51 protein-coding genes and 2 rRNA genes (1 of these 53 only partly in view) are annotated in these 57,671 nt (G+C 40.5%); 39 read left to right on the plus strand and 14 right to left on the minus strand.

The window, feature by feature from the left end; translation table 11 throughout:
* Positions 1-16: 16 nt before the first annotated feature.
* The 5 genes from ACXAC4_RS05025 to ACXAC4_RS05045 all read left to right on the plus strand — a co-directional run bounded on the left by ACXAC4_RS05025 (position 17) and on the right by ACXAC4_RS05045 (position 5,945).
* A 23S ribosomal RNA gene (locus tag ACXAC4_RS05025) occupies positions 17-2,897 on the plus strand.
* Positions 2,898-2,990: 93 nt separating this feature from the next.
* Positions 2,991-3,104, plus strand: a 5S ribosomal RNA gene (gene rrf / locus ACXAC4_RS05030).
* A gap of 249 nt (positions 3,105-3,353) precedes the next feature.
* Positions 3,354-3,992: a glycoside hydrolase family 19 protein gene (locus tag ACXAC4_RS05035; RefSeq protein ID WP_475159493.1), complete on the plus strand. Its 639-nt coding sequence runs from the start codon at positions 3,354-3,356 to the stop codon at positions 3,990-3,992.
* Entirely contained in the window at positions 3,989-4,810 is an 822-nt protein-coding gene (locus ACXAC4_RS05040) for a lamin tail domain-containing protein (protein WP_475159495.1), read from the plus strand. Before ACXAC4_RS05035 ends, ACXAC4_RS05040 begins: the two co-directional genes overlap by 4 nt.
* Positions 4,811-4,841: 31 nt before the next feature.
* On the plus strand, positions 4,842-5,945 hold the full coding sequence (locus ACXAC4_RS05045) for a hypothetical protein (RefSeq protein ID WP_475159496.1): 1,104 nt from the start codon (positions 4,842-4,844) through the stop codon (positions 5,943-5,945).
* 49 nt (positions 5,946-5,994) lie between these two features.
* Here the strand turns inward: ACXAC4_RS05045 and ACXAC4_RS05050 are convergent, their stop codons facing one another.
* A complete protein-coding gene (locus tag ACXAC4_RS05050) occupies positions 5,995-6,252 on the minus strand; it encodes a hypothetical protein (protein WP_475159498.1) in 258 nt (85 codons plus the stop codon).
* Between the two features lie 116 nt (positions 6,253-6,368).
* Here ACXAC4_RS05050 and ACXAC4_RS05055 point away from each other — a divergent pair, with 116 nt between their 5' ends.
* From ACXAC4_RS05055 to ACXAC4_RS05080, 6 genes are all read left to right on the plus strand, one after another.
* Positions 6,369-7,364: a hypothetical protein gene (locus ACXAC4_RS05055; RefSeq protein WP_475159499.1), complete on the plus strand. Its 996-nt coding sequence runs from the start codon at positions 6,369-6,371 to the stop codon at positions 7,362-7,364.
* Position 7,365: 1 nt separating this feature from the next.
* A complete protein-coding gene (locus ACXAC4_RS05060; RefSeq protein WP_475159500.1) occupies positions 7,366-7,806 on the plus strand; it encodes a hypothetical protein in 441 nt (146 codons plus the stop codon).
* A 12-nt stretch (positions 7,807-7,818) separates the two neighbouring features.
* A complete protein-coding gene (locus ACXAC4_RS05065) occupies positions 7,819-8,121 on the plus strand; it encodes a hypothetical protein (protein WP_058029318.1) in 303 nt (100 codons plus the stop codon).
* Positions 8,122-8,176: 55 nt separating this feature from the next.
* The gene (locus tag ACXAC4_RS05070) at positions 8,177-9,355 is read left to right on the plus strand and encodes a hypothetical protein (RefSeq protein ID WP_475159502.1); all 1,179 of its coding nucleotides are present in this window, start codon (positions 8,177-8,179) and stop codon (positions 9,353-9,355) included.
* 94 nt (positions 9,356-9,449) lie between these two features.
* Positions 9,450-10,154: a PIN domain-containing protein gene (locus ACXAC4_RS05075; protein ID WP_475159503.1), complete on the plus strand. Its 705-nt coding sequence runs from the start codon at positions 9,450-9,452 to the stop codon at positions 10,152-10,154.
* Positions 10,155-10,219: 65 nt separating this feature from the next.
* Positions 10,220-11,437, plus strand: a complete 1,218-nt coding sequence (locus tag ACXAC4_RS05080; RefSeq protein WP_475159504.1) for a hypothetical protein — start codon at positions 10,220-10,222, stop codon at positions 11,435-11,437.
* A gap of 137 nt (positions 11,438-11,574) precedes the next feature.
* On the opposite strand, the gene ACXAC4_RS05085 is transcribed toward ACXAC4_RS05080, so the two are convergent.
* A complete protein-coding gene (locus tag ACXAC4_RS05085; RefSeq protein WP_475159506.1) occupies positions 11,575-11,790 on the minus strand; it encodes a hypothetical protein in 216 nt (71 codons plus the stop codon).
* Between the two features lie 555 nt (positions 11,791-12,345).
* Between ACXAC4_RS05085 and ACXAC4_RS05090 the strand changes: the two genes are divergently transcribed.
* Positions 12,346-13,494, plus strand: coding sequence for a hypothetical protein (locus ACXAC4_RS05090; RefSeq protein WP_475159507.1), 1,149 nt, complete (start codon positions 12,346-12,348; stop codon positions 13,492-13,494).
* A gap of 22 nt (positions 13,495-13,516) precedes the next feature.
* Here ACXAC4_RS05090 and ACXAC4_RS05095 read toward each other — a convergent pair whose 3' ends face one another.
* Positions 13,517-13,984: an Lrp/AsnC family transcriptional regulator gene (locus tag ACXAC4_RS05095; RefSeq protein ID WP_475159508.1), complete on the minus strand. Its 468-nt coding sequence runs from the start codon at positions 13,982-13,984 to the stop codon at positions 13,517-13,519.
* 139 nt (positions 13,985-14,123) lie between these two features.
* Here ACXAC4_RS05095 and ACXAC4_RS05100 point away from each other — a divergent pair, with 139 nt between their 5' ends.
* Both ACXAC4_RS05100 and ACXAC4_RS05105 read left to right on the plus strand, forming a co-directional pair.
* Positions 14,124-15,296, plus strand: coding sequence for a PrnB family protein (locus tag ACXAC4_RS05100; protein ID WP_475159510.1), 1,173 nt, complete (start codon positions 14,124-14,126; stop codon positions 15,294-15,296).
* Between the two features lie 4 nt (positions 15,297-15,300).
* Positions 15,301-16,392, plus strand: a complete 1,092-nt coding sequence (locus ACXAC4_RS05105) for an aminotransferase class V-fold PLP-dependent enzyme (RefSeq protein ID WP_475159511.1) — start codon at positions 15,301-15,303, stop codon at positions 16,390-16,392.
* A gap of 76 nt (positions 16,393-16,468) precedes the next feature.
* Here the strand turns inward: ACXAC4_RS05105 and ACXAC4_RS05110 are convergent, their stop codons facing one another.
* Positions 16,469-16,948: a hypothetical protein gene (locus tag ACXAC4_RS05110; protein WP_475159513.1), complete on the minus strand. Its 480-nt coding sequence runs from the start codon at positions 16,946-16,948 to the stop codon at positions 16,469-16,471.
* Between the two features lie 489 nt (positions 16,949-17,437).
* Between ACXAC4_RS05110 and ACXAC4_RS05115 the strand changes: the two genes are divergently transcribed.
* The 3 genes from ACXAC4_RS05115 to ACXAC4_RS05125 are packed head-to-tail and all read left to right on the plus strand — an operon-like array spanning position 17,438 to position 19,361.
* On the plus strand, positions 17,438-17,902 hold the full coding sequence (locus ACXAC4_RS05115) for a hypothetical protein (protein WP_475159515.1): 465 nt from the start codon (positions 17,438-17,440) through the stop codon (positions 17,900-17,902).
* Between the two features lie 44 nt (positions 17,903-17,946).
* Positions 17,947-18,690: a hypothetical protein gene (locus ACXAC4_RS05120; RefSeq protein WP_475159517.1), complete on the plus strand. Its 744-nt coding sequence runs from the start codon at positions 17,947-17,949 to the stop codon at positions 18,688-18,690.
* Positions 18,690-19,361, plus strand: a complete 672-nt coding sequence (locus tag ACXAC4_RS05125) for a hypothetical protein (RefSeq protein ID WP_475159520.1) — start codon at positions 18,690-18,692, stop codon at positions 19,359-19,361. The genes ACXAC4_RS05120 and ACXAC4_RS05125 overlap by 1 nt, the downstream gene beginning before the upstream one ends.
* 87 nt (positions 19,362-19,448) lie before the next feature.
* Here the strand turns inward: ACXAC4_RS05125 and ACXAC4_RS05130 are convergent, their stop codons facing one another.
* A complete protein-coding gene (locus tag ACXAC4_RS05130; protein WP_475159523.1) occupies positions 19,449-19,793 on the minus strand; it encodes a hypothetical protein in 345 nt (114 codons plus the stop codon).
* 223 nt (positions 19,794-20,016) lie between these two features.
* On the opposite strand from ACXAC4_RS05130, the gene ACXAC4_RS05135 reads away from it, so the two are divergent.
* Positions 20,017-21,132 carry a serine hydrolase domain-containing protein gene (locus tag ACXAC4_RS05135; protein WP_475159526.1) on the plus strand — a complete coding sequence of 372 codons (1,116 nt, stop codon included), beginning with the start codon at positions 20,017-20,019 and terminating at the stop codon, positions 21,130-21,132.
* Between the two features lie 41 nt (positions 21,133-21,173).
* On the opposite strand, the gene ACXAC4_RS05140 is transcribed toward ACXAC4_RS05135, so the two are convergent.
* Together ACXAC4_RS05140 and ACXAC4_RS05145 are read right to left on the minus strand one after the other, a co-directional pair.
* Entirely contained in the window at positions 21,174-22,160 is a 987-nt protein-coding gene (locus ACXAC4_RS05140) for a hypothetical protein (RefSeq protein WP_475159527.1), read from the minus strand.
* A gap of 104 nt (positions 22,161-22,264) precedes the next feature.
* Positions 22,265-24,295, minus strand: coding sequence for a winged helix-turn-helix domain-containing protein (locus ACXAC4_RS05145; protein ID WP_475159529.1), 2,031 nt, complete (start codon positions 24,293-24,295; stop codon positions 22,265-22,267).
* A 114-nt stretch (positions 24,296-24,409) separates the two neighbouring features.
* Between ACXAC4_RS05145 and ACXAC4_RS05150 the strand changes: the two genes are divergently transcribed.
* Complete coding sequence (locus ACXAC4_RS05150; RefSeq protein ID WP_475159530.1) at positions 24,410-25,591, plus strand: alpha/beta hydrolase; 1,182 nt, start codon at positions 24,410-24,412, stop codon at positions 25,589-25,591.
* Positions 25,592-25,660: 69 nt separating this feature from the next.
* Here ACXAC4_RS05150 and ACXAC4_RS05155 read toward each other — a convergent pair whose 3' ends face one another.
* Positions 25,661-26,131: a hypothetical protein gene (locus ACXAC4_RS05155; RefSeq protein WP_475159532.1), complete on the minus strand. Its 471-nt coding sequence runs from the start codon at positions 26,129-26,131 to the stop codon at positions 25,661-25,663.
* Between the two features lie 240 nt (positions 26,132-26,371).
* Between ACXAC4_RS05155 and ACXAC4_RS05160 the strand changes: the two genes are divergently transcribed.
* Complete coding sequence (locus ACXAC4_RS05160) at positions 26,372-28,540, plus strand: M3 family metallopeptidase (RefSeq protein WP_475159533.1); 2,169 nt, start codon at positions 26,372-26,374, stop codon at positions 28,538-28,540.
* 68 nt (positions 28,541-28,608) lie between these two features.
* Here the strand turns inward: ACXAC4_RS05160 and gdhA are convergent, their stop codons facing one another.
* Positions 28,609-29,952, minus strand: a complete 1,344-nt coding sequence (gene gdhA, locus ACXAC4_RS05165; RefSeq protein WP_475159535.1) for an NADP-specific glutamate dehydrogenase — start codon at positions 29,950-29,952, stop codon at positions 28,609-28,611.
* 267 nt (positions 29,953-30,219) lie between these two features.
* On the opposite strand from gdhA, the gene ACXAC4_RS05170 reads away from it, so the two are divergent.
* The 4 genes from ACXAC4_RS05170 to ACXAC4_RS05185 all read left to right on the plus strand — a co-directional run bounded on the left by ACXAC4_RS05170 (position 30,220) and on the right by ACXAC4_RS05185 (position 38,909).
* Positions 30,220-31,350 carry an efflux RND transporter periplasmic adaptor subunit gene (locus ACXAC4_RS05170; RefSeq protein WP_475159538.1) on the plus strand — a complete coding sequence of 377 codons (1,131 nt, stop codon included), beginning with the start codon at positions 30,220-30,222 and terminating at the stop codon, positions 31,348-31,350.
* A gap of 24 nt (positions 31,351-31,374) precedes the next feature.
* A complete protein-coding gene (locus ACXAC4_RS05175; protein ID WP_475159540.1) occupies positions 31,375-34,635 on the plus strand; it encodes an efflux RND transporter permease subunit in 3,261 nt (1,086 codons plus the stop codon).
* Positions 34,622-37,690, plus strand: a complete 3,069-nt coding sequence (locus tag ACXAC4_RS05180) for an efflux RND transporter permease subunit (RefSeq protein WP_475159541.1) — start codon at positions 34,622-34,624, stop codon at positions 37,688-37,690. The genes ACXAC4_RS05175 and ACXAC4_RS05180 overlap by 14 nt, the downstream gene beginning before the upstream one ends.
* A 328-nt stretch (positions 37,691-38,018) precedes the next feature.
* Complete coding sequence (locus ACXAC4_RS05185; RefSeq protein ID WP_475159542.1) at positions 38,019-38,909, plus strand: putative periplasmic lipoprotein; 891 nt, start codon at positions 38,019-38,021, stop codon at positions 38,907-38,909.
* A gap of 54 nt (positions 38,910-38,963) precedes the next feature.
* On the opposite strand, the gene ACXAC4_RS05190 is transcribed toward ACXAC4_RS05185, so the two are convergent.
* Positions 38,964-39,770 carry an AraC family transcriptional regulator gene (locus tag ACXAC4_RS05190; protein ID WP_475159543.1) on the minus strand — a complete coding sequence of 269 codons (807 nt, stop codon included), beginning with the start codon at positions 39,768-39,770 and terminating at the stop codon, positions 38,964-38,966.
* Positions 39,771-39,847: 77 nt separating this feature from the next.
* Here ACXAC4_RS05190 and ACXAC4_RS05195 point away from each other — a divergent pair, with 77 nt between their 5' ends.
* The 11 genes from ACXAC4_RS05195 (at position 39,848) to ACXAC4_RS05245 (ending at position 52,829) form a co-directional block, all read left to right on the plus strand.
* Positions 39,848-41,023, plus strand: a complete 1,176-nt coding sequence (locus ACXAC4_RS05195; RefSeq protein ID WP_475159545.1) for an MFS transporter — start codon at positions 39,848-39,850, stop codon at positions 41,021-41,023.
* A 155-nt stretch (positions 41,024-41,178) separates the two neighbouring features.
* Positions 41,179-42,117 (plus strand): ABC transporter ATP-binding protein, encoded by a 939-nt coding sequence (locus ACXAC4_RS05200; protein ID WP_349285785.1) that lies wholly within the window; start codon positions 41,179-41,181, stop codon positions 42,115-42,117.
* Positions 42,114-43,307, plus strand: a complete 1,194-nt coding sequence (locus tag ACXAC4_RS05205) for an ABC transporter permease (RefSeq protein ID WP_475159548.1) — start codon at positions 42,114-42,116, stop codon at positions 43,305-43,307. The genes ACXAC4_RS05200 and ACXAC4_RS05205 overlap by 4 nt, the downstream gene beginning before the upstream one ends.
* Before the next feature lie 236 nt (positions 43,308-43,543).
* Positions 43,544-46,321 carry a methyl-accepting chemotaxis protein gene (locus tag ACXAC4_RS05210; protein WP_475159550.1) on the plus strand — a complete coding sequence of 926 codons (2,778 nt, stop codon included), beginning with the start codon at positions 43,544-43,546 and terminating at the stop codon, positions 46,319-46,321.
* Between the two features lie 142 nt (positions 46,322-46,463).
* Positions 46,464-47,300 carry a DUF350 domain-containing protein gene (locus ACXAC4_RS05215; protein WP_475159552.1) on the plus strand — a complete coding sequence of 279 codons (837 nt, stop codon included), beginning with the start codon at positions 46,464-46,466 and terminating at the stop codon, positions 47,298-47,300.
* Positions 47,301-47,308: 8 nt separating this feature from the next.
* Complete coding sequence (locus tag ACXAC4_RS05220; RefSeq protein WP_475159554.1) at positions 47,309-48,124, plus strand: hypothetical protein; 816 nt, start codon at positions 47,309-47,311, stop codon at positions 48,122-48,124.
* The gene (locus ACXAC4_RS05225; protein WP_475159556.1) at positions 48,124-49,638 is read left to right on the plus strand and encodes a polyamine aminopropyltransferase; all 1,515 of its coding nucleotides are present in this window, start codon (positions 48,124-48,126) and stop codon (positions 49,636-49,638) included. The genes ACXAC4_RS05220 and ACXAC4_RS05225 overlap by 1 nt, the downstream gene beginning before the upstream one ends.
* A 205-nt stretch (positions 49,639-49,843) precedes the next feature.
* Entirely contained in the window at positions 49,844-50,884 is a 1,041-nt protein-coding gene (locus ACXAC4_RS05230) for a sensor histidine kinase (RefSeq protein WP_475159557.1), read from the plus strand.
* Complete coding sequence (locus ACXAC4_RS05235) at positions 50,878-51,597, plus strand: LytR/AlgR family response regulator transcription factor (RefSeq protein WP_475159559.1); 720 nt, start codon at positions 50,878-50,880, stop codon at positions 51,595-51,597. The genes ACXAC4_RS05230 and ACXAC4_RS05235 overlap by 7 nt, the downstream gene beginning before the upstream one ends.
* Positions 51,598-51,631: 34 nt before the next feature.
* On the plus strand, positions 51,632-52,480 hold the full coding sequence (locus ACXAC4_RS05240) for an acyl-CoA thioester hydrolase/BAAT C-terminal domain-containing protein (RefSeq protein ID WP_475159562.1): 849 nt from the start codon (positions 51,632-51,634) through the stop codon (positions 52,478-52,480).
* 118 nt (positions 52,481-52,598) lie between these two features.
* The gene (locus ACXAC4_RS05245; RefSeq protein ID WP_475159564.1) at positions 52,599-52,829 is read left to right on the plus strand and encodes a hypothetical protein; all 231 of its coding nucleotides are present in this window, start codon (positions 52,599-52,601) and stop codon (positions 52,827-52,829) included.
* A 263-nt stretch (positions 52,830-53,092) separates the two neighbouring features.
* Here the strand turns inward: ACXAC4_RS05245 and ACXAC4_RS05250 are convergent, their stop codons facing one another.
* A complete protein-coding gene (locus tag ACXAC4_RS05250; protein WP_475159565.1) occupies positions 53,093-53,563 on the minus strand; it encodes a DUF4410 domain-containing protein in 471 nt (156 codons plus the stop codon).
* A 310-nt stretch (positions 53,564-53,873) separates the two neighbouring features.
* Between ACXAC4_RS05250 and ACXAC4_RS05255 the strand changes: the two genes are divergently transcribed.
* From ACXAC4_RS05255 to ACXAC4_RS05265, 3 genes are read left to right on the plus strand one after another with little or no spacing between them, the layout of a single operon-like run.
* Positions 53,874-54,524 (plus strand): NAD(P)H-binding protein, encoded by a 651-nt coding sequence (locus ACXAC4_RS05255; RefSeq protein WP_475159567.1) that lies wholly within the window; start codon positions 53,874-53,876, stop codon positions 54,522-54,524.
* Positions 54,525-54,547: 23 nt separating this feature from the next.
* Positions 54,548-55,066 carry a GNAT family N-acetyltransferase gene (locus ACXAC4_RS05260; protein ID WP_475159570.1) on the plus strand — a complete coding sequence of 173 codons (519 nt, stop codon included), beginning with the start codon at positions 54,548-54,550 and terminating at the stop codon, positions 55,064-55,066.
* A 49-nt stretch (positions 55,067-55,115) separates the two neighbouring features.
* Entirely contained in the window at positions 55,116-55,388 is a 273-nt protein-coding gene (locus ACXAC4_RS05265) for a hypothetical protein (protein ID WP_475159571.1), read from the plus strand.
* A 28-nt stretch (positions 55,389-55,416) separates the two neighbouring features.
* Here the strand turns inward: ACXAC4_RS05265 and ACXAC4_RS05270 are convergent, their stop codons facing one another.
* From ACXAC4_RS05270 to ACXAC4_RS05280, 3 genes are all read right to left on the minus strand, one after another.
* Complete coding sequence (locus ACXAC4_RS05270) at positions 55,417-56,151, minus strand: hypothetical protein (protein ID WP_475159573.1); 735 nt, start codon at positions 56,149-56,151, stop codon at positions 55,417-55,419.
* 115 nt (positions 56,152-56,266) lie between these two features.
* The gene (locus ACXAC4_RS05275; RefSeq protein ID WP_475159574.1) at positions 56,267-56,713 is read right to left on the minus strand and encodes a DUF2589 domain-containing protein; all 447 of its coding nucleotides are present in this window, start codon (positions 56,711-56,713) and stop codon (positions 56,267-56,269) included.
* 5 nt (positions 56,714-56,718) lie between these two features.
* Positions 56,719-57,279 (minus strand): DUF2589 domain-containing protein, encoded by a 561-nt coding sequence (locus ACXAC4_RS05280; RefSeq protein ID WP_349285800.1) that lies wholly within the window; start codon positions 57,277-57,279, stop codon positions 56,719-56,721.
* A gap of 172 nt (positions 57,280-57,451) precedes the next feature.
* Between ACXAC4_RS05280 and ACXAC4_RS05285 the strand changes: the two genes are divergently transcribed.
* Positions 57,452-57,671, plus strand: the 5' portion of a protein-coding gene (locus tag ACXAC4_RS05285) for a DUF2589 domain-containing protein (protein WP_349285801.1). Its footprint extends 491 nt past the window's final position; 220 of the gene's 711 nt are visible here — the first part of the coding sequence; the start codon lies at positions 57,452-57,454; its stop codon lies off the right edge, out of view.

Raw genomic sequence — 57,671 nt, forward strand, 5'->3', positions numbered from 1 at the left:
CCATTTTGGGTTGTATGGTTAAGTGACTAAGCGTACACGGTGGATGCCTTGGCAGTTGGAGGCGATGAAGGACGTACTAACTTGCGATAAGCCTAGTCAAGCCAGTAAGAGGCGCTTGAGACTAGGATTTCCGAATGGGGAAACCCACCTGCTTGCAGGTATCGTTAACTGAATACATAGGTTAACGAGGCGAACGCGGAGAACTGAAACATCTAAGTACCCGTAGGAAAAGAAATCAACCGAGATTCCGAAAGTAGCGGCGAGCGAAATCGGACTAGCCCTTAAGCTTTAGTGTAGTTAGTGGAACATTCTGGAAAGTTTGACGATACAGGGTGACAGTCCCGTACACAAAAACTTATCTAAAGTGAAATCGAGTAGGTCGGAGCACGTGAAACTTTGACTGAATATAGGTGGACCATCATCTAAGGCTAAATACTCCCAACTGACCGATAGTGAACCAGTACCGTGAGGGAAAGGCGAAAAGAACCCCTGTGAGGGGAGTGAAATAGAACCTGAAACCGTGTACGTACAAGCAGTAGGAGCCCTTCGAGGGTGACTGCGTACCTTTTGTATAATGGGTCAGCGACTTATATTTTGTAGCGAGGTTAACCGTTTAGGGTAGCCGTAGCGAAAGCGAGTCTTAACTGGGCGTTGAGTTGCAAGGTATAGACCCGAAACCCGGTGATCTAGCCATGGGCAGGTTGAAGGTTGAGTAACATCAACTGGAGGACCGAACCCACTAACGTTGAAAAGTTAGGGGATGACCTGTGGCTTGGAGTGAAAGGCTAATCAAACCGGGAGATAGCTGGTTCTCCCCGAAATCTATTTAGGTAGAGCCTCGGACGAATACTTACGGGGGTAGAGCACTGTTAAGGCTAGGGGGTCATCCCGACTTACCAACCCTTTGCAAACTCCGAATACCGTAAAGTAATATCCGGGAGACACACGGTGGGTGCTAACGTCCATCGTGGAGAGGGAAACAACCCAGACCGTCAGCTAAGGTCCCAAAGTGTATGTTAAGTGGGAAACGATGTGGGAAGGCTAAAACAGCTAGGAGGTTGGCTTAGAAGCAGCCATCCTTTAAAGAAAGCGTAATAGCTCACTAGTCGAGTCGGCCTGCGCGGAAGATGTAACGGGGCTAAACATACCACCGAAGCTACGGCTGCATACTTTGTATGCGGGGTAGGGGAGCGTTCTGTAAGCGGCTGAAGGTGTGCCGGGAGGCATGCTGGACGTATCAGAAGTGCGAATGCTGACATGAGTAACGATAATGCGGGTGAAAAACCCGCACGCCGGAAGACCAAGGGTTCCTATCCCATGTTAATCAGGGTAGGGTAAGTCGACCCCTAAGGCGAGGCTGAAGAGCGTAGTCGATGGGAAACGGGTTAATATTCCCGTACTTGGAATAATTGCGATGGGGGGACGGAGCAGGCTAATCAAGCATGGCGTTGGTTGTCCATGTGAAAGGCTGTAGGCTGGTGACTTAGGAAAATCCGGGTCGCTAAGGCTGAGAGTCGAGACGAGCTACTACGGTAGTGAAGTTGATGATGCCCTACTTCCAGGAAAAGCCTCTAAGCTTCAGATTATTTCGAATCGTACCCCAAACCGACACAGGTGGTCAGGTAGAGAATACTAAGGCGCTTGAGAGAACTCGGGTGAAGGAACTAGGCAAAATTGTACCGTAACTTCGGGAGAAGGTACGCTCCTATCTGTGATGAGATTTACTCTCTAAGCGGACGGGAGCCGCAGTGACCAGGTGGCTGGGACTGTTTATTAAAAACACAGCACTGTGCAAAATCGTAAGATGACGTATACGGTGTGACACCTGCCCGGTGCCGGAAGGTTAATTGATGGGGTTAGCTTAGGCGAAGCTCTTGATCGAAGCCCCGGTAAACGGCGGCCGTAACTATAACGGTCCTAAGGTAGCGAAATTCCTTGTCGGGTAAGTTCCGACCTGCACGAATGGTGTAACCATGGCCACGCTGTCTCCACCCGAGACTCAGTGAAATTGAAATCGCAGTGAAGATGCTGTGTACCCGCGGCTAGACGGAAAGACCCCGTGAACCTTTACTACAGCTTGGCACTGAACATTGAGCCTACATGTGTAGGATAGGTGGGAGGCTTTGAAGTGGCGTCGCCAGATGTCATGGAGCCATCCTTGAAATACCACCCTTGTATGTTTGATGTTCTAACATAGGTCCCTTATCGGGATTGTGGACAGTGCCTGGTGGGTAGTTTGACTGGGGCGGTCTCCTCCCAAAGAGTAACGGAGGAGCACGAAGGTTGGCTAAGTACGGTCGGACATCGTACGGTTAGTGTAATGGTAGAAGCCAGCTTAACTGCGAGACAGACACGTCGAGCAGGTACGAAAGTAGGTCATAGTGATCCGGTGGTTCTGAATGGAAGGGCCATCGCTCAACGGATAAAAGGTACTCCGGGGATAACAGGCTGATACCGCCCAAGAGTTCATATCGACGGCGGTGTTTGGCACCTCGATGTCGGCTCATCACATCCTGGGGCTGAAGTCGGTCCCAAGGGTATGGCTGTTCGCCATTTAAAGTGGTACGCGAGCTGGGTTTAGAACGTCGTGAGACAGTTCGGTCCCTATCTGCCGTGGGCGTTTGAGAATTGAGAGGGGCTGCTCCTAGTACGAGAGGACCGGAGTGGACGAACCGCTGGTGTTCGGGTTGTGATGCCAATTGCATTGCCCGGTAGCTACGTTCGGAATCGATAACCGCTGAAAGCATCTAAGCGGGAAGCGAGCCTCGAGATGAGTTCTCACTTTAACTTTAAGTTAACTGAAGGGCCGTTGGAGACTACAACGTTGATAGGCTGGGTGTGGAAGTGTAGTGATACATTAAGCTAACCAGTACTAATTACCCGTGAGGCTTAACCATACAACGCCAAAGTGGTTTTAGCTCAGAAGCTAATATGAACTAGAGTAGAAGTTTTAGAAATTATCAGATTTTTCCAGATTTTAACCAAATTTGCTTGGTGACCATAGCGTTTTGGAACCACCTGATTCCATGCCGAACTCAGAAGTGAAACGAAACAGCGTCGATGATAGTGTGGGTTTCCCATGTGAAAGTAGAACATTGCCAAGCACCTATTTAGAGAAAGCCCGATTCGAAAGAGTCGGGCTTTTTTGCTTTAAGTCCCTCTGCAATATATAAAATGGTTCACTTCACCTTGCGCAAAGCAAATGTATTCGCCTTGCTCGCTGTCATTAACTTTGCACTGCTTCACTGTCGGTAACCTTTTGCACTATTAACCCGATTCTATCCTTGTTTTCACTGAGTCCAAATATTTAGCTCAGGCATAGTAATAACATCCATTAAAACAAGGAAACTGTGATGAATATAGACTTCGACATGCTGCGTCATATTATGCCTCAGGCTAAAGACAGCGACATTCAACACTACTTATCAGCTATCCAAAACAGATTAGCTACTTTTGATATTAATACCCCGTTACGTGTTGCACATTTCATTGCGCAAATTGCTCATGAAAGTGGTCAGTTCAAATATAAGGTTGAAAACCTAAACTATAGTGCCAGAGCATTGCGATTAGTGTTCGGTAAATACTTTCAAACCGATGATATTGCAGAACAATATGCACGTAACCCAGAGAAAATTGCCAATGTTGTGTATGCAAATCGCATGGGTAACGGTGATATAGGCTCTGGTGATGGCTGGAAATATCGGGGGCGAGGCTTAATACAGTTAACAGGCAAAGAAAACTATCGGACTTGTGGGAATGCCATAGGCTTACCGCTTGTTGAGCAACCAGATGGTCTGGCAAACGATCCAAATGCGGCGGTGATGACTGCATGTTATTTTTGGCATAGTCGTCACCTAAATCAGTATGCAGATCAGGATGACCTAAAGTCGATTACGAAGCGCATAAATGGTGGTTACCATGGTCTTGAAGAGCGGGCCAAGTTTCTTAATAGAGCAAAGCAGTATCTTGAAATTCAAGGAGCGGATGTATGAGTAACTTCACTTTAGATGACTTGGAAAAAGCACAATCTCTTGTATTCAGTAAAGACAAACTTCGTACTTGGCAGCAGTTAAGTGAGTTGCTGACTGCACAATTAGATACTGTAAAAAAAGAGCCTGATCCATTTTCTACTTGGTGGAATACTAACTTTGCGCTCTTTAGTTCAGTCCAAGTACAGATTAGTGCAGTAAATGCTGGCTTTGCGTCTTTCGAAGATGAGTATATTGAAATAAGTAACTTAGGACCTTCTATTATTGATTTATCAGGCTGGCGATTGAATGCGGGCTCTGAAGGGCAAGATTATGATTTCAACAAACACACTTTGCTATTTCCACAAGATGTTATCCGTGTTTATACCAATCGTGAAAATGCCTATAGCTTTGATAGTCGCCGACCCATTCTAAATAATAAAGGGGATACGGTTTCTCTTTATGACAATCAAAGTAATCTGGTGAGTTGTTATGCTTATGGCCGAGATGCACATCAGAATGTTGGGATCACACATATCTTTTTTGACGGTAATGACCCGAAGAAAGAATCCGATGAATATATAGAGATCGGCAATTTAGGCAATCATATTATTGATCTGAGCCTTTGGGAAATTACTTCTAATGGGGGACAGAGGTTTCAATTCCCAGTATGTAGCAAGCTTATGCCTCATTCAGAGCTTAGGGTCTATACCAATCAGATTAATGAGTCGACAGGTGGGTTCTCATTTAATAGCAACAGAGCAATTTGGAATAATAACGGTGATGTTGGCAGGCTATTCGATTATCAAAAAGTATTGGTTTCAGAATATGCGTATGCATAGAGGGAGGGGCTAAGTGCCCCTTAGTTTATTAATGCGAAAGAAAAAACCAGAGCAAATAGTGAATAAACCCAGCCAAGATATTGTCACCCTAGTCGACGATGCTTTGCAGTTACTCAATTATATGTCTCGAGAGGGCGCCATTGAGCTAGATGAGCGTATTGCCAAAAATGTTGTTGAAGCTAAGTTTAAGGTCCAGAGCGGTACTTGGCAGGTTGAAGACGAAACCTTATTCCTTTTGAACTATGATGCATTATCAAAAGCTGTTCACCCAGTCACAGTTGAAAGTATTCAATCAGTTATACCAAATGAGAGAGCTGAAAAAAGAGCACCTACAAAAGCAGAAAGTGCAGTTGCTTGGTATCGTCGTCATGCCTTATTGGCGCTTGTTTCTTTGTTAATTATTCAGGTGTACTACTTATTCGGAGCTAACCTAAATAGCAATTTAAAGCATGCCTTTACTGAAAAAGCGCGGCTTACACTCAAGTTGGAAACACTGCCTGCAAACAGCCTTGCGAATGAGTACACACAACTTAATCAGGCGCTAGAGACCCTTGAGCAGCAGTTTGATGCGAACTATAGCCTGTTAAAGTCTTGGAACAGCATTTGGATGTTGGGGTTTAGTTTTAACCCAAATTTACCTGATTACAATCAGTTATCTTTTCAGCTTAGGGCAGAGCAATTGAGCTTGAACGACCCTGAACTGAAGTTAAAACAACAGCAGCTTCAGCTAGAGCAAGCCCATTACTTGTCTCAGCTAACCTTCTTCGAACACGACTTATTTTCAGACTCTATTTTAAATGTGTTGCAAAGTTATATTCTGCCTTTGCTCTATGGCTTACTCGGTGCATTTATCTTTGTGCTTAGAGATCTTCTTCGAGAGATAAAATCTCTTACATTTACTTATGATGATGAAATACGTTATCGCTTAAGGTTACCCCTTGGCTCATTGGCTGGCATGATTGTTGGTTGGTTCTTTAAACCTGAAGAGGCAGGTTTAGGTGCGTCATTATCACCTATGGCTTTAGCCTTTCTGATGGGCTATCACGTGGAGATATTGTTTGCGATGATGGACAAAGCGATTGCTAATATTCGTAAACAACTCGAGCCAAATCAAACGACCCCTCAACCTAAGTAAGACAGGGTTGGATAAATTGAAACTATCTAACCCTTGTCATTTAAACTGGCTACTTGTCAAAGAAAGCGGCAAGTTGCTGGTTTAATTTATCTTGCTCTTGTTTAAGTTTTCCTAGCGTAACAAGTCCAACTAATGACCCTTTTAAGCAAGCTTGCACTTTTTGTTTTTGGCTAAAGTGTTTGGCTTTGAACTTGGGTTTAATCTTTTTGGGTTTATAGACTTTTAGTGTGCAAACAATTGCACTTATTAATGCTTTTTGGCTCATTATTATCTCCTTACTTTCTCCTCCAGCATGTCTGAAATACATATTCAAAACCCAGTTAATAACACGATTCTAATTGCGTTAATGTCACCGAGTTTTCTTATTTAAGTTGCTTTACATTTAAACTTTCAATTTACGTTCTAAAACAAGTAAGGAACATCATGGAACATGCAAAGAGCTTTGAGGCTGAGGGCTTTGAACGGCCAAATGTCTTTGAAAACAATAGTACAGATCTTCATGAGAAGCTGCTCAAACAAGGTCAAGCTATGGCACATTTTGCTTTGCAAAAGGGGTTAGCTGTGCCAAGTAAGCTGGTAGAGCAACTCCAACAGGAGCAAACTCCCATAGATATTGCCAGTTTAACAAAAGCACATAATCAGTTAGCTGAACTCGTTGCGCCAGCAATGCCTGAGACAATTTTAATGATGGCCCAAGAGCAAGAAAAACAGACATGGTTCTTGTTTTTAGGCAGAGTGCCGCTTATACGCAAGATGATGTTGGTGGCAATCATCTCTTTGGTTACGTTAATCAGCTTGAGCCTGTCATCATATATTAACAACGATAATATGGTGGCCAGCATGTTTGATATGGAAGGTGCTCGCCTTTTGTATGTGCAAGCGATATTACTTGCCTCTGCGGCCATTGGCGCTTCGTTCTCAGCCTTATTTAAGGCAAACAGCTATGTTACAGCAGGATGTTTTGATGCCAAATACGAGAGCTCTTATTGGGTTCGATTTGTGGTTGGCTTAATCTCGGGCATTATTTTGACTCAGCTTATTCCTATTAATTTAGATGCTGTAGCCAAAACCGCAGAGCAGAGCACGGGTATGGGCGGTGGAATGAGTCATGCTGCTTTGAAAATTACCATGGCTTTGGTGGGGGGCTTTTCGGCTAACTTGGTTTATACCATTTTAGATAGAATTGTTGATACCGCACAGTCGTTTATTTCACCGCAACAGCCAGAAGATCTAGAGACCGTCAAACAGGGTTTAATAAATCAATTTAAGTCTGAGCAGCTTGAGTATGAAGCGCATCTTTCACAGGAGCTTATGGCAATTCAGCAACAAGTCGCGAGCTCACCCTCTATGTCGAGTACTGATTTTCAGCAGTTACTCAGTCAGTACCTAGCAAAGATAATCCGCAATGAGGAGAAGTAATATGGTTAAGTCTTGGTTAAAAGTATTGGTAGTTATCGGAAGCTTGTTGATTCTCAGCATGGCCTCAGGCTGTGCACTGCAAATGGTATCAAATTTTGATAGGCAAACTGAGCAGCAGATCATGGATGTCGCTAAAAAAGTCGATAGGTTTTACGTACAGCTGAGTGAGCTGCCAAAAGAGAAGCGCACCTTTCACTTTAGTCAGAGTACATATCTCAATATTGAAGTTGAGTTATCAGCCCTGCTTATGCGTCAAAAAGTCAGAGAATTAAATGAGTTAACAACCAAGCAGGTGGAGATAACCCAAAATCTTTGGCTGCAAGATAAACAGCAGCATCAGCAAGTAAACAGTATTTCAGATTTTTTGATCAAAACGCGCAAGCAGCAGTATCAGCGACTTTTTCTTGCCATGATCCGTGGCGAACAAGCAAAACAGCAATAAAAGGACAACCTTATGAACATAAATGATTTATACAAACAGATGTTAGACACCGCCTTGAATGTCGTCGGTGACGAAGCACAACAAATGTCAGGGCCTTTACAAAAAGCGTTGAATGCGCAGAAAGCATCGATTGAAGCTTTAGCGCAGGCTAAATTAAATGGCGAGATAAATGAAGATGAGTTCACAGCTGAGCTAGAACGAGAAAAAGCGATTTTGGAAGTTGAACTTATCACTTTAGAAATTATAGCAAAAGCGACGGTCCAAAAAGCTATTAACGCCGCCATGTCATGTTTAACCTCTGCACTAGCTCGTTAAGTTATGATGTTGTATCCGTCGAAGTGTTATGCACTTCGATGGTGAGGAGTTCACAATGACAGATAAAAAAAAGCGCCAGCAAGCGACTAGAGTCAGGATCATTCGACCATTTAAGTTTGCGCCTATCAGAGTAGTAAGAATAACCCAGCGTTCAGCAATTGATGACTGCCAATCTTCTAGCCTCAAAAAAGACGATGCATTAGAAGCTGAGAAAACGCATGTTGAAGGAGATTTAACACAAGAGCCACAAGATGGTTTGGTGCTAGAAAAGCAAAATGATATTAGTGATGCAGAGCAACCAGTTGAAACAGACGCACCACTGGCATATTTTGACAGCGCTGCAAACCCCTATGCATTCTATGTCGCACAAATACCCACTATGTTGTGCAGTTTACCCTCGGAGGCCATGAGTTCTGTTTGTAATAGTGATAACGACGGAACACGTTCACTAACCGATGAAGTTCAAAATGCTCAGTATGACAAACAACTAGAAAGGCCAGAACCAGAGAAGGTAGAGTTAAACGAGCAAAGTCAGCTGGAAAAACAAACTTATAAATCTGAATTTGGAATGCCACATAAAGATATTCAACAAGCTCGCTTTGGTGGGCAACCAGATGAGAAACTGAGTAAAGAGTTAAAACACAAACTTAATACCACGCCTAGTGAAGATTCAACAGAGCAAGTAAATATCACAGCTCAGCTTATTGCAGAAAAGTTGAAGATAAGCCTGGGAGAACTCACCTTTTGGTTAAGTAGTCCGAGGGAGGTACTTAACACTGTCATTAAAGCAGATCGAGATAAGGTTCTGCCTCTTTTAAAACAAACCAGTAATATTCAATCACTGACTTTTGCTCATTTGCTACATGCTTATCAACAAAATGTATTCACTGAGGCGCAAGCATGGTCTATTGAACAGATGATAGCGCGATTGATATCCAAGTCAGCAAAAGAGCAAATTAGCTTAAATACTTTGCTGGCATTAGCCGCACAAGCTAAAGATGAAGATTATGCCTTTGTACAATTCATGCGTAAGGGAAAAAGCAAATCGCTATTTAAGCCGTTGAGCACTTTCACACAAGCAGGTTATCTTGATGAATTGAAAGGCTCGGCTCCTAACCACTTTTTCTACGCTCCTTGCACCCTGTCTCTTGAATTCTTAAATGAATGCTTAGTTGCGCATCAACAGCACTGGCAAACATGGCTCCGTCAACCTCTAGTTAAAAGTGTAATTTAGCCTGACTAATTAGGCTTTTAACCCAAGTGACTTAATTGGAATATTTTTAAACTCATTCAGACACAAATGACATATAAATCATGGAGTTTTCTGAATGACTAAACTAGTTTTTTGCTCTTGCGTTGCAGCAGATGGCCGCAAGTTCGCATTTTTAACCGACCAACCTGAAGTCGAAGAGCTGTTTGATAACGGCTATAAGGTCGCCTACAAAGATAGAGATGGACGTGATACCCCTGAGTTATTGGCACATTGGCGCAGTGCCATAACCGTAGAATCAAAAGAGTTCAGTTTGCTACCTGAAGACGATCAAATCCCAGACAATGTGCAGAGTGCGTTCAACACCATGCTGTCTCACCTAGTGAAGGGGATTGATGTCTTCTTCTGTGATTACAACTTAGGCGTCGAAGGCGACTTACCTATGTGTAATCAAGTGATGGACGAGTTTAAGTCGACAGACTTTGTGTTGTTTTCATGTGCAGATATTGTTGGTACTGACCCCACAGTGCAGCCTTATATGGTGTCGTATTGCGCACCTCGTTATCAGCAAGGTAGCAAGGTGGCACAGCAGCATCGTATTTATTGTAAAACCGATCCATTTGCGTTTTGCCAAGCCATAAACGCCATCGTGGTACAACGTCAAAAAGATGATTTAACTGGTGGTCATATTCGTAGCGATCTAGACCCTTATATCAATGAACCTCCAATAGACAAAGATACGGCAGATCAAGTGCTTAATAGATTTGTAGAATCGCTGCGTAGTAGCAACCCAGATACCGTTGCGATTGGATATAACGGTTAATAACGGCTAGCGCCGCCAGCACTTAGAAGTAACTTTTGAGTCAGAGGCGGCCTAAAAGGATTTCTATGGATCAGCAATTTCATTATTACGCAACGCTTGTAGCCGGGATCATGGCGGGTATGCCTTTAAATGATGCCAGAGAGTTAGCCTATTATTGTTACGGGACGAGCCAGCAGTTCGCTAACTCTGAGCAGACTGAATCTTGGCAGTTCAACGACTACAATTTTAAGCCAATTGTGACCCGTAAAGGTCAGTCAGAACTGCGTTATGGACCGAATAACTGTGCTTTAGCATTTGAGGCATTTCCTGCGATGGAAACTTCGTCAAAAAGCGAGTGCTCAGCATCGAGTAAAGTCACCTTGTGTAAAGTGGGCTCTAGTACTTCTGTGAGTAATTTAGCACTACAAAATACGCAATTTGCACAAACACAGTGTTTTTATAACCCATTGACCGACGTAGATTGGCAAGGGGGAGGGGATTTAAAGCATCACTTTAAGCAGCGTTTGGCCCATAGAGCCTTGCAGCAAACTCAAAGCTTAAAAACGCAATATGAGCTTCAAGCGCAGAAAGTTCAGAGCAAGATATTTGACTCAGAAGCGATTTCGGAACCTGACGATGTACCGTCGTTATTGAAGCCACTTGAGAACAGTAAATTCATTCACAAAGCCATCAATGATGTGATTTACAAACAGCGTTATCACGACTTGGTGCGCTCTGCGCCTTTGGCATTGCTTGGCTGTCGTTTGTTTGTATTGCAACAAAGTTGGTCTGCTCCTCATTCAACCCAGTCACTCTTGCATGCGTGGTTGAATGCCTGGTTGGCCATTTATAGCTTCAAGCAAAACAGGCCCATGCCGCAAACAGCGCCTTGGGAATTATTTAGCTTACAGACAGGGAACTGTCAGTTTTTTAAGAAGTTGGAGCAAAGGTTAGAGGAGTTAAATCGAAAACAGAGTGGCGAACCTGTTTGGTTAACGCTTATCACTGAAGCCATTTCATATAAGCAGCAAAGCACAAGTTTAGATAAGTCGCCTTGGTTGTTGCATTATGGTTTAGCTTTAAGGCCCTCGTATTTATTAGACCAAGCACAGAATTTAGCGGGCGGTGACAAAGAGTTTGTTATTCACAATCTTAATGGCTTTAAGCAAAGCCAGTTTTACCAATTAAATTTGGCAGCGAACTATCATTGTGATTGGTTAGCCAGACAACTCGCCAGTAAAGGCTTAAGTGCTTTTAACACCCAGCAGTCCTTAGGCAACTTAGCGCTTTGGAGAGCAGTATGAGATTATTTGAATTATTGATTGTGCTCTGGTTATTGTTTTTAACCCTTTATATGTTTGTACCGAGTTTTAAAGTGATGATTGATATGTTCTTAATTTAATAGGTAGTGTCATTTCGACACTACCTATTAAATTAAGAATTAAAGGCATGTGCCCGCTTCTACTAGCACCTTGTTTTTTGTGGTTTCACCAGTAATGACTGCTTGTCGATTAAAACAAGGAAAGTGTAACGTGCCAACTACTTTACCGTTTTCATCAACATAGTTATAGATGCGAAAATCCCAGTAGCCCGCTACGGCAGAAAATGAGAGTGCAATTGTTGCGGTTGCAATAGAGGCTAAAACTAACTTCTTCATAAAATGTCCTTTTATATATTAGATTAATAACAAGCTTGAATATGATCGGTAAAGCAAGGCTTGGCACTTAAGCAATCACGAAAAGTTTCTTGACCATGGCAGTTGTATTCAAAGGTATTACAAAAAGTATAGAAGCTCGGTCTTACACCCCCACCTTGCACTTGAGGCGTTTGCTGTATGTTTAGAGTGTTTGTTGTCGAGAGGCTTTTGAGGCTGGACTTTTTTAAACGTATTTTCATAACTTTCCTTATTTGTGTTAATTAAAAGTTAAAATTAACATTAGGCTTCAACAAGGTCAATTTTTGTTCTGTAAAAATTGTAGCTAACGGCTAAGAAGTTAGTCTGTAAATTCAATCAGTTTCCCCGATTCATCTTGATGGCTTAAGCACACAATAGCATTCCAACCAGTTAAAGGAGTAGCGACATTCAGCATGAGCAGAATTCGTTCCACGCAAGGATGCGGCCTTTGTTGGCACTTCCCAAAACGCAGGTTTGGCCGCTCTTTTGAGCGGTCTTTTTTCAACCTGCTTCGTGTATTTAAAAGGTACTTAAATCATGATCGATAAAGGAAATAATGAGACTAAGCAAACCCAAAAAACAGGGTTATTAGACAAAATTAAAAGCCATTTAAAGGGGCTTGTGCTAGGAGGGCTTGGGGTTGTGTCTGCGGCTGCAGTACCCGTGTGGCAAATTTACTTTGTAGAAACGTCCGAGGTGGCTATTGAGGTTACTTCAATCAGTCGAATTGAATCGGATCATTTTAAGGTCGCTCTTGATACCGATGAACTACAAATGCTAGAGCCATACATTCCTGAAAACTTGTTGTATGAATTTAATCACTTGGGACAAAGGGGCGATAAAATTGACTTTCCTGAGTTCTCTCTTGCCACTCTATTTACTGCCTATGATAAAGCAAAACAAGACCTTAAAAATATCTCAATCACAAAAACGAAATTACAACAAAGCATAGAGCGAATAGACGCTTATTTAGACCCCGCCAATCAACAGTACCCGTTGGATGAGTTTCGTGTCAGCGAGTTAAAAAGCTGGGATTTGAGTAATCACATTGATGACGCCGAAGCGCAGTATTTTGAGAACCAAGTGTTAGCCATTACACGAGATTATTCGCAGATGGAATTTAATGCCCAAGCAGAGCCTGCACTCAATCTGTCGGCATTGGCATTTCTGCTTAATGATGTAAAAGAAGATATAACCGATGTGATCCGCGAATCGAATAATCGCCATGAGCGTTTAAGAGATGATATTCGTAATATCGAAACACAATTACAAAAACTAAAAGGTCAGCAGTTTGAGCAAAATACGTTTTTTACTGTGGACGCCGTTGTGTCAAACTCAGGTAGAGCGAGCACATCGCTACGGCCTTTAGCACTGATGCGAGTGCAAATTAGTGATAACAACTATGTTGATATTCGCCTAGAGCAGCAACGTTACTCAGAGCAATCTGAGTTACTACCATCTTCTACCAATATGTTGAGCTATCGCTCATTAGAGCTATATTCTTTTCCGAGTGAAGATCAGGCATTGATCAACACCTTTTGGGGCAGCACAGGGCGCGTGCAAATGTATGCGATGGACACTCAGCAAAATGTATTCAGTTCAAACCAAATTGCCTTTGTCGATAATCGAAACCAAAAAGTCATTTTAGATAAACTAAAAGAAGTGGCCTCAAAGCAAATGCAGTAACTTATTAATTAGTCGAAAATTTTTACGGCGTTTTCAAAGGCAACTGATTGCGCGAGAAAGTCTGTTTTAACACTACGGTGGATTCAATCGCTGCGATACTGCTGATCTGTCCCAACGATTTTTTTACGAAGCTTTCGTAGTGGCTTAAATCTTTGGCGACTATTTTCAACAAATAATCATAACTGCCTGTGATCACCGAGCATTCCATTACTTGCTCAAGGGCTTCTACTTCGTTTTCAAACTCATCGGCGAGCTTATCAGTATTGGCGTTTAGCCTGACTAGGGCATACACCAAAATCGATAGGTTAAGCTTTTCTCGGTCTAGAATGGCCTGATAGCCCTTAATAATACCTTCTTGCTCAAGTTTTTTTATTCTTCTAAGGCAAGGGGTGTCAGATAAATTAACCTGTTGTGCCACTTCAGTGGTTGTCATTCGGCCACGATACTGTAACAGGTCTAAAATGGCTAAATCTTTACTATCAACACGCATGTTGGTTAATTCCGCTAAATTTAATTATTATTTTATTAAATATCACTCATTGAGGGCGGAATAATCAAGTTTATTGGTGAATTTTTATCACAGCCTACTGCTACTATTAATTTATCAATACCAATAAGAATAAAAAATTATGACAGTGTGTACACGAGAGTTTGATGTTTGGATCCGCAGTTCATTCTGCGAGATAAACTCACAACTCGAAACCTTGTATTGGCAGCAAGAAGACAAAGCGAATGTCGAACATGTCGGTGAAGCATTAAAGCAACAATTGCAGAGTGAAGGCACAGAGTTGATCAAAGCTTTAGTCGCTGAAGGTAATACCGATGAAGGGTTCGATAATGCCTTTGATTTACTCGGCAATGTTGGTCTATATATGGCGGCTTGCAGACGCCATGAAATAACAGAGCCAAGCCGAGAGCGAACTTCTCCTTTAGTTGAAGCATCTACATTAGCCATGCACATTGGCGCGTCGATAGGGGTCACGCCGCGCTTTGCCACCGCACATTTAACGACACATAACACAGCGGTAAATGGCGTTTATAAACGCTTTACCGATCTCGCAGACGAAAAAACCTTCGTCGATTACAACACTAAAGGCATTCTGGCCTATAAACGCGCTGCTGACGCTTTGTTAAAAATCTTACCGCTGGGCGTATCGCACCCAATCACGGGCGATTTATTAAAAGTTGCTAAATATGCGCTACAAGATGTGATTGACTCTAACCAAGAGTTGTTTTATAAGCTCGACACCGACCGATTTTTTTACTGTGTAAGACCTTATTACAAACCACATAGAGTGGGTTCTCAGGTTTATCGTGGTGCCAATGCTGGAGACTTTGCAGGTATTAATGTGATTGATATGCTGCTCGGATTATGTGTGGCCAACGAGCCCAGTTATTCGCAAATGCTGGTGGATAAATTCTTATATATGATGCCAGAAGATCAGCAAATTTTGCGTGATTGTATGCGACGCACAAGTTTGATGGATTCATTTTTAAACCTTGAAAGTCAGCACAGCGCTTCTTGGTATCAAGAGAATGTGACGTTATTTTTAGAAGTGTGCGAGTTACATGGAAAAGGCGCTATCCAGCATCATAATCAATTGGTTGAAAAGTATATTGCGCAGCCTTCAGACTCAATGGCAGAGCAACACCTAGATAAAGTAACAGCCAGCGGCCCGCCACTGTCAGTCTTACTTGGCTCACTTGAAAAGCTTCGAGACCGTCGCGCTGCCAATCAGCGAGAGGACATTTTTACTCGTTATCACGATATTCAAAAACTCAAAGCCACGTTAAGCAGATAACCAGATGAAACAAGATTTTGTATTACCGAGTGAAGCGTACTTATTGAATCACTCGGTTGGAAGACCACTAAAAAGTGCCGAAACCCACTTTAAACAAAGCTATTTATCACCATGGCAAGATTCGGGCAGGGAGCCTTGGCAAGCTTGGCTGGCTATTATTACTGAGTTTCAACAAGCGTTGGGCCGACTTTTTAACTCATCATCTATGCAGTTTTGCCCACAAGTTAATTTATCGAGTGGACTTACAAAACTCATTATGGCTTTACCTGAGCTAAACGAAAACAGTGTTGTTTTAATGAGTGCGCAAGACTTCCCAAGTATGGGATTTGCGATGCAAAAGGCACTCCCTGACGGGGCGATAATTCGTTATATTCCCGAACATGAAGACATCACGAAAATTAACGTTTGGCAGCAACATTTAACTGCCGATGTCGATTTAGTTTTTGTTAGTCAAGCCTACTCAAATACCGGGCAGCTCGCGCCAGTCAATGACATTGTAAAGCTTGCTAAAGCCAATCATACCTTAAGCATTATTGATGTTGCGCAATCAGCAGGAGTTATAGCTTTAGATTTAAATAAGCTTGATGCTGATTTTATGATTGGTTCAAGCGTTAAGTGGCTATGTGGTGGCCCAGGAGCGGCCTATTTATGGCTTAATCAGAAGCATATTGAGCGATTAGCGCCAAAAGATGTAGGCTGGTTTTCACATGAAAACCCGTTTGAGTTCGATATTCACCACTTTGCTTATCACGATAGCGCTTTAAAGTTCTGGGGCGGTACACCCAGTGTTGCCCCTTTTGCTTTTGCCTCGCACAGCATTGACTATTTTTCTAAGCTTGGTGATAAGCTCAGGAAGCATAATCAATACTTAATAGACTTACTGATCCAACATTTGGGCGAACAAGTGGTTTCACCCCACGATAGAAATCACCGCAGCGGGACTGTGATTATAAATCCGACAATGGGTATAGAAGCAGTTTTAACTGAATGTGATAAAGATGGAATAAGCATAGATGCCAGATCGCATGGACTGCGTGTTTCACCACATATTTACAATGACGAAAAGGATATTATGAGACTTGTGAATATACTCTAGATAAATTTTCAGTATTGCACCGAGAAATTTACTATAAAGCCATTAGTACTCGCTAATGGCTTAGATGCTAAACGTATTAAGCCTTAAAAAAATCAGCCTGAACTTTACACTCTGTATCAGCGATAAGCTGAGTTGCGTTTCCAGAAAAATCGATATTACATTGACCCGGAAAATTATTATCTAGAAAGGCTTTATAAATATGTGCTTCTCGAAGTAATAGCTTAACGCTGAATTTTACTGTTTCATCGTTGATTAAATGTTCTGGTCTAATTGTGGTTAGTCCAGTAAAAGTATCTGTAAAATCCTCTTCTGGGAGTTTTCCAACCGTGATTTCTTTTGTACGTGAAACGATAATAGTATAAAGTTTTGGGCCTTCGACCAAGTTAAATCCCGAACATACTCCACTTGGAGTCTCTTTTACCTTAAAGACACATGAGGCACCATAATCGTACCATTCATTAAACGAGTTAGTCGCATTTACATTCAATGTGAAAAAACATGTAATACAGTAAATGGCAGTAGATATGGCATGTTTCATTTTATTTTTATACTGCATAATTTAAATTTCCTTATTAAGTTTTCAATTCTTTTGAAAAAGTAAAAACGCTAAATGTGGCAAAAATAAAAAACTATTTTGCAACGTTTTTATAGCATCTTATTTTCAAGTTGCTCTTTTGTAAAGCTTATAGGAACTAACCTGTTTAGATAATCTATTTATAATTTTTCAAATAGCTAAAAGCTTAATTTGAATGAATACAAATTGCTTTATATTCATTGAGCGTATTTGAAGTGTGTCGTTCGCCTTTAATATCGGGCTTATAAAGCAAAATGATTTGCAATCAATGGTAAACTTCTTTCAAAGTCACACTTGCATCTATATAGAGCAAGACTTAATATCCTTCGAAAATAATAATAATTCCTAATCATGTACCGTATTTCCCTCATTTTAATTTTTGTTTTGCTTTTAAGCGGTTGTGCTAATGCACCTAAAACCGATTCTAATCACTTAGCAATACGGCCTGTGTGTTGTGAAAACGTCACAGAAATGAACTTTGAAAAACAACCCAGAAAGCAGCAAATAATATACGATTTGAAAAAGCAAAGCGTTCGATCATTTGGGTCATTTAATAGCCCATTTTTAGCAATCGAAAAACCTGAAAACAGTCGTTTTGTGCAGGTATTTAGCTATGCCAATGGGTTGTTTGTAAATAACGCAACCTTTGTTTATCCGTTGCTACAAGTTTATGATAGTGATAAGAAATTAATTTCCTCACTTAAACCTTACGAAGCTTGGAAGAGTGGCTTGCCAACGACGCTCGATATGCAAGGAAACTTGTTTTACAAAACTCAGTTTACGCTACCGAAAAATGCTACTTACTTAGTGTTTTATGTCGATAGCAGCCTAGTTGGGGAGCAGGTGAGAATAAATTGGCGTTCAAACGTTGGCGGTAGTGAATACAAAACACTTCGATTTACTAATTACTCTGAGCTAGGGATCACGTTTCTTTAGTTTAAAAGTATTAACCTATAACTAAAATAATGAGTCAGGAAACCATGAGACTATTACTATCTTTTATATTGGTGTTGTTTTTAGCAGGCTGTAAATCAAGCCCAACTTACTTAAATACAGCTCAACTAAAACAACAATATCAGACTATCGGCTATGCAGGTTTTTATGTTGAGGAAGGGCTTGAAGCACATAAAGCACATTTAAAGTCACATTTACAAGCCCCAATCAAAGCTGCGCTTGTTAAGAAAGGCTTCACAGTGATAGATGCGAGTCAAGTCTATAAAACATATCACCAACTGCTAGATAGCGCAGACAATCTCTATGATCCATTAACCGGTCAAGAAAATGAAAACCTTAGAAATGACATCTGGAAACAAGCATTAACTCAAACTAAGGCTGAATTGGGCATAGATGCATTTATGTTTATGGGTGTGGACGTTGTGAGAGCGCATTTCACTCATAATATTTTTCTAGGTAAAGTTGCGAGATGGCATGGTCAAGAAGAGTCTTATTTGTCCGATTCTGCTAGCACGGGTGATGCCATTTTATCTTTTATGCAAGGTAAACAAGGTTATGTACCTGGTAGCCGAGTTTACATTCGCTTTCGTGACGAGCAAGACAACTTGTTGAGCATTGGTGCTGGTGGTATTGAACTTGTTGCTCAATTTAATGGGGATGGCGAGATAGAAGTGAAAGCTGAAGATAAAATCTTTAAAGATACTGCTAAGTTTGATTCGGCAATTCAATTTGCTTTGCTTGAACTTGAAAAGCATAAAGGTAAAAAGTAATGCGTGTTTTATTGATGATGCTTGTATTTGCTCTGACTGGTTGTAAGTCAATGTATAACAGTGACCCAGCTGTTGTTACAGAGCCAATTTTGGTTGGGCAAACTTCTAAAAGTAATGATATTGCTTATGTGTGGTTACCAACGGCCAATACCGGTATTAAAGCGCTTTATAAAGAAGCCTTTAATAACAATATGGCTGAGTTTTCAAATCATTATAGCCTTAGCAATCACTATAATGAGCTGCAGAATCACTTTGATGACTTCATCATAGAGCAGGGGGGAGCATTTAATCACAAAACGGGTGAGTTGAAGGTAGAGGTTTTATTAGCTGGTTTAACAAGCACGCATAAAAAAATGCAAAAAAAGCAGCCTACTTTTAAACAGTTAGTAGTACTTCACCCTATTGACTTTAATACGCGTGTAGAAAATGGATATGCACATTGGCATGGTGTTAAGCAGCAAATGGTGATTGTTGCGAGTAGTGCTGTTGAATATCGGGATGTGATGAGTTTAAAAGTACAATATTTCGATCCAATTGATGAGGCTTTTGAATATCACTTAATCGGTCTTGATATGCATGCGCCGAATTTAGAAGACAAGACAAAGTACTTTGATGTGATTAAGCATATTTTTAGACCAGTAGTCACTTGGAAAGAAAAAAACAACTCGTGAACTAAAAACTAACTTTCTAGCAAGTACATTGAATTTTTCATGTAAATAATTCAATGTACTTCGCTTCAAATCTAGGGTTGAATGTTTTTACTCACCATGGGTTTCATGAAAGTGATTGCCATGTTGGTGATGCCAGTGACCATCATGCTTATATTCCACCCGCCCATTTTCGATACGCTGTTTATGACCACATTCTAAACTGTGTGCATGTTTGTGTTTTTTATGCGTTTCAGTCAACGCTTCATGAGTATGTCCTGCGTGTGTGTGGTGATCATGACCATCATGATTATAATCAAAATGGTCAATATGCCACTCAGAGGCATGCCCGCATTTGGCATTATGCATATGTTTATGGCCATCATGTTCTTTGTGCTCACCAGCTATCACTGAACCTGCCAAAAGTAATGTTGAAAACAAAACAGTATTTCTCATGCTAATTTCCTTAAGTGGTTTTAAAATACCATTTTATATTTGTTCATATAATAAAAATGTCAAATTAAACAGTATGTTATAAGGTATCAGGTTCAGCTTTGATTGGTTGAGCAAATAATGTTCTTTTGCTCGAATTTTCAACACTTTGTTACAAACAATCAGTTGCTAACTACAAAAAAAAATATGTAATTTTATTTAATTTTTTAATGACTCAAGGATAGTTATGAAAAGTAAACTTATCGCATTGGCTGTATCAGGTTTAATAGCAAGCACATCCTCACAAGCGAACACGCTTAACAAAATTGAAATCGATAATGTGTTTTCAGAGATCAAATCAACCAGCCCTGGTTGTAGTGTGGGTGTGATCAAAGATGGAAAACTCATTCACAAAGCAGGCTATGGTTTAGCAAATATGGAGCTAAACGTGCCCCTTGATGGCTCACATGTTCACCGTATTGCGTCTGTTTCCAAGCAGTTTACAGGGATGGCAGTCTTATTACTTGCCGATGAAGGTAAAATTAATTTAAACGCTGATATTCGTAAATATCTACCTGAGCTTAGAGATTACAAAGAATCAGTAACGATTAATGCGATGTTAGGTCATTTTTCAGGCATGGGAGATTATGATTTTGTCGATGCAGAGCTAGATAAAGACGCCTTCAAACTTAAATCGACCATGGGTGGAGAGTTCCGCTTAGGTAAAGAAGATTATCTCACCATTCAAGAGTTTTACGATTACGTTAAAACGGTACCCTTAAGAAATAAACCGAATGAAGACTTCCGGTACAGCAACTACGCATATTTTCTTCTGTCTATGCTGGTTGAACGCGTATCAGGTGAGAGTTTAAGAGATTACAGTGAAGCGCGCATTTTCAAGCCTCTGGGCATGAGCAATACCTTCTTCAGTGATGAACCAACTGAAATTGTTAGAAATCGCGCTGATGGTTACAGTAAAAACAAAGAGGGTGAATACTTTACCAATATGACCAATCTATTCTGGGTTGGAGATGGTGGGTTACACACAACAGTTGAAGATATGGCTAAGTGGGACGCTTATTTTTATAACCCGACATTAGGTAAGCAACCTGAAAAGCTCCTTGCGAAGTTTATGCAGCCAAATAATGCTGAGATCACCATTGAAGGTCGAAAATATGCAAACGGGCAATTCATAGGTGAGAAAAACGATATTGAAATTGTTTATCACAGCGGTGGCTGGCTTGGCACAGTGACAAACTACGAGCGCATACCAGAGAAAAAATATGCTTCGATTGTGTTTTGTAATGATACGTCTGTTGATATTGCAAAAGTGGTCAAGGAGTTACGAATGTTGGTTCTGTAGTTTATTTTCAAAAGGCAAGTACTGTTGCCTCTTCTTGCCTTTTATTTCATTTCTTCACACCATGGTGATGCTAAATTAGGCTCAAGTAAAGGCTCTTTAGGCTGTCTGTTCTGACCTGGTGGAACAAGCACCTTTAGGTTTAGAGATTTAAGTAATAGCCTGACATTTTCATTGGCGTCATCATGATCCATTAAAAGTTTAACCAGCTCAGAAATATGTTGAGTTCGTAAGCTCGATACATTTTCAATGGCTATTGCATGTTTAACTTCATCTAAGAAAAGCAGATAGTCATGATTTTCGATTGCATACTCACGAATCTTGTTTTCTATATTAGCCCGATATTCTTTGTATAACGCAAGGTCTTGTTTTATGAGTGCAGTGGTTAAAATAGAGAACGTGAGTCGAACCGAGTCTCTATGTTTATTTTGTAATTGAAATAACTTGTTGGCTTCTAAAAAGTGGTTAAGCGCCTTATCTGCCTGGTCAATATGCAGAGCAATGTTACCTCGGACAATATGAATACCTGCGCTGATATTGGCATCTAAGACATCAAACTCAATTGAATCGAGTAACTGAAATCCGACGGAAGGTTGTCCTTGAACGCGGTAGGCTGTTGCTATGTTTGATTTCAGGGCCGCTGTGTAGTTAATACTTGTAGTTTTTGTTAAGGCGCAAGTAAAGTGCTGTATCGCATCTTGGTGTTGATTATTTTGCCTGTATGCCACACCAATATCATTAATAATATGCAAAGCTTTTTTTTCTGTTACGGCTGCAAACTGCTTTTTTTTCAAGGTTGTTAAGATATTCGTAAAGCTTTGCCAATCATATACATTGATTGCAGCCTTGATAGCGATACGATGAAATTGGAGTGCGTCTTCGTTAAAGGTATTTTGGTACTGGTGTTTTTGTCTTTTGTACTCAGCTAGCGCTTGCTTCGGATTGTTTTTTTCTAGCTGAGATAGATTCTCTATTAATTCAGAACTGACAGTTGCAGAGGCTGACAATAACAAAGACAACAATAGACTCATAAAAATGACCAAGCAAAACCGAACAATATAGTTATTGTAAACGTGTTGTGATTTTTTTAATAATACTAATTTGCTACTTAACTACGTGCTTCCTTGAAAACCGCTTAGTTAAAAGATATCTGGCTTGAAACAATATCAGCGTCATTGTCCAGCCAATGCGAGTAAAAATAGATAAACTGCGCGGTTTTCTCATCATAGTAGGCGCTCGAAACAAAGTCAGCTTCTGGTGGTAAGGCTAATTTATCTCGCTCTTCTAAGTTTGTTGATAACGTTACTAAGTAATTTTTACCAGTGTCTGTTCTGACATGAACCAGAATGTGTTGTTCTAAACTGAATGCGTGCACAATTTCTCCGTCATTAAATGACCACGCTTGTTCACCTTGTAAGTTAAAAACTTTATTGCGCTCCCAAACAGTTTGTTGATTTTCATTACTAAAAATAACTGTACCGCGTTGATTAAATACTTTGGTTGAGCCGGTGCTTAAATCAAAGTGTAAGGACGAGTTTGCTTGGTGAGTTGTTGTGATCAAGGTGTTTTTATCTTCTGACCAATGGTCAACTCGTACAATATAGACATCTGACTCTAAGGTTGTAATTTGATTGGTGGCAAGATGATACACAAATGCCTTGCCCGAGGCGGCAAAAGCAAGTTCAGTGTTATCAGGAGACCATATGGCTTTCGATATAAAATCACTTCGTAGACTATTGTTAAAGATCACCTCATCTTGTTCATTTTGTCTCAGAAATAACATTGGTGGCCCATGTTTTTGAGAAACAAAGACAATTTTCTCTCCATCTGAAGAAACACTTGCAAGGTAGTCTTCATATTTACTGTTAGATTTAAATATCCCTTCTAAATTAGAAAGAATGTCTATATTTTCGCTAAAAATCGTTGCGATTAATTTGCTATTTTGCAGCGAGACTTGAGTAAGTGGTGAGGTATCGAAAAACTGAACTGGAACAAGCTTTACATTGTTTATTTTCTCGTTATTTAGAGATTTACCATCGATCATTCTTACTTCAGGCTTAAGCGTATCAAAAAGTAAAAGTTGTGCTTTAGGTGCATACCAAACGAGGTGGTAAATAGATGATAGGCCCTCTTTTATCGAGGTAAAATCATAAGTATGTTTGCTAAAGCGCATTATTTTTTGGGCAGTTTGGTTTTGAGTAAGTGATATAAATACTGAATCAGGCGCCACTGCCAGTGAGTGTACTCGTGTACTTAATGGCAATGGGGCTAAAAAGGTAATCTGCTGTTTCTCAAAAGTGATCTCTGAGAGAAAAGGTATTGTTCTATCAGCTATTTGTTGAGTCGCCACAAAATAGATATGCCCATTAGTAGACGTAGATAGATGATCAACTTGGGTTACATCATCTGGCAAATTGATGCTGTGCCTAAAGGTAATAAGGCTATTTTCAACTTCATATATTTTTAGCTTTATCGAATCAGATTTAGGCTCTTTAAAGCTGACAATAATTTTATCATTATCTAACCAAGCAAATGTAAAGGGCTCATGCTGCTTTAGTAAAACATACTTGTTTGTATTAGAAAGCGTTTTTAAAACTAATTCAAAACCATCATGTTTTTGTTGCATGAAAATTAGTTTTTCAGCATCAAACGATAACTTACCTCTAGATTCCTGGTCAGTAGAGTGGGTAAGCGCTTTTGATTTTACAATAGACAGCTGTGCCTCTTGTTGTGACGGCACAATAAACAGATATGCCAAGAGTATACATAGCATGCAGGCTGCACAAATAAAGGCCAAAGTTTGATGTAATCTGGGCTTTTTGGTCTTGGTTGCCTCTATATCCGTTTTTACTTTCTTTATTTCTGGTGAAATCTCAAGACTGTAACCACGTTTTGCATGTGTCTGAATAATTTTCGCGGCCTTGCTGTCGTCTTTTAATGCCTTTCTTAATAGTGCGATCAAACGTTGCAGAGAGCTGGGGGCAAATATGCGATTTGGCCAAACCTGCTCGAATAAAAACTCTTGGCTGAGCACTTTTTTTGGGTGTTGTGCAAATACGCAAAGCAATGCCATTGCCTTTGGTTCAACTAATTCACAGGTTTCTCCATGACAAACTTGGTTTCTCTTTGCATCAATGAAGATATTATTTAGATAAAATTTGTCCATGGAAGTCATTTAACGTATTGATAATAATAGTTATAAAAAGCCTAAGTTATTCCTAAGAGAAACATTGCTGCGACTTTATCGCGTTTGAATCTACTCGTTTATAGAGTGAGTCCTATGTTTGTTTATAAGGCTTTTCTTATGGTTACTTTCTTACAAAAATTCGATTACGCGCGAATAGTTTGGCTGCTATTAGCATTTCTCATTACCCCTATAGCAACTGCGCAGGCGCCTAACATTACTAAAATAAAATCAAAAGTCTATGGCGAAACGAGAGAAATTCTCGTGTCTTTGCCTGCTAGCTATCAGCAAAATAAAGACAAAAATTATCCGGTTATATACCTAACTGATGCAAACATGCAGATGCCTCATGCTGCGCCTATGATCCATTACCTAGCGGGTGGAATATCAGAGTTAATTGTTGTGGGTATTCAGACCTTTGACCGTCACAATGAGCTAAGCCCGTATCATCAAGATGGTACTCTATTCAGTATAGCTGAAGGTGCTGAAAAGCTGTTGGCTTTTATCGAAACTGAGGTGAAGCCACTGATAAGCCAAACTTATCGAACTGCGCCTTTTGAGATATTGAGCGGCCATTCTTTAGGTGGCCTATTCACTATGTTTACTTTTGTGCGTCACCCCGAAAAATTTGATGCTTATTTTGCGCTCTCACCAACCTTAGCTTGGGCTGATGGCGAGATTTTGAATGAGATAGAGCAAAGCCTAGTGAATTCGGCAAATAATAAAATACTTGTGGCTTACAGTGAAAAAGAAACCCCGTTTGTAAATCAGTATGCTGCTTTTGAGAAATTCTTAACATTATTAAAAACAAAAGCTCCTAAGTCTCTTGATATAAGTGCTCGATTTATTTCAGGTGAAGATCATATGACGATTGCACACCTTGGGTTATATCACGCCCTCAGATATACATTTCGTGATTGGTGGTTATCGAGCAATGCCATGGTGGGAGCGCCAGAGAAATTTGATGCGCACTATGAGCGCTTATCGACTCGATTAGGGTATAAGGTGATACCTGAATTTAATGAGCTATGGGGACTAACAACTTATTTGATAAGAGAGCAACATTACGACGAAGCTCATTATGTGATTAACAAGTGGCAGGGTTTTTACCCAAAGCAATCGGCGCCTAATTATGAGTTAGCCAGGCTATTTCTTGCTCAAAATAAACCTTACCAGGCTGCCAATTCTATTCGGTTGGCTGTTGAATACGCACCACCTAATTCAAGACAGTACAGAAGGAGTAAAGACCTTCAACAAGAGATTAAGGATAAACTTTGAAAGTGATGTAGTGATGTAGTGATGTAGTGATGAAGTGTTGAGCGGTATTACCGCTCAACGCTATACAAATTATGGTTCAATTGGACAGAATTGACCACCGTTTGGTACCCAAACACTGCGAGTTTCCCAACGGCAATTATATGCAACTGTTTTACGCTCTTGTTGAGTGAAGAAAGTATCATGTTGATGGACATAAACACCGCCCGGTGCATAACCATAAGGGCCAGGAATTGTCCAGTCATTAGGACAGCTTTGACTAGCCAGTACAGTTTTAGTCGTCCAATCAGGATAAGTTGTCATTGAGTTTTTATACATTAACTTGTAGTGACACGTTTTGTATGCAATATCAGTGAGCTCAGTGCGATAGTCACACACACGAACACGACGCTCATCCCAATAACCACCACAGTCAGGGCTTGCAACCTGAGTGTCGTAAAAAGTATTAAAGTCAGTTGTTTTTATTTCTTTTTCAGCAGTGTTAGCTGCAGCATTAAAAGTGAGTGCAAGAAAAACACTTGCAATCAAAGTTGTAGTTTTCATTTCAAAATCCTTTGAAAAATTAAAAGAGGTACAATTGTTAACCTTATGTTTTATTTTGTAAATACCCTGCCTGTTGAATAATTTTAATACAGAAAGTTGAAATTAATTACTGAGATAAATGAGATGATTTTAGATTTATAGAGACAATTTACATTTAGATACTATTCTCATCGCATTTATTATTGCACTGATTGGTTTGCCTCGTAACATAGAGGGGTTAACAAACTGAGAACATCTAAAATGAAACTAAAAATCTCTCTATTAAGTGCAGCAGTTGTAGTTGCACTGAGTGCGTGTAGCAGTACGCAAAGCACATCACAACAAGTTGAACCTGTAGTACAAAAAGTTGACAAGCAATACGACAATATTTTATTGCAAAAGTATGCAGGACCTTATGACGGCGTACCACAGTTCGACAAAGTAACGATTGCGGATTTAGAACCAGCACTGGATATTGCAATTGCTGAAAACCTTGCAGAAATTGATGCGATTGCAAATAACCCTGAGAAGCCAACTTTTCAAAACACCATAGTGGCACTTGAAGCGTCAGGTGAAGCACTTGATCGTTTATTCCCATACTATGGCATTTGGGCAAACAATAACTCAAGCCCTGCATTTCGTGAGTTACAAAGTAAACTAGTGCCTAAGTTTTCTGCGATGAGCTCTAAAATCACGCAAAACAAAGCGTTATTTGAACGTATTCAAGCGGTTTACAATAGTGATGAGTTTAAAAACTTAACGGCTGAAGAGCAGCGTATTACTTGGATGCGTTACAACGGTTTTGCACGTAACGGTGCAACACTTTCGGGTGACAAAGCAAAGCGTTATGCTGAAATTAACTTAGAGCTATCGGGCTTACACTCTAAGTTTGGTAACAACGTTTTGGCTGATGAAGAAAACTATGTCGTTTATCTTACAAAAGATCAGCTAGCTGGCTTACCTAAGTCATACATCTCTGCAGCAGCGGCAGCAGCAAAAGCGCGTGGTCAAGAAGGCAAATATGCCGTAACGAATACGCGTTCATCAATGGACCCATTCTTAAAGTATTCTGAAGAACGTGAACTACGTGAGCAGGTTTGGAATAACTATTATAACCGTGGGAATAATGCGGGCGAAAACAATAACCGTGACGTGATCAGCCAAATTTTAAAGCTACGTCATGAACGTATTCAGCTTCTAGGCTACGAAAACTATGCACAGTGGCGTTTAGAAGATCGCATGGCAAAAGCGCCTGAAAATGCCATCGAACTGATGAATAAAGTATGGCCTGCTGCGATTGCGCGCGTAAAAGAAGAAGTAGCAGACATGCAAGCGGTAGCAGATAAAGAAGGTGCGAATATCACAATCGCGCCTTGGGATTACCGTTTCTACGCTGAAAAAGTACGTAAAGCGAAATACGACTTAGATTCAAACGAAGTAAAAGAATACCTTCAAGCTGATAAGTTAACTGAAGCCATGTTCTATGTGGCGGGTGAGTTATTTGATTTCACATTCACACCAGTACCTGAGGGTTCAGTGCCAGTCTTCCATGAAGATGTGAAAGTATGGGAAGTGAAACGTAAGTCTAACGGCGAACACGTTGGTTTATTCTACCTTGACCCATTTGCTCGTAAAGGTAAGCGTTCAGGTGCGTGGGCAACGTCATTCCGTTCACACACTACATTCCAAGGTAAGACAAACGTACTGAGCACCAATAACTCAAACTTTGTTAAAGCGCCAAACAGTGAAGCAACACTGGTTTCTTGGGATGATGCGAATACCTACTTCCACGAATTTGGTCATGCGTTACACGCACTTTCTTCAAATGTGAAATACCCAAGCTCAAACGGCGGCGTGCGTGATTACACTGAGTTCCAATCTCAGTTGTTAGAGCGTTGGTTATCAACTGACGAAGTGATCAACAACTACCTTGTTCATTACAAAACAGGCAAGCCAATGCCAAAAGAGTTAATCGAGAAGATCCAAAAGTCTTCAACGTTTAACCAAGGTTTCTCAACAACTGAATACCTGGCCTCTGCGATCATGGATATGAAATTCCATATGACTGATCCTGAGCTAATTGGCGATCCGGTTGAGTTTGAAAAAACAGAACTTGCGAAATTAGGCATGCCATCTGAAATCGTAATGCGCCACCGCACAACGCATTTTGGCCATATCTTCTCTGGTGAAGGCTATTCAGCAGGTTATTATGGCTACCTTTGGGCTGAAGTATTAACCTCTGATGCAGCAGAAGCATTTGCAAATGCACCGGGTGGCTTCTACGACAAAGACTTAGGAGACCGTTTAGTTCAGTACTTATTCTCAGTACGTAATGCAATGGATCCAGCTGAAGCTTATAACAAGTTCCGTGGTCGTGATGCAGAAGTAGGCGCGTTAATGCGTGACCGAGGCTTCCCTGTATCTGAATAATTTTTTAGCAGTTAGCTTTAAATAAAAGACATCAAGCCCAGCGATTGCTGGGCTTTTTTGTATAAGTATCAAACAACTCCATAAGCCAACATGGCATCAGCCACTTTAATAAAGCCCGCGATGTTGGCACCTTTGACATAATCAACATGTTCTTCATGTTCACCATGTTGCACGCATTTATCATGTATTTGCTTCATGATATTGTGCAGTTTCTCTTCCAGTTCCTCGTGTGACCAAGACATACGAATGCTGTTTTGCGACATTTCTAAAGCTGATACAGCAACACCACCTGCGTTTGCGGCTTTGCCCGGTGCATAAAGAATTTTATTATCATGAAACACCTTTACGGCTTCAGGTGTGCTAGGCATATTGGCGCCTTCTGATACCGCAATACAGCCATTTTCAGCCAATTGTTTTGCATCTTCTTCTGTAAGCTCATTTTGAGTAGCACAAGGGAAAGCGAGTTGTGCATTTATATGCCAAGGTTTTTTGTTTTCGAAAAACTCGCAATTAAACTCATTGGTCAACACATCTAGCCGTTTGCGTTGCTGGATCTTAATTTCTTTAATTTTATCAAGTTGTACTTGCGTGAGGCCATCAGGAATAAATAGTGTGCCACTAGAGTCTGAAAGCGTGAGCACTTTGGCATCAAGGTGTATTAGCTTCTCTGCACAATGAAGCGCAACATTGCCTGACCCTGATACTAAGCAAGTCTTGCCTTTAATGTCGTGCTGGTGGTGAGTGAGCATAGCTTGCATAAAAAACGCATTACCATACCCCGTTGCTTCAGTGCGAATAAGGCTGCCACCATACTCAATTGCTTTACCTGTGAGCACGCTTTCGAATCTATGGGTAATGCGTTTGTACTGACCGAATAAATAGCTGATTTCTTTTGACCCCACGCCGATATCTCCGGCGGGTACGTCCATATTAGGGCCAATATGTTGATAAAGCTGGGTCATAAATGATTGGCAAAAGCGCATGATTTCTCTATCTGATTTACCTTTAGGGTTAAAATCAGCACCGCCTTTACCTGCGCCTATGGGTAAGGTGGTTAAGCTATTTTTAAAGGTTTGCTCAAAGCCCAGAAATTTCAAAACGCTTAAACTGACTGATGGATCAAAACGAAGTCCGCCTTTGTAGGGCCCGATGGCATTGTTAAATTGCACTCGATAACCACGGTTAATACGGATATTACCCTGGTCATCTTCCCAAGTGACACGAAAAGACACAACCTTATCTGGTTCAGTCATTCTTTCTAGAATATGCGCTTGGTGATATTTTTTATTTTGATTAATAAAAGGGATTACTGACTCTGCAACTTCTTTGACTGCTTGATGAAATTCTACTTCATGCGGGTTCCTTTTAATGAGCCCGTCCATAAAGTGTTCTAGGGTTAAATTATCGTACATATGTTCACCTGTTAGGTTTTGCGTTGTTCCAAAAAGTGGGCTATTTCGCTATTTTGAGCCTAGTCTAACTCGCAGGTTTTGTGACTTATTCTTTTGAATTTCATGTTGTTCAGTTGATATGAGCCTATTGGCTATTTAGAACAAATGTTACCAATTGTTTCCAATTTACAAACGCTTACAAATTAACAAAGGCAGAGTTATTTTTTATTTACCTTTTCGCTTATGATGTGAGCAAATAACATATGGCTAGTAAAATAAGAAGGGAATATGTCGTTGCTAAATTCATTTCAAAAATCACTTTTGGCATTATCAGTATTAGGCTTAGTTGCTTGTTCAGGCGAAGAAAGCACTGAAAAAGCAGATAGCAAAACCGAGCAAGTTGCGAAAAAACAAGAAAAAGAAGAGTTTGCCATTCCTGTTGAAGTCACTTTTTCAAAAGTCGGTGATGTTGCCAAGTTCTATCAAACCACTGCCATTTTAGAAGCAGAGCAAGAAAGTAAGGTGGTTAATAAGGTAACGGGCATGCTTGAATCTGTGCATGCACAAGAAGGTCAGCGTGTGAGTACCGGGGACTTACTTGCACAAATTGACCCGCGCAATTATGAATTAGATTTTGAACGTGCCAAGATTGATTACGAATCAGCAAAGTCAGAGTACCGTCGAAGCCAGCCAGTTGACGGCAAACAGCTGATCTCTGAAAAAGACCTTGATAAACTGCGTTTTAGAGTGCAAACCACAGAAAACCAACTAGAAGTTGCCAGAATTAAACTTCGCGACAGTAAGGTTGTTTCGCCGATTGACGGCGTTATCGCAAAACGTTCCGTTAAAGCACATAACATGCTAAGTACTTCAGGCAATGAAATGTTCCATGTTGTGTCACTAGACTCACTCATTGGTGTGGTTTACTTGCCTGAGTCAGAGCTAAGTAAAGTAAAGCTAGGTCAAGTTGCTAAACTTCATTTTCCTGCAGAACCAAACCTACAACTAGAAGCAACCGTACTGCGAATTGCCCCTTTGGTAGATAGCAAGTTAGGCACATTCAAAGTGACACTGACGATTGATAATCAAGAGAATACTTTAAAGCCGGGGATGTTTGCCCGCGTTGCTTTACTGCTTGATAGCAAGCAAGGCGTTACTTTGGTACCTGAAAACGCAGTAATCAAAAAAGATGGTAAAGCAACCCTGTTCGTTGCACAGAATGACAGAGCTAAAAAACTTGAAGTGGAAACGGGTTACACCCAAGACGGTTGGGTAGAAGTCATTACCCCTATTCCGAATGAAGATGGCGTTATCACTGTAGGTCAACATGGTTTGAAAGACGATGCCTTACTGAAAGTGTTAAATCACGACCAAAGTGCCATCGTGAACAATACTGAAGACAAATCTCAACAGCTTTAATCGCGCCAGAAGTAAGGACAGAGTATGAATATTGCTAGGCTTGCGGTAAAGCGCCCAGTGACCATAACCATGTTGGTTTTGGCGGTGATGTTGTTTGGTATGGTGGGTTTTTCACGCCTTGTGGTGTCGTTATTACCTGATTTGAGTTATCCAACTTTAACAGTTAGAACAGAAAACCCCGGTGCGGCCCCCGCTGAAATTGAACAACTGATTTCAAAACCAATTGAAGAAGCGGTGGGTGTTGTTAAAGGCATTCGCAAACTGCATTCTATTTCTAAACCGGGTCAATCAGATTTAGTCATCGAGTTTCAATGGGGCACAGATATGGATCTGGCCATTATGGAACTTCGCGAAAAACTCGATATGGTAATGCTACCTGTTGAGCTCAGAAAACCCGTCATTTTAAGGTTTAACCCATCTTTAGACCCAATTTTAAGACTAAGCATCTCAGGTGAAGCGCAATCTTATACACAGCTAAGATCGCTGCGTACTTACGCAGAAGAAGAGTTAAAACGCGCCCTTGAACCTATTGATGGGGTTGCAGCAGTTCAACTCAGTGGTGGCTTAGAGCAAGAAGTACAAGTGCTTATTGACCAACAACAAGCCAATCTTCGTGATGTGACCGCTGAGATGATCACTAACCGTATTAAAAATGAAAACATCAATGTGTCGGCTGGTCGAGTTTATGACGGTCAGCAAGAGTTTTTAGTTCGCACCCTTAACCAGTTTACTTATATCGAAGAAATTGGCGATGTCATTATTAAACAAGATGCCGGACAAACGGTTTACTTGCGTGACATTGCCACTGTGGTTGATGGTGTAAAAGAGCGTCAAGATATTACTCGAGTTAATGGCAATGAAGCAATCGAGATGGCTTTGTACAAAGAGGGCGATGCTAATACAGTGGCTGTGGCCAAACGTGTACAGGCTAAAATCAAACAGCTACAGGATGAATTACCAGAAAACGCTGAGCTGAAAATTCTGTCAAATCAGGCCGAGTTTATCGAAAAAGCTATTGATGAAGTAAAGCAAACTGCCATTATCGGTGGTCTACTTGCGATTGTGGTTTTGTATCTTTTCTTAGGTAAGTTTAAACCGACAATCATCATTGCACTGGCTATTCCAACCTCCATCATTGCAACCTTTAACTTGATGTTTGCCAATAACATCAGCCTAAACATTATGTCTTTAGGCGGTATTGCATTGGCGGTTGGCTTATTGGTCGATAACGCCATCGTAGTGCTTGAAAATATCTATCGTAAAAAAGAACAAGGCCAAAATGTTGAACAAGCAGCAATTGAAGGCACCAATGAAGTATCGGGTGCAGTTACAGCGTCTACACTGACAACATTGGCAGTATTTGCACCTTTGGCTTTTGTCACAGGCTTTGCTGGTGAGATTTTCAGCGATCAAGCACTAACGGTCACCTTTGCTCTACTTGCCTCATTAATTGTGGCACTGAGCTTTATTCCAATGTTGGCGTCACGTCAATTTTCAATTGCCTCGGGTGATGCAAACCTTGACAACATTGAATCTGAAAAGCCCGTGAAAACAGGTGCAAAGAAATGGCTTAGCCTGTTATTACTGCCATTCAAGTTTGTAGCAGTTGTGATCCCATGTTTTATTGGGCGTTGGATATTGCGCCTTATTATGATGCTGTCGAAAATTATTGGCTGGTGCACCAGCAAAATTACTTATCCGGCTTATGTTGCATTTAATGGCGTTTATAAAATCTTTGCTAAAGGGTATGACAAGCTACTTAAAGGCGCGATGAAACAGCGCGCATTGGTCATTTCAATTTCTTTAGTTTTTGCTGTGGGTGTTGCAAGTTTATTGCCTAAATTGGGCATGGAGCTGATGCCTGAAGTGGCGCAAACAGAACTGACTCTAGAAGTCACGCTGCGCCAGGGCACGCCGATTGAACAAACTGACCAACAGCTTAATTTGCTGGCTCGCTCAGTCGTTGATATGCCAGGTGTGGTGCACACTTATAGTATGTCGGGCACAGGTAGTCTGATGATGAGCAGTGCGACACGCGGCGGCTCTCACTGGGGGCAACTGGTTGTTAAAACTGAAACACCAGCACAACTAAGCGCGGTGCAAGATGCGTTACGTGCGCAACTATCTGGCATGGCGCAGGTCAATGCGGAGTTCACGCAAAGTCGTATGTTTGAGCAAGAACGTCCATTAGTTGTGGTCATGAGTGGTTATCAGCTCGATGAGTTAAAACTGTACGCCGATAGGTTGGTATCGCAACTACAACAGCAAAACCGTTTTGCCGATGTCACAACATCGCTCAGAGCGGGGCAGCCTGAGCTGAAAATTGAGTTTGACCATCAACGTTTAAGTAGCCTAGGTTTAACCGCAGCTGGCATTACCGATATTCTGGCAACCAAAATAGGCGGTAATGTAGCGAGCAAATATAACCTAGATGATCGTCAGGTTGATATTTTAGTTCAGGTCGATCGTGATTCGCGTAACTCAGTGGCGGCGATCCGTGACTTAATCATTCATGGTGAAAATGGCCAGAGTGTGCCTTTGTCAGCGGTTGCAAAAGTCACTGAGTCTATTGGCCCGAACGAAATTAACCGTTTAGATCAGGCGCGCGTTGCCATTATTACTGCCTCTGTAAAAGAAGGTGATTTAGCAACAGCTGCACAAGTTGTTCGCAGTGAAGTGGCATCTTTAGGATTACCAGATCGTATTTATAGCCAAGTGATAGGTCAGAATCAGCAAATGGAAGAAGCTTATTCGTCATTAATCATGGCGCTATTGCTGGCGGTATTCTTAGTTTACTTGGTGATGGCTTCACAGTTTGAGTCATTGTTAAATCCGTTCATCATTTTATTCAGCGTGCCATTGGCGGTACTCGGGTCAATCTTTGGTTTATTTATCACAGGTACCAGCTTAAGTGTGATCACCTTTATTGGTTTGATCATGCTAAGCGGTATTGTAGTAAACAACGCCATTGTATTAATTGACCGTATTAATCAATTACGCGCGCAAGGTTGCGCGATGTTAGATGCTATTTTAGAAGCGGCCAACTCGCGTTTACGTCCAATCATTATGACGACCATGACCACAATTTTAGGTTTATTACCTATGGCGATGGCAACAGGGGAGGGCGCAGAATTACGTGCGCCATTGGCGATTACGGTAATGAGTGGGTTATTGATTGCAACCTTCTTAACCCTGATTGTTATTCCTGTTTTATATAGTGTGTTTAACCGTGACCAAGTGCAGGCAAATGAGAACTTAGGTAAGGCGGACTATGAAGCAGGCTAAATCAATCAAAAACTTGACGGCACTGGCTCTCAAACGGCCAGTGACCTGCTTTATGTTGATGCTATCAATGATAGTCGCTGGTCTTATGAGCAGCAAGCTTATTCCACTTGATAGCTGGCCTGCGGTTAACGCGCCTGCCGTGTTTGTGAGAGCATCATACCCAGGTTCGACGCCTGAAGAGATTGAGCGTTTAATCACAAAACCGCTTGAAGAAGCTTTGGCAACCATGGGTGGAGTGAACTCAGTCACTTCACGCACTTCTTCAGGGTGGACGTCACTAACTCTACAGATGAAGTTTTCGACCGACTTAAATGTGGCGATTTTAGAAGCACGTGAGAAGGTCGATCTGGTTCGACACCTTTTACCTGAAGATTTACAACGCGTAGACGTCATGAAGTTTTCAACTCAAGATATGCCGGTTGTTGAGTTAACATTATTGAGTGAAAAATCTTTAAATCGTGACTATGAGTTTTTAGAAAACAACCTAAAAATGCCATTGGAGCGCATTCAAGGCGTGGGGCGCGTAGAGCTTTATTTACGTCAGCCAAGAATTTGGGTGAAACTTGATCCTGACAAACTCGCTATGCATCGGGTTGATATTCAACAAGTGACGCGAGTGCTTCAAGAAGCCAACTTTTTAAAGTCTGTGGGTGAAGTACATACTGATGATTATCGCTATGCGGTGACACCGCAGGGCCAATATCGTGATATCGAAGATATTCGTGCGCAACGCATCAATGAGCGAGTGAAACTCTCTGACATTGCCAACGTGCACTATGCTTTGAGTGAACGTCAATGGCAGCGTCGTGTTGACGGTCAACCAGCTGTTGGCTTAGATATTTTCAGAGAATCGGATTCAAATGTGGTCGATGTGGCAAAGCGCATTCGCGAAACCCTTGATGAAGTGATGCAAAAGCCACAACTGCAACATATTGATATTCAATATGACAGAGATGATGGTAACAGTGTTGAAGTGTCGATTTCTTCGTTGTTACAGGCTGGTGCAATCGGGGCGGTATTATCATTCTTTGTACTATGGTTCTTTTTACGTAACCTGAAACTTACTGGCGTTGTGGTGCTTGCTGTGCCTGTCTCATTAAGTATTTCACTGGCGATTATTTACTTCATGGGCTTCAGCTTAAATATGCTGACCTTGATTGGTTTGATCATCGCAATAGGCTTGCTTATCGACAACTCGGTGGTGGTTTGTGAGAGTATTTTGCAACAACGAGCACAAGGTGACTCGGGTAAAGCGGCAGTCATAGAAGGTGTTGATAAAGTCAGCACGGCTATTTTGAGTGCAACACTCACTACAGTGGTGATCTTTTTGCCTTTGCTCATGGGTGATAGTAATTTCTTAACTGTGATGTTACAGCAGATAGCTGTGTCTATTTGTGTGCCCTTATTGGTGTCTTTGTTGGTTGCGAAAACCCTGATCCCATTGTGTATGTATCGTGTGTTACCTGACAATGCCGGCGTAAACGAATCTGGCTCCGATAAGGTACAGCAAAAATACCGCAAAGCATTAAATTGGGGTCTTAGCCATCCTAAGCGAGTGGGCGCTTTTTTCTTAATTATGTTTACCAGTGTCATGCTGGCTAAAAGTATGGTTGATAAGAGCTCAAGTGACGCTCAATCTCAAAAGCGCCAGCAGATTTTTTATGAGTTTAAGGGTGAACCTGACCTCGATAAAAAACTTGCGTTTTTACAAGAGATCGAAACTTATTTATTAGAAAATAAACAATCTCTAGGCATTAAAAAGGTATATTCTGGCGTCTATCAAAGGGGCGCATGGACTAGCATACGTTTTGTTGAAGACTTACCTAGACCAATAGAAGATATTAAAGAAGATATTCGTAGCAACTTTCCTGAATCAGCGTATGCAAAAGCGTCTTTGCAACGAGAAGCAGGATCTCGAACGGCGGTGAGTGTTTATCTGTTCGGTCGTTCTACGGCAAAGTTAAACGAGTTGGCTGAACAACTTATTCCTGTAATTGAAGCCCATCCACATTTTACCGATGTAAAAAATAGTGCTGAGGGCGATGTTTACGAAATGCAGCTAGTGGTAGACAGACAACGTGCTATGCAGCTGGGTGTTTCGACGCAAGAAATTGCCACTAAAATTGGTAATGCAATGCGTGGTCTCAATTTGAAAACGCTGAGGACTTTAGACAAAGGTGAAGTTGAAATTATCGCGGGTTACTATGAACAGGGCGCTATTCCTATGGAAAAACTTAAAAGTTTACCTGTCATGGAATCAAACGGCGCTATTTTAACCTTGCAACAACTGGTAGAAATAGAAACACGCCCAGCACCGCGCACCATTTCACGCAGAGATCGTCAAACTCAGATTTCTATAGAGATGAATATTCAAGATGTGAGTCACAAAGAAGCGGCAAAGTCGCTGAACGAGATGATGAATGCGATCACATTACCGCGAGGTTATTCTTGGGGTTTAGGTCCTAAGTTTGCTGAGCAAGATGAGTCAATGAAAGACATGGTCTTTAATATGATGATTGCGCTGTTCTTGATCTTTATGATAATGGCGGCGTTGTTTGAGTCATTGTTATTACCAATTGCAATTCTGAGCTCGATAGGTCTTGGCTTTGTTGGGGTTTACTGGACCTTTGCATTACTTGGTATGGGCTTAGGAGAAACAGGCATGTTAGGCATGTTGGTACTCATGGGTATAGTGGTAAACAATGGCATAGTCTTGATAGACCAAATTAACCGCTTTAAGGGTTCAGCAGAGCACTTACAACAAGCGATTGTTGATGCCTGTTCAACCCGCTTACGCCCAATTTTAATGACGGTAGCAACGACGGTGATTGGTATGTTACCTGTGTTATTTGATAGTAGCTCAGCAGATTCAGGTGTATTAGATTACAAACCTATGGCGATTGCGATTATCGGTGGCTTGATCTTTTCAACCTTAACCAGTTTAGCCTTTGTGCCTTACTGCTATTACCTACTTTATCGTTTAGGTCAGGGCAGTAGTAACCGACTTGCTGAAGCTCGGGCTTATGCAAACCAAAAGTTATCTAAATTGAGCTAGCTTTCGGGTTATACCAATTGCATTAAATTTATGAGCAATTATTGCGATAGATAAATAGTCAAATAACAAGGATAAAATTATGACATATAGTTATTCTATATGAGTAATTTTAGACGACGTTAGTGGGCTATTTAGCTCGCTAGAATGATCATGCGACTAATGAAATTGGTATTATAATCTTACGAAACATAAAATGGCGCTTTAAGCGCCATTTTTCTATAAATTTATTATATTGAACAGTTAATTACAGATTTAAACTTGTTAAAGTTTAGGGATTTTAATTATTGTTAAATCAATTATCTATTATTAAGCATTTTAGGAGTCGAATGTGCGTCGTTATTTCGTGGGCTTTTTAGCAGCTTCATTTTTATCAGGTTGTGTATCGACAGTCGATTATACTATCCCTTTATCACAAAGCTTTGAGTCTAACTCAAAACTCATTACAGTAAATTTACCTACGCTGTCAGTATCAGACTCAGCTTATGACATAGATATTGAAAATTATGTCATTAAAAATACTTATACGAGCTGGAAAAAATTTGAAGATAGAAAGCTGACAAACATTGAGCACGAGACAAACTACTTAAATTACATTTTGTTTGATGACGAGCTCTCTTTCATAAAAAAAGAATTTGAATTAGAAAGTAAGCAAAGCTTCAACTTTGAACTGACTCAAAATAACGACATAACAGCCACTTCTCACTGCGAAATTTACGCACAATCACTGTCTAATGAGCATAAATCGTATAATTTAAATTCGAATGGCGTTAGAGCATCTTCAGAATCAATCGCGAGCAGAAACAAGACATTCTTGGTTTGTTCGATTAAGCATCAAGGACAAATTTGGAAACTTACGCTTTTATCTGAAAAAGGCAGTGGCGTTAAAGCGCTGTTTTCAAGTGATGCGCTGAAATATGATATTAAAAGCATCAATGACAGCATCAGTTTAGTTAAAAATGGCGATAAAGTTGAAAAGCGCCAATCAGCCCCTTGGCTATCGAACAAATCAGGTTTGAGCTTTAGCTTTGATAACACCCAAGTGTCAGCCATTTCATTTGTCGGTAAACCAAGGTTTTGGTTAAGTAATACTTTAAGCACTGAGCAGAAGCCGTTGCTGGTTGCAGTAAATTATAGTTTGACTCTATTTAATCGTATCGATGGCGATTGGCGAGAAAAAGAGTCATTTAACAACCAACATTATAATAACCAACTGCAGTAGGTTAATCTAATAGTCATACGCTCAGCTCGTGATTAGAGCGCTAGCTGAGCGATTCTAACGTTTCAAATATTGCCCAGGGGTACAGTTAAATACCTTTTTAAATGCGGTATTAAACGCCGAGCTAGACTCAAAACCCAGCTGCTCGGCTATCGTTTGTTGTGTGTAACCTGCTTCAATCATTTCAACCGCACGAAGACCTCTTAATTTTTGCTTCCATTGGCTAAAGTTCATAGCAAAGCTTTTATGGAATAACCTATTAAGTGTGCGAGTCGACGCGCCAACCAGTTCGCCCCATTGTTCAAGGGTTTTATTGCAGCCAGGGTTTGCGTGTAACTCAGCAATAATAGGCAATAAGCGGTCGTCTTGTGCGGTGGGCATAAAGAAGCTGCTGGTTTGGGCACATTCTAATTGGTCAATGAACACTTGGGTAAAGCGCAGTTTTTTATCGTCAGGTTGGTAGTTGGGAGGCCAGTTACATACCTCTAAGATCATCGCTTTAAGTAATTCATTCACATGGAGCAGTTTGGCCTCATTACCTAATACTTTTACATATTTTTCGTCAATATAAACACTTCTAAAATGCCCGCCATAACGACAAAAGGTCTCATGAGGAAGGTTGGGGGGGATCCACAAAGCTTGATCTGGGGGAATAACAAATTTACCCGCTGGCGTGTGCACACCTAACACCCCATCGCTGGTATAAGCGAGTTGCCCCCAAGTATGTGAGTGAGCTTGCACATGCTGCCAAGGCGGCATTTCAGTGGCTCTTGGGTAGATAGGCTTGCCAAGGGCTTTTAGGTTAAAGCGTGTTTTAACACTCACCCAGCTCGAACTTGGCTGATTTGATAAATTATCTGTCATAACTTTGTATTTTGGTCACACTGTGCACAGCATACAATGTGCTTGCGTTTTAATCAAAGTGCTTATGTGAGGGAAAAGTGGAACAGAATAAACAGTGGCAGTCACCGTTTGGATTTTTAACTATTGCAACCATTGTCATGGCGGTCACGTTTTCGGCGTGGAACGCTTTATTAAATAATTTTGCAGTAGAGGCGGCACAATTTAATGGTGCCAATATGGGCATGTTGCAGTCTCTTCGAGAAATACCAGGCTTGTTAGCATTCACAGCGGTTTTTATTTTATTGGTATTAAAAGAGCAAACCTTTGCGCTAATTAGTTTATGTTTATTGTCGGTTGGCGTGGCGTTAACTGGGTTATTCCCGAGTGTTTATGGGCTATATGCCACAACGGTACTCATGTCGATTGGCTTTCACTACTTCGAAACTTTAAATCAATCTTTGAGTTTACAATGGTTTAGCAAAGATGAAGCACCACAAAAACTGGGTCAATTGATGTCGATTAAATCCATGGCTTCATTGGCAACCTTTGCCTTAATTTGGCTAGGTGTGACTTTCTTTAGTACCGTCTATCAAGGGCTTTATTTATTCTTTGGTGGCGTAGGTTTGTTACTAACATTATTTATGATGGGCGCTTTTCCGCATTTTCCTGAGAAGAATGTGCAACATAAAAAGTTAATCGTGAGAAAAGAATATAGCTTGTATTATATTTTGCTGTTCTTCTCAGGTGCACGTCGCCAAATCTTTATGGTCTTCGCGGGTTTCTTGATGGTGGAAAAGTTTGGTTTCGATGTGGCGCAAATAACCATGCTGTATATGTTCAATCACGTAATTAATATTTTTGCCGCGCCAATGATTGGTAAGATGATAGGTCGAATTGGTGAGCAAAAAGCATTAACCATTGAATACGCGGGTTTAGTGTTGGTATTTGTCGGTTATGCGCTGGTGGAGTCGGCGGAGTTTGCTGCGGTGCTTTACGTGGTAGATCATTTGTTTTTTGCCATGGCCATAGCCCTTAAAACCTATTTTCAAAAAATTGCCCGGCCTGAAGACATTGCCGCTACGGCCGGTGTGAGCTTTACCATAAATCACATTGCGGCGGTGATCATTCCTGCAAGCTTTGGGGTTGTATGGTTATACGATAGCTCACTGGTGTTTTACTTTGGTGCGGGTTTGGCTGGGTGTTCTTTAATTATGAGTCAGTTTATCGGCGGGCATTTGGCAAAGCATCAAGCTCAAAGTGAGCAAACAGCATAAGTTTTTAGCTTCGTACGCTCATGTTGTCGTCAAGATGAGCGTACGTTAAAGACTTTATCATTTTACATTTGTTCATAATCTGTAACGTTTCTGTCTGTCTATCATTGCTGCTCTGTGGTTATAATCGAGCCAAATGTTTATTCATAGGGAACGTTATGCATATCAAAGTGGACAACATCAGCAAGCATTACAAAGAAGTGACCGCCGTAAATGGTCTCAGCTTTGAAGTACAACAAGGTGAGGTGTTTGCACTGCTTGGCCCCAATGGTGCCGGTAAATCATCTCTTGTGCGCATGCTTGTAGGCTTTACTCAGGCCGACGAAGGTCAAATCACAATTACAGTCAATGGTGAGCAATACACGTCTATTCCAGCCTCAGAATTAGGCTATTTGCCTGAAGATCGTGGCCTCTATTTAGAGAAATCTTTGGCACAGAACCTGATGTATTTTGCAACGTTACGTGGGGTAGATAAAAAAACAGCCAAAGAGCGCATTGATTATTGGCTCGAACGTTTTGATTTACTCGAGCGAAAAGACGACCAACTTAAAAGCCTGTCTAAAGGAAACCAACAAAAAGTGCAGCTAATCAGTGCTGTATTGCATAAACCACAATTGGTATTACTCGATGAGCCATTCTCAGGACTCGATCCGGTGAACCAAGAAAAGGTTGTGTCGTTTTTAAAAGAATTAAAAGCACAGAATATGACGGTTATTCTGAGCGCACACCAAATGTCGATGGTTGAAAAACTGGCTGACAGAATGTTACTGATGAACCACGGACAAAGTGTGTTGTATGGCACATTGGCAGACATTCAATCACAAGTGGGTGTGGGGAGTGCTTTGAAGGTGACATTCACCCACGCAGTGAATGGAATTGAAGCGAGCAATAAGTTGACGCAATTTGAAGTTGAGCAACTGAATGACACGACTTTGGCAATTCGTGCCGAGCGCGCAGATCAACTTAATCAATTATTAGCGCATTTACCTGAGTTAGGTGATATCGCGTTTATCGATAGCCAAAGAATGGATTTACACCAGCTCTACTTACACGCCATTGAAGCGGATCAAGCAGTACAAAAAGGAGAAGCCGCATGAGTCGATTAAATCAAACCCTGACTGTGGCAAAATGGGAGTTCATGCAATTCTTTAAATGGAAGCAAGAGCTCATTGGCAAATCAATTATGTTGCTGGTGGCGCTAGGTATGTATTTATGGCATAACCAAGTGCTTTATCAGCCTGAGCCGCAGCAAATCGTCTCTAATATTGAATTACAGGGTCTTCAATTAAACGATGACTTTGTGTTTAGAACAGAATCAAAATCGAACGATGCGCTTATTGCTGAAGTCAAAGCGGGCAATATTGACGGTGCATTGATCTTTGCTTCACAGGCGTTACCGCAGCAAGTGACTTTATATTCTCAAGGTAAAATGTCTTGGCAAAATGACTTGCAAGTCCAGTTAAACGACTATGCGCGTTCAAATGTTGCCGCTTCTTTAAATCTTGGCCCAAATCAATTGGCTTTACTTGAACAGCCACTTCAGTTTGAAACAAACTATCTTGATGAAGCAGTCAAAGATGCGATGCAACAATCTTCAATTACCGCTAAAGGATTACTATTTTTGATGGCCGTCGGTGTGTTTATGACTTTCGGCCAAGTGTTTGTTGCAATTACTGGCGAAAAGCAACAGCGAGTAACGGAACAACTTTATTCGTGTATGGATGCCAAAACTTGGATTGAAGGTAAAATCATCGGGCAGGTGTTACATGCAGTGAAAGCCATGACCACGACTGCAATTACTACATTATTAGTTTTTGCATTTACACAGGTTATTTTAAAAGGTAGAGCGCTTGATTTCAGCATTTTCGACTTTACTGTTCTACCTTGGTTTATTGCGTTTGTACTCGTGGGCATTTATATGTGTACGGCATTTATTGCCGCCATTGCCGCAGCGATAGATGACCCAAACCACAGTGGTAAGTCAGCGTTTATGATGATACCTCTGATCCCGATTGTGGCTGGTTTTATGATGATGGACAGTCCAAGTAGCTTGGCTGTGACTGTGTTAAGTTATTTCCCATTAACGGCATTTGTCTTTATGCCAATGAAAATGGCGTTAATTGATGTGGCATTTTGGCAAGTAGCCATTGCCTTCATCAGCTCATTGCTTGGCTGTATTGTTATTCGCAATATGGCGGCACGCATGTTTAAGATGGGGATGACCATGTATGGTAAAGAGCCAGACTTCAAAACCATGATGAAATGGGCTATCGCTGTTAAATCTTAATCGTTACGATAGTAAAAGGCTGAATTTATTCAGCCTTTTTTATTTGTGTTTCTTTATTTGGTTTTTATTAACTGATCTTCTTTTTTCATGCGAAAGTAATTATTTTTATCTAATTTAGGAACTAAAACAGGCATATTTATCTGAAAATCATTATTTAGTAACAATTAGAGTCTTGGCTTGAAGAAAATATTCAACTATTGTTTTTAGTAATATAAACAGCTAAAGAACGAATACCTATGTTTTTTAACTCAAGGAAAGAGCGCGAAATTTCTCAAGCGCTTCAAGTTAAACTTGATCTTCTCTCTCAAACACATGCATTTCTTGAAATAAACAGCTCAGGCACGATCGAAAATGCCAGTGAGTTCTTCTTATCAAAAACGGATTACTCCTTGTTTGATGTAAAAAATCAGAGCTATAAAGCGTTTTTTGATGCTGACTTAAATGAATTACAAAAAGCAGGCAATAATGCGCTTGTTCAAGTGAATTGCAATAACAATCAAGCAAAATGGTTTTCATTGAGTATCAGCTTCAGCAATGAGAGTTTAATTATCTTATCTTTAACTGATGTGGATGCTTACGAACAGCAAAGTGTTGATCAAAAAGGTCAACTCGAAGCAATTGGGCGTTCTCAAGCAGTGATTGAGTTTGATTTGCAAGGATATATTCTCCATGCAAATGAAAATTTTCTTCATGTAATGGGCTACAGTTTAAATGAAGTAATAGGCCAACATCACAGTATGTTTGCTGAACCAGCGTTTGCGCAAAGTGCAGAATATGCCGACTTTTGGGCTGCGTTGAGCCGAGGTGAGTTTAGTTCCGGCGAATATAAGCGCTTAGGTAAAGGCGGAAAAGAAGTTTGGATACAGGCTACTTACAATCCTATTTTTGATAAAAACAATCAGCCTTATAAAGTCGTAAAATATGCTTCAGACATTACTGAGAGTAAGCAGCAAGCTGCTGACTACCAAGGTCAACTAGATGCTATAAGTAAATCTCAGGCAGTTATAGAGTTTAACATGGACGGCACCATCATTACGGCGAATGAAAACTTTTTAGCGGCGATGGGATATGGTTTACATGAAATTCAGGGAAAACATCACAGCATGTTTGCTGAGCCAGATTATGCACAAAGTGAAGATTATCGCGTTTTTTGGGCGCAATTGAATGCAGGCAAGTTTAGTTCTGGTGAATACAAGCGCCTGGCGAAAGGGGGCAGAGAAATTTGGATTCAGGCTTCTTATAACCCGATTTTTGATTTAAATGGCAAGCCATTTAAAGTCGTTAAATACGCCTCAGATATCACTGAGCAAAAGTTGCAAAGTGCCAACTATGAAGGTCAATTACACGCGATCAGTAAGTCTCAAGCGGTCATCGAATTTAATATGGATGGCACCATCATCACAGCCAACGATAATTTTTTATTGACGACAGGGTATCAGCTTGAAGAGATCAAGGGGCAACATCACAGTATGTTTGCTGAGCCTGATTATGCAAGCAGTGTTGAATATAAGCAGTTTTGGCAAAAGTTAAACAATGGCGAATTTGACTCTGGCGAATATAAGCGTTTGGCAAAAGGTGGTCGAGAGATTTGGATCCAAGCGACTTACAACCCGATTTTTGATGCCAGTGGCAGAGTAATAAAAGTTGTTAAGTTTGCCAGTGATATCACAGAACAAAAGCAGCAAAGTGCAAACTTTGCAGGGCAATTGCAAGCGATTGACAAATCTCAAGCCGTGATAGAGTTTAATCTTGATGGTACCATCATTACTGCAAATGAGAATTTTCTTAAAACAACGGGATATGCTCTAGATGAAATCCAAGGGCTGCACCACAGTATTTTTGCAGAGCCTAAATATGCCAGAAGCGACGAGTATGCCCAGTTTTGGCAAAAGTTAAACCAAGGTCTCTACGACAGTGGCGAATATAAACGTTTTGCGAAAGATGGCAGCGAAATTTGGATCCAAGCGTCATACAACCCAATCTTAGACAGTGAAGGGCGACCATACAAGGTTGTTAAATATGCAACTGACATCACTGAAAGAAAGCTGGCTATACGAAGTATTAAACAAGCAATCATTTCATTGGCTGACGGTAAACTTGGACAAAGCATTGATGAAGATTTAGGTGCAGAGTTTAATATCTTGAGAGATGCGATGAATGGTCTAATGCAAAACCTCAATAAAATGGTGATAGACATAACTCAAGCGTCGCAAATGGTAAATAATGGCGCGCAAAATATCGCATCAGGCAATGAAGAGTTAAGTCGTAGAACTGAGAGTCAGGCTGCAAGCTTAGAAGAAACCGCATCGACTATGGAAGAGCTTACCACCACAGTTCAGCAAAATGCTCGCAGTGCTGCAGATGTTTCGCTTCGTGCGGCTGATGCAATGCAAAATGCTGAAGAAGGTGGTGAAACAGTATCTACTGCCGTAAACGCCATGTCAGACATTGAAAACTGCAGTAAGCGCATTTCGGACATTATTGGAGTGATTGATGAAATCGCTTTCCAAACGAACTTATTAGCCTTAAACGCCTCTGTGGAAGCGGCAAGAGCCGGAGAAGCGGGGCGAGGCTTTGCTGTAGTAGCGAGTGAAGTTCGTAACCTTGCTCAGCGCAGTGCCTCTGCGGCGAAAGAGATAAAAATCTTAATTAAAGATAGTAGTGAAGCGGTTCACAATGGCAGTGCTTTGGTTGCTGAGTCTGGGGTGAAATTTAAAGATCTTATCTCTGTTGTCGGTGATGTTAACAAAATGATTGGTGAAATAACTAAGGCTAGCCAAGAACAGTCTGAAGCCATCTCTGCGGTGTCTGCAACGGTTGCACAGCTTGATAACCTAACGCAAAACAATATGCATTTGGTTGCCCAATCGACCAGTGCAAGTAAAGATATGCGTGAGCAGGCAAGCCATTTACTTGATCATGTGTCAAATTTTGAAACAGATCAAAGTCAGTTACTACTTACATCAAATTCAGCGTCTAAAAATACTTATCTAGTGAATACCCTCAGCGCATAAGTGAAAATTAATATCAAGAGAGAAGCAATTTCTCTCTTTATCTCTACTTCGTTTATTTGTTGCGTTCTGTTTAATGATTAAAGTTTGTCACGCAAACAGCTTACTGCTAAAATCCGCAAAAATTTTAATAAGAAACAATAATATGGAAGTTTATTTAAACGACTATTTAGTCAATAGCAGCTTTTTAGTACTGTTTTTATTCACGGTGTTTTCTGCAAAATGGGTGTACAACTTTACGACACCATATTGCACTTTTTCGCAACTTATTGAGCAGAAGAATCGTTCTTTGGCAGTTTCAATTTCAGGCTATTTATTGGCTGTCACTATCATCTATTTATCGGTGCTTAGCGGTCCATCTACTGGGCTCGTTACAGATCTGATTAATGTAGCGATTTATAGCACGTGTGGCATGTTATTACTTGTTTTGTCTCGTGTAATCAATGATAAATTTTTATTGCCTACTTTTTGTAATACAAAGCATTTAATTGAAAAACAAAATTTAGCGACAGGTTTTGTGCAAGCTGCGAGCTATATTAGCAGTGGTTTATTAATCGGAGGCGCTTTATCTGGAGAAGGCTCTTGGTCATCAGCCCTTGTTTTTTATGCACTAGGCCAGTGTCTTTTAGTTGTTTTTGCGAAACTGTATGACATTATCACTCAATTCGATCTTCAGAGTGAGTTAAAAAACCAAAATCTTGCTGCTGGTATTAGTTTTTCTGCGACATTGATCGCGCTGGGTATCATTTTATTTCATGCAATTGCAGGTGAGTTTGTGTCGTGGCAACAAAGTCTGACCTTATTTGCAATCGATAGCGTGATTGCCTTTTTGTGCCTGCCTATCTTCAGATTAGCTTTTGATAAGCTTTTGCTTCCCAGTATATCGCTCGATAAAGTAATTGCAGAAAACAATGTAGCTGTTGCGCTTATTGAGGGCGCGATGGTTATTGGTATTGCGTTGGCAATCTTAATTGCTCTTTAGGAGTTGCCATGTCTATCAATAAACTTTTTGTGATCTCTACGATTACATTTATCTATTGTTGGCTCATGATTGGTCATCTAGACTCACCTGAGCAAATTAAGCCTTTTGCAAGTGGCTCGACTTATTCGAAAAAAGATAAACCTTATAAGTTTAGAGTGCCAAATGACGGGCAAATAATGCTTTTTGAAGTTAAAGGTTCAGTGGCAATGAACTCCTGGAAAAGTATTGATATAGAAATCTACGACGCACAGGGCAATTATTTATTTGCTTATACCGATGAACTATGGGCCGAGTCAGGCAGAGATTCTGATGGTCGTTGGACGGAGTATCATACGCACCTTGAATACAAGCAGCGTTTCCCAAGTAAAGGTGAATATGTTGCATATATTCATGACATGTCTTCTTCTAGAAATGCATACAGTAAATCTTCTTTTAACTTTCGTATTCTCGCACTAAATGGAGATAGTCGAAAACTCAAAGTCATGTTATGGATAAGCGGAGTTATAACTGTGATCTGCCTGCTTATCATCATGCACCGTTATGAAAATGGCTATAGTAGCTTCGAAAGAAAACGAGCTCGACGGATCGCCAAAGAGGCTGCTCTAGGTATGCGCACTGAACCAATGCAAGTAAAGACCGCTATTCTACTTTTTGCAGTGCCAACATTTTTCTTAACATTATGGGCAATGCATGAAGATGATGCTGACATTGATTGGCTAAGTTACTCTCATGGTAAGCGTCATATCTATGTTGATAAGCAACTTCGTGAACACAGTTTAAAAAGTGCCCAGTTTAGAACTGGTTCAGGACGTGGTGGTAAATAGTGATCCGCGAAAGCCATATTCTGCTTTTTAGCATTTTCATCGCTGGTTTATGCTCAATCATATATGAGTTACTTATAGCGACAACTGGGGCTTATTTTTTGGGCGATAGCATCACCCAATTTTCTCTGACTATTGGTATTTACATGGCCTTTATGGGCGTCGGCTCGTATTTATCCCGCTGGGTGTCTGATACTAAGCTGCTTGGCTCATTTATAGGGTTTGAGTTGGTTCTGGCTTTAATAGGGGGCATGAGTGTCCCTATTCTTTATTTCTCTTACGCATTTGATTTGTCATTACAGTTATCTTCGGTGGTGTTAACAGCTCTGATAGGTATATTGATAGGCTTAGAAATTCCTTTGCTTAGTCGCTTAATGGAGAAGCATTACAACTTAAAAACCAATATTTCTAATGTCTTATCTATAGATTACTTCGGGGCCTTATTGGCAACCTTGTTATTTCCTTTCTTACTTTTACCTTGGCTAGGTGTATTTAAAACATCATTGGCTTTTGGCATGATGAATTTAACAATTGCACTTGCCTTACTTTGGTATTTTGCCGAGCATTTGAGCATTGCCCGCAAAAATGTCTTGCGACTGGCACTTACTTTGGTTTCATTGATTTTAGTAGGAACATTCATTTTCAGTAATGAGCTGAATAAGATTTGGAATAATCGTGTTTATGAAGACCATGTCGTTCATTCAGAACAATCCCAGTATCAACAACTGGTTCTGACGCGCTCTAAGAATGACATCCGTTTGTACCTTAATGGCGGTTTACAATTCTCATCGATCGATGAATACCGCTATCATGAGGCTTTGGTACATCCTGCTATGGCAAGGCTACATCAGCCAAAACAGGTCTTGCTCTTAGGAGGGGCTGATGGGTTGGCGGTACGTGAACTGCTTAAGTATGACTCGATAGAGCAGATCACCTTAGTCGACTTGGACCCAGCAGTTGCCAAGCTTGCTCGTGAGAATCACTATGTAAAAGCGCTAAACCAAGATTCACTCAACAGCACCAAAGTTGATGTAATTCATCAGGATGGTTTTGTTTATAGTGCCGAAGATAAAAAAGAATACGATTTAATCTTGATTGATTTACCTGATCCTAAAACAATCAGTTTAGCGAGATTATATAGTAAGCAATTCTACCAACAATTAAAGCGTCGACTTCATCCGCATGGTCTGATGGTGACGCAGGCAACCAGTCCTTTCTTTGCCAGAGATGCATTTTGGTCCATCCATAATACTGCGATTGCCGCAGGTTTTAATAGAGTGGCTCCATATCGTGTTAATGTCCCTTCTTTTGGAGAATGGGGCTTTATAATGGCTTGTAAACATATGTGCCAACAACCGGTTAATCACGATATTGAAAGTCGTTTCTATAAAACAGAGCTAGAAGCCATGTTGTTTACTATTCCTCCTGATTTTGAGAATCAACAACAAGACATTACAACGCTCGATAACCCCAGTGTGCTCTATTATTACTTAAAAGGCTGGAAGTACTGGAATTAGCCACAGAATTTGCTTAATTGAGCGTCTCATAGCTTCGTTAAGCAAATTTTATCTAAAATATTTTATGCTCCCATTCATCCCAAAAAATTAACCATTCACTTAATTTGTACGTGCCAATATTTAGTCGCTAAGTAAAATAAGCGTCAGTTAAACAATAGAAAACATTATGCGCACCATACAATTATCATTAAAAGAAAAATTAATAATGCTCTGTCTGATAGCCATGATCAGTCTAGCTATTAGCCTTTCTGATTGGGTTCTAAGAGGGATGTTACCTTCACTTAAAATACCTATATCAGCACTCAATGCTGTAGTTTGTATGTACTGGTTCCCTATGATGGGCACTTATGTATTGATAAGAAAATACTTGATAGCAAGTTGGTTTGTTCAATTCTTAACTTTTCATAGTCTGATGCTATTGGGGGCACTATGTTTTGGCTTGATAAGGGCTAAGTTGCTACCAGTGTCTATCATCGGCTTGAAAGAGGCAGTTTTAATCAGCTTGCCATGGAGCACAATGATATTTGTTGCAGTTAAATTTTATTTGGCTCAAAAGCATCTCAAATTAGAGCAGCAATTAAGGAAACAAGCAGAAATCAACTTGCTGCACGCTCAATTAAACCCACACTTTCTATTCAATAGTTTGAATACCATAGCGTCATTTGCGCGCACTCAACCAACACGCTGTGAAGACTTAGTACATGATCTGGCATCCGTTTTGCGTTATTCATTGTCGCAATCAGGGTTAAACCAGGCAAATAAACCAACAACTAAGGAAGCCTGGGTCAAGTTGAGTGACGAACTGGTAATCCTAAATAAATGGTGTGATATCGAGCGCAGTCGGTTCGGTGAGAACCTCAATATTTCCTTCGACATTGACGAAGACTTGCTTGATGAAGTTGTGCCTGCCATGCTGCTTCAACCTCTCATAGAAAATGCCATAAAGCATGGTAAGTCGGTGCCGCTGCGTATTTGGATCACAGTACGACGTGACAACCAATATATGCTTTTTAATGTGCGTGATAATGGCATTGGCTTTGCTGAATCTGATTTAGCTAATGCCCACCTTAAAAACACTGATATAAGAGATAAAAGGCTTGAACAAAACAAAGTCGCGCATTTTGGGCTGGAGATCACTCAAGCAAGGTTAGAATTAGAAGCAGGCTCAAGGCTAGAACTCAGCAATTCCCCAGAAGGAGGAGCAAGTGTCGAGTTTAAATTACAAGTAGGGAGTATGGCATGCTAAATATCGCTATTGTTGAGGACGAACTGCCAGCATTAGAAAAGCTCAAAGCCCAGTTAAGCCGAGTATGTACTCACGCTTTGTTGTTTACATGTCAATCAGTAAAGGTATGTTTGGCTTCAAGTGAATTGTCGAAAGTAGATGTGCTTTTTGTCGATATTAATCTGCCTGACGCCAGCGGAGTGAGCTTGGTAAAGTCTCTGAAGCAGCTTGGATTTAAAGGTGAATGTGTTTTTAGCACTGCATATAGTGAATTTGCAGTGGAGGCTTTTACAATCGGTGCCGCCGATTATTTATTGAAGCCTTATACAGACGAGCGTTTATTCTTGGCTTTATCGCGAGTCAACGACAAGCTCAATAACAAAACCTCAGAATTTCAAGAAATGGAAGAATATAGTTTAGTTAGCAAAGTAGGCGATAAGGTGACCTTAGTAAAAGTGTCCGATATTTGTGCAATTAAGTTAGAGCATGGTCAAGCGATTGCGTATGGCTCTGAAGTTTCATATCCGCTTGATCACTCTCTTGATGAATTAATGACTTTATTACCTTCTCAATTTTTGCGAGTTCACCGAAACGGCATTGTGAATATCAAAGAAATCAAACAAATGGACCGCTGGGTAACAGGCGGTTATTTAATCAAGTTTTATCAATCAGAAGTAGAAGTAATCAGTAGCCGAAATGGCGGACGATTACTCAAAGACAAGCTAATGCGATAGCTAATCTAACCATCTAAAATCAATAGGAAAGCTCATGAAAAAAATAATGCCATGTATCTTGGTAGGCCTGCTTGCGGCCTGTTCAAGCCAAAACACGCAAGACGTTAAAACTCAGTTCATCGATGATGGTCAAAAACACCCTTTAGTGATTTTGCTCGGAGGCAGCGATGGAGGCAATACACTTGCAAAACCACAGTGGCAGCCAATTTTTGATAGATTAAATGAAACAGGCATGTCAGTGGCATCACTTGGCTATTTTGGTACAGACAGTACACCCAGTAATGCAGCTGAGTTGTCATTAGAAGAAATAGAAAAGCGTATCTCTTTATTGGCTAATAGCGACAAAATCAACAACAACTGCGTGGCGGTTTTCGGCTTCTCAAAAGGTGCTGAGTTGGCTTTATTGCTGGGTAGTCACTTTGATTCGATTAATCATGTGGTCGCTGTTATGCCAAGCCATGTCACTTGGAATGCAGTGAAAACAGTAACAGACAAATCTAGTTGGACTTTAAAAAACCAGCCATTGGCATATATCAGCGCACCATTGTTTTCTTGGCAAATGCAAAAAGGCAATGTGACAGGCGAGTTTACGCCAGCTTTCGAACAAGCCTTAGGTAAGGCGACAGAGCTTGAAATTGAACAGGCTAGAATACCGATAGATAAAAATAAAGGGCCAGTTTTGCTCGTGTCAGCTAAGCAAGATGAAATTTGGCCGTCTTACGATATGGCGAATGAAGTGATGGAGTATCTTGAAAAGCAAGAGTATGAATACTCTTTCGAGCATATCGCACTGGAAGGGGGGCACTATGGCTTTGATAGACAAACCCTTAATCAGGTTAGCGAATTTTTAAAACAGCATTTAGTAGCTAGTTGTCGGTCATAAAACTCAGATATGAAATTTTATTGAGTTTTCCAAAGCACAAGCATTGTTAATTTCTTTATTCAAGTTTATGTTATAGGAACTGCCAATTGGCAGGGAAACTTTTCATAAGGATAATAAAATGAAATTAAAACTGCATAAAAAAAATCTAAAACAACTCAATAATGATAAGTCACTGGCTATGAATGCAACACCTCAAGTTGCGGGTGGCGCTTTCACTGATAACAATACCGTGTGTGTACCTACGAATCATTGTGCTTGGTTAAACACTGATGCGTTCTTTGGCTGCCCTACAGGCCCAGGCTATTGCTTTAGTACGCCTCAAGAGGCTTGTGTAGATACGCGTATTTAGTATCTCGTAGAAACATAAAGTTCTTGACTGAGGCCGGTACATATCGGCCTTTTTAATTTATAAATTATATTTTTCAATGGCTTAGCTGTAATTTTTGTTCAGACTAAACACATTCTCAATGTGTGTAAGCTAATTTGATTACTAAGGTGTTATAAAGAAGTTTTCAGGAGAAAATCAGCCGAGGGATTTATAGGCCGGTACTAAACCCTCTATTGTATATTAAAGCAGGCTAAAGAGGGTTTAGTTTAAATTAAAACAGTAACTTAACCTTGTTTACCGATGAGAAACTTTGCAATCTCTTCAGCATGCATACGTGCGATATCTTGCATATCACCAATGGCCATAACATTAAAGCTCGAAACTTTTGACTTACCGATTACTTTGCCATTCTCATCTGTGACAGTGACTTCTGAGTCAACGCCATCCTTTCCAGCCAGTATGCCAAACATTGCTCTTGTGAAACCTGATCTCATTCGATAATCAACAATATCTACTGTAATTGAGCTGCCATCATTCTCACTGTAAAAACCTTTGTTTTTTAGTTCCATTTTTAAGTATGATTTGACCGCTTCAGAAAAGTGCTCGGGCGCATCTGGGGCTTTGCTTTTTAACTCTATATTTGCATATTTCATCTGTGCTTGGTTACGAGATTCGATAGCCTGAGAAATCTTAGTTGAGCTTGAACAAGCACTTAGTAATAAACTAAAGAATAGAATTCCTAGTGTTTTTTTCATTTTATTTCCTAATACATTAATTATTATAGTTACTTAAAGTTATAAAATGCTCTTTATTATCGTGAGCTAGGCATAACAAAAGACCCGTTATGATGCCATTGAGTAAAAATTAAGTAAATATTATTTAAGTTGAATGGGAGGGGGGAGCTAAAGTTTTGTTTTAAAGTACAGTCATTTTAGCCTTTCTTTTAAGTGTAAATTCCCTTATGCAGATAGCCTTTTTTAAAATGTTACAAACAAGTTTATTTTAAGGCCCCTAATTTAATTGCCCAAAGTTAAACGCCTTGAGTGAATCAATAGGTAAGAGAAAATGAAAAAAGCAACGGTTATTGGTGCAACAGGGTTAATTGGTAAACACCTTGTTGAAATGTTAGCTCAACAGCCCGAGTATGAAGAAGTAACCGCCATAACGAGAAGAAAGGTAAAGTTCAGCAACTCCAACGTCGAAAATATCGTAGTTGATTTTGCTCACTTAGAGCAATTTAATGATGTATTTAACAGTGATATTTTATTCTCTTGTTTAGGCACCACAAAAAAGCAAGCGGGTTCTATTGAAGCTCAGCGTGTTGTTGACCTTGATTATCAGCTAAAGGCTGCTGAACTTGCTGCAGATAATGGTGTGTCTGAATACTTCTTAGTTTCTTCAAGTGGCGCTAACGCTAAAAGCAAGAGTGCGTATTTACAAATGAAAGGTGAGTTAGAAGACAAAGTGACCGGGCTAAACTTTCAACGTATCTGTATTTTTCAACCATCACTGTTACTTGGAGAGCGAGAAGGCTTTAGGTTTGGAGAAAAGCTTGGTAGTTGGATATTGCCTACACTATGCCACTTACCTTTACTAAAACGCTATAAGCCAATTTTCGGGGAGCAAGTAGCAATAAAAATGTGTCAAGAAAGTTTGAAGTTAAAAACAGGCGTACAACGATTTACGCTAGATGCTTGTTTTCCTGACGAGGTATAAACTTTCCAACTCAAGAGATAAAAATGGCACTTTACTTATCAACCCAACGACTCAATTTAATTGAGTTAAATGCTGAAGCTGTATGTGATAACACATTAATAGCTGCGATCCCAAGCATTTTGACAGAGACCGTTGTGGCAAGCCTGCCGCCTTACTTTCATGGCGTGAGGAATACCGCAGAAGCTAAATCTTGGTTAAGTCAAATGCGCTCAGAGAGCCGGTTTTTTTTAATTAAAGATAAAGGCGATGCATGTTTAGGTTTTGTATTTGTTAGTAATACAGACAAGGCTGAGAAACACATAGGCTACTTACTTGCGCAAGAATATTGGGGTAAAGGCCTTGCAAGTGAGCTATTGCATGCCTTTATAAAGCGCGCAGAGCAAATAGAGTCGTGGCGAAGCCTTGTTGGCGGGGTAGATAAAGGAAATGTTGCTTCTGCTAACTTACTGTTGAAATTGGGTTTTATACCCCAAGAAAATGAACATGAAAACATCGACTTTTTTGAATATGTACTAAATAAGGGTTCATTAAATAGCGTTTAAGTGATTTAATTCAATGTGTTTTAAAAAGGAATTTAAGGGAAGTTAAACAATGAAATGCCCAGCATGCGAAAATGATATAGGCTTTTTTTCAAAGGCCTTGAATAAGTGGGGTAAATATAAAGCCTGTCCCCACTGTCAAACTATAATAGAAGTGGCTATTAACTCGAAATTCCTAGTAATAGGTGTTATCCCATTAATTTTCTTCTTCATATTTGCCCTGAATCCACTCGTATCGCAATTTGGTATGTTCTCAAGTGTGTTGATAGGCATTATCACTGGAGTTTTTATAAGTTTTTCGCTTCAGCTTGAAAAGAAAGAGTAGTTTAAAAGTTAGTTCACTTAAATATTAGCTACTTAGCTTTTTTTTCACTTTCGGGTTCACTTTTTGAGGGGCTTATTTTTTGTTCTTCAATGGTATTTACCTTTTCAGCAACTTGTTTGAAGCTTTTAATCGATTTTATTGCTTCAACATAAAAGATTGTCGCTTCTTCTGATTCATGGTCATAAGTGAACACATAATTCACACTGGTGCCTAATAAAGAGGTATGGATAGGCTTTTCTTGGTCGCTTAAAATAATCGATACCTTTGTGCCTTTACCAGACTTAACTATGCTCGCTTCAATATCTGCAAATGCGAAAATATAAGCAATAACGCATACAGCGACCGTTATAATGGTAAACCGCAAGTTAGTTTTAGGGTTGCTAGGCGCCCAAAGCAAGGCACTTATAAATCGCATAAGTTTTGGCATTGGCGTATCGCCGTATTCTAATTTTTTTCTGGCTCGAAAGCGATTACCTATATCGGCGAAAATTAATACAAAAAGTACAGTGACATAAATTATGACGATGCTTGGGTTTTTTATTGGTGTGGCGAGCATATCTTCGAGCGAGACATACTTAACTATACTGATATCGAATTCACTATAGTAAAGGTGTAAATAGGACATACTGGTTAGCAACAACACCAGATAACAAAAGGTAATACTTAATCCCGAAGATACTCTTATCAATTTGAAGAGTTCTTCGAATAAATACATTTCAGAGAGTTGTTTTAATTTTTCCTGCTTGTTGTCAGAACTACTCAAATCTCATATTCCTTGTATCTCATATAAACCTACCGTAATCGACAATAGCATTTTGCTTTGGGTTAGTCACTGTTCGGCTGGCGCTCAAAAAGTTTGCGCTAGGAGATAAGATCGCCTACTGATTGTCTACAAGGAGATTTGAAGACAGGCCACTCTTTCTATCTAATTTCACACTTAACCGACAAGGTTGATTTTTCGAAAACAAACCGGATTTAGCCTTAAAAGTGAGGCTTGATTTGTCTTCATCTGAACGTTCAATAAATAGCTCTACATCGAGTTTTACATGCTCTATTTGCAAGAATGACAATGGGAATAAGCTTAACAAAGGCGTTTCAATCAGGGTATGTGTGAGCGTTTTATCATCATTGTAAACGGGCATGCTTATGCACACTGTTTTAGCCTCTAACTCTTCCTGTGAATTAATATTTAAGCGGTTCAGTAATGCATGGTATTTGTCTACTTCTGTCATTTGTTGTGCCTGATAGAGTGCACCGGCAAGCTGGTTTAAGAGTGGATCTGCATCACTGATTTTCACTTTTGCGTTATTTAATGAACTGGCCAAAACAATTATCCTGGGATCTGAGAACGTAACGCACGTTCATATCCATCAACCAAATAACGTAAGCCATCTGGGGTTTCCATGGCGGCGATTTTCACTTCCAGTTTCGCCTTGCCGCCATTGCCTAAGTTAGCCCCTTCAGCCGCTAAATCTTGGCTCTTGGCTGTGCGTTTTGGGAAGGATACTTGTAAGTCTTCACCGTTTACGCTGAGTTCCAGTTCAGTGGCAAATTCCATCTCTTTGAGCTCAACCTGAGAGAGGGGTACTAGGGTGATCAAAGGCACATTGACCGTTTGAATACTGGCGCCATCCTTGGTGGTTTTTGGATATTGCACCGCGACCATACGTGGTTTCATGACTTGCACTGGAGGCTCTTCATGGGGTGTTTGTGTCTCAGTACGTGAATTAATCGCAGCTTTTCGGGCATTACCTGATGCTGATTGTTCAGGCTCATCTTCAACAGGTTCAAAAAATTGGTCAATGAGGCCAAGGTTTTTTTGTATTAATGCTTCGCCCGCAGCTGCAGTGGCAGTGTGTATAGTTTGAACAAATTCTTGTAGGTTGATCATATGCAGGTCCAGTTAAAATTTTTCACACAATAGCGATTTAACTTTCTTAAAACTCGGGCAGAACTCGGATCTCAAGACGTAAAATTGCCTGAGTAGAAACCAGTTTTACACGATTGTTCAAATTTAAAAGCCTTTAACCTTATATGCTCATACACAACGAAAGGAAAATACCATGAGTGTAAATCAAGGGCCTGCGCTGCTGTCGATGGCGCAACAATTCAGCGGTTTGCCAATGAAAGACTTAATTGGCGGGCCATTAATGGCGGCTGCGCAGGCCAACCATAAAATGGCGATGACGCAAGTACAGTTTATGTTAGATACTTGCTTCAATAAGGCTGAGAGCAAGTCACAAGACTCTGAGTTTAAAGGTGAGATGCTCGAGCCCATTATGG

It is taken from the genome of Pseudoalteromonas sp. AWM4_233 (assembly GCF_056158285.1).

Bases quoted from the DNA above. Each gene is read 5' to 3' on its own strand.
- ACXAC4_RS05240 (WP_475159562.1), top strand. From the start codon at position 51,632: ATGAAAAAAATAATGCCATGTATCTTGGTAGGCCTGCTTGCGGCCTGT.
- ACXAC4_RS05245 (WP_475159564.1), top strand. From the start codon at position 52,599: ATGAAATTAAAACTGCATAAAAAAAATCTAAAACAACTCAATAATGAT.
- ACXAC4_RS05075 (WP_475159503.1), top strand. From the start codon at position 9,450: ATGACTAAACTAGTTTTTTGCTCTTGCGTTGCAGCAGATGGCCGCAAG.
- ACXAC4_RS05205 (WP_475159548.1), top strand. From the start codon at position 42,114: ATGAGTCGATTAAATCAAACCCTGACTGTGGCAAAATGGGAGTTCATG.
- ACXAC4_RS05135 (WP_475159526.1), top strand. From the start codon at position 20,017: ATGAAAAGTAAACTTATCGCATTGGCTGTATCAGGTTTAATAGCAAGC.
- ACXAC4_RS05100 (WP_475159510.1), top strand. From the start codon at position 14,124: ATGACAGTGTGTACACGAGAGTTTGATGTTTGGATCCGCAGTTCATTC.
- ACXAC4_RS05180 (WP_475159541.1), top strand. From the start codon at position 34,622: ATGAAGCAGGCTAAATCAATCAAAAACTTGACGGCACTGGCTCTCAAA.
- ACXAC4_RS05190 (WP_475159543.1), bottom strand. From the start codon at position 39,770: ATGACAGATAATTTATCAAATCAGCCAAGTTCGAGCTGGGTGAGTGTT.
- ACXAC4_RS05060 (WP_475159500.1), top strand. From the start codon at position 7,366: ATGGTTAAGTCTTGGTTAAAAGTATTGGTAGTTATCGGAAGCTTGTTG.
- ACXAC4_RS05265 (WP_475159571.1), top strand. From the start codon at position 55,116: ATGAAATGCCCAGCATGCGAAAATGATATAGGCTTTTTTTCAAAGGCC.
- ACXAC4_RS05145 (WP_475159529.1), bottom strand. From the start codon at position 24,295: ATGGACAAATTTTATCTAAATAATATCTTCATTGATGCAAAGAGAAAC.
- ACXAC4_RS05230 (WP_475159557.1), top strand. From the start codon at position 49,844: ATGCTCTGTCTGATAGCCATGATCAGTCTAGCTATTAGCCTTTCTGAT.
- ACXAC4_RS05150 (WP_475159530.1), top strand. From the start codon at position 24,410: ATGTTTGTTTATAAGGCTTTTCTTATGGTTACTTTCTTACAAAAATTC.
- ACXAC4_RS05255 (WP_475159567.1), top strand. From the start codon at position 53,874: ATGAAAAAAGCAACGGTTATTGGTGCAACAGGGTTAATTGGTAAACAC.
- ACXAC4_RS05155 (WP_475159532.1), bottom strand. From the start codon at position 26,131: ATGAAAACTACAACTTTGATTGCAAGTGTTTTTCTTGCACTCACTTTT.
- ACXAC4_RS05115 (WP_475159515.1), top strand. From the start codon at position 17,438: ATGAACTTTGAAAAACAACCCAGAAAGCAGCAAATAATATACGATTTG.
- ACXAC4_RS05045 (WP_475159496.1), top strand. From the start codon at position 4,842: ATGCGAAAGAAAAAACCAGAGCAAATAGTGAATAAACCCAGCCAAGAT.
- ACXAC4_RS05120 (WP_475159517.1), top strand. From the start codon at position 17,947: ATGAGACTATTACTATCTTTTATATTGGTGTTGTTTTTAGCAGGCTGT.
- ACXAC4_RS05160 (WP_475159533.1), top strand. From the start codon at position 26,372: ATGAAACTAAAAATCTCTCTATTAAGTGCAGCAGTTGTAGTTGCACTG.
- ACXAC4_RS05130 (WP_475159523.1), bottom strand. From the start codon at position 19,793: ATGAGAAATACTGTTTTGTTTTCAACATTACTTTTGGCAGGTTCAGTG.
- ACXAC4_RS05210 (WP_475159550.1), top strand. From the start codon at position 43,544: ATGTTTTTTAACTCAAGGAAAGAGCGCGAAATTTCTCAAGCGCTTCAA.
- ACXAC4_RS05200 (WP_349285785.1), top strand. From the start codon at position 41,179: ATGCATATCAAAGTGGACAACATCAGCAAGCATTACAAAGAAGTGACC.
- ACXAC4_RS05140 (WP_475159527.1), bottom strand. From the start codon at position 22,160: ATGAGTCTATTGTTGTCTTTGTTATTGTCAGCCTCTGCAACTGTCAGT.
- ACXAC4_RS05125 (WP_475159520.1), top strand. From the start codon at position 18,690: ATGCGTGTTTTATTGATGATGCTTGTATTTGCTCTGACTGGTTGTAAG.
- ACXAC4_RS05085 (WP_475159506.1), bottom strand. From the start codon at position 11,790: ATGAAGAAGTTAGTTTTAGCCTCTATTGCAACCGCAACAATTGCACTC.
- ACXAC4_RS05110 (WP_475159513.1), bottom strand. From the start codon at position 16,948: ATGCAGTATAAAAATAAAATGAAACATGCCATATCTACTGCCATTTAC.
- ACXAC4_RS05175 (WP_475159540.1), top strand. From the start codon at position 31,375: ATGAATATTGCTAGGCTTGCGGTAAAGCGCCCAGTGACCATAACCATG.
- ACXAC4_RS05050 (WP_475159498.1), bottom strand. From the start codon at position 6,252: ATGTATTTCAGACATGCTGGAGGAGAAAGTAAGGAGATAATAATGAGC.
- ACXAC4_RS05070 (WP_475159502.1), top strand. From the start codon at position 8,177: ATGACAGATAAAAAAAAGCGCCAGCAAGCGACTAGAGTCAGGATCATT.
- ACXAC4_RS05170 (WP_475159538.1), top strand. From the start codon at position 30,220: ATGTCGTTGCTAAATTCATTTCAAAAATCACTTTTGGCATTATCAGTA.
- ACXAC4_RS05090 (WP_475159507.1), top strand. From the start codon at position 12,346: ATGATCGATAAAGGAAATAATGAGACTAAGCAAACCCAAAAAACAGGG.
- ACXAC4_RS05040 (WP_475159495.1), top strand. From the start codon at position 3,989: ATGAGTAACTTCACTTTAGATGACTTGGAAAAAGCACAATCTCTTGTA.
- ACXAC4_RS05215 (WP_475159552.1), top strand. From the start codon at position 46,464: ATGGAAGTTTATTTAAACGACTATTTAGTCAATAGCAGCTTTTTAGTA.
- ACXAC4_RS05250 (WP_475159565.1), bottom strand. From the start codon at position 53,563: ATGAAAAAAACACTAGGAATTCTATTCTTTAGTTTATTACTAAGTGCT.
- ACXAC4_RS05055 (WP_475159499.1), top strand. From the start codon at position 6,369: ATGGAACATGCAAAGAGCTTTGAGGCTGAGGGCTTTGAACGGCCAAAT.
- ACXAC4_RS05280 (WP_349285800.1), bottom strand. From the start codon at position 57,279: ATGATCAACCTACAAGAATTTGTTCAAACTATACACACTGCCACTGCA.
- ACXAC4_RS05080 (WP_475159504.1), top strand. From the start codon at position 10,220: ATGGATCAGCAATTTCATTATTACGCAACGCTTGTAGCCGGGATCATG.
- ACXAC4_RS05095 (WP_475159508.1), bottom strand. From the start codon at position 13,984: ATGCGTGTTGATAGTAAAGATTTAGCCATTTTAGACCTGTTACAGTAT.
- ACXAC4_RS05105 (WP_475159511.1), top strand. From the start codon at position 15,301: ATGAAACAAGATTTTGTATTACCGAGTGAAGCGTACTTATTGAATCAC.
- ACXAC4_RS05260 (WP_475159570.1), top strand. From the start codon at position 54,548: ATGGCACTTTACTTATCAACCCAACGACTCAATTTAATTGAGTTAAAT.
- ACXAC4_RS05220 (WP_475159554.1), top strand. From the start codon at position 47,309: ATGTCTATCAATAAACTTTTTGTGATCTCTACGATTACATTTATCTAT.
- gdhA (WP_475159535.1), bottom strand. From the start codon at position 29,952: ATGTACGATAATTTAACCCTAGAACACTTTATGGACGGGCTCATTAAA.
- ACXAC4_RS05235 (WP_475159559.1), top strand. From the start codon at position 50,878: ATGCTAAATATCGCTATTGTTGAGGACGAACTGCCAGCATTAGAAAAG.
- ACXAC4_RS05065 (WP_058029318.1), top strand. From the start codon at position 7,819: ATGAACATAAATGATTTATACAAACAGATGTTAGACACCGCCTTGAAT.
- ACXAC4_RS05035 (WP_475159493.1), top strand. From the start codon at position 3,354: ATGAATATAGACTTCGACATGCTGCGTCATATTATGCCTCAGGCTAAA.